At 64.8% G+C, this 56652-nt stretch carries 52 protein-coding genes (2 of these 52 only partly in view); 28 read left to right on the top strand and 24 right to left on the bottom strand.

Going from position 1 to position 56652, the window contains the following annotated elements; genetic code table 11:
- Both J7E83_RS15850 and J7E83_RS15845 read left to right on the top strand, forming a co-directional pair.
- Positions 1–303, top strand: partial view of a response regulator gene (locus J7E83_RS15850; protein ID WP_311379733.1) — the 3' portion only. 66 nt of this gene lie to the left of the window's left edge; only the last 303 of its 369 coding nucleotides appear in the window; its start codon lies off the left edge, out of view; its stop codon occupies positions 301–303.
- 226 nt (positions 304–529) lie between these two features.
- Positions 530–1816 (top strand): glycosyl hydrolase, encoded by a 1287-nt coding sequence (locus tag J7E83_RS15845; RefSeq protein ID WP_251043930.1) that lies wholly within the window; start codon positions 530–532, stop codon positions 1814–1816.
- Between the two features lie 56 nt (positions 1817–1872).
- Here J7E83_RS15845 and J7E83_RS15840 read toward each other — a convergent pair whose 3' ends face one another.
- Positions 1873–2133 carry a hypothetical protein gene (locus J7E83_RS15840; protein WP_214964052.1) on the bottom strand — a complete coding sequence of 87 codons (261 nt, stop codon included), beginning with the start codon at positions 2131–2133 and terminating at the stop codon, positions 1873–1875.
- A 314-nt stretch (positions 2134–2447) separates the two neighbouring features.
- On the opposite strand from J7E83_RS15840, the gene J7E83_RS15835 reads away from it, so the two are divergent.
- A complete protein-coding gene (locus tag J7E83_RS15835; protein ID WP_214964050.1) occupies positions 2448–2756 on the top strand; it encodes a hypothetical protein in 309 nt (102 codons plus the stop codon).
- Positions 2757–2761: 5 nt separating this feature from the next.
- Here the strand turns inward: J7E83_RS15835 and J7E83_RS15830 are convergent, their stop codons facing one another.
- A complete protein-coding gene (locus J7E83_RS15830) occupies positions 2762–3421 on the bottom strand; it encodes a TetR/AcrR family transcriptional regulator (protein WP_214964047.1) in 660 nt (219 codons plus the stop codon).
- Between the two features lie 79 nt (positions 3422–3500).
- On the opposite strand from J7E83_RS15830, the gene J7E83_RS15825 reads away from it, so the two are divergent.
- The 3 genes from J7E83_RS15825 (at position 3501) to J7E83_RS15815 (ending at position 5384) form a co-directional block, all read left to right on the top strand.
- Positions 3501–4013, top strand: coding sequence for a cupin domain-containing protein (locus J7E83_RS15825; RefSeq protein WP_214964045.1), 513 nt, complete (start codon positions 3501–3503; stop codon positions 4011–4013).
- Positions 4014–4025: 12 nt separating this feature from the next.
- Positions 4026–5132, top strand: coding sequence for a HoxN/HupN/NixA family nickel/cobalt transporter (locus J7E83_RS15820; RefSeq protein WP_251043929.1), 1107 nt, complete (start codon positions 4026–4028; stop codon positions 5130–5132).
- 75 nt (positions 5133–5207) lie between these two features.
- A complete protein-coding gene (locus J7E83_RS15815) occupies positions 5208–5384 on the top strand; it encodes a CsbD family protein (protein WP_214964043.1) in 177 nt (58 codons plus the stop codon).
- A gap of 153 nt (positions 5385–5537) precedes the next feature.
- Here the strand turns inward: J7E83_RS15815 and J7E83_RS15810 are convergent, their stop codons facing one another.
- From J7E83_RS15810 to J7E83_RS15785, 6 genes are all read right to left on the bottom strand, one after another.
- On the bottom strand, positions 5538–7289 hold the full coding sequence (locus J7E83_RS15810) for a beta-galactosidase family protein (RefSeq protein ID WP_214964041.1): 1752 nt from the start codon (positions 7287–7289) through the stop codon (positions 5538–5540).
- 89 nt (positions 7290–7378) lie between these two features.
- The gene (locus J7E83_RS15805; RefSeq protein ID WP_214964039.1) at positions 7379–8653 is read right to left on the bottom strand and encodes an ROK family protein; all 1275 of its coding nucleotides are present in this window, start codon (positions 8651–8653) and stop codon (positions 7379–7381) included.
- 25 nt (positions 8654–8678) lie between these two features.
- On the bottom strand, positions 8679–11378 hold the full coding sequence (locus tag J7E83_RS15800; protein WP_214964038.1) for a beta-galactosidase: 2700 nt from the start codon (positions 11376–11378) through the stop codon (positions 8679–8681).
- A gap of 2 nt (positions 11379–11380) precedes the next feature.
- The gene (locus J7E83_RS15795) at positions 11381–12235 is read right to left on the bottom strand and encodes a carbohydrate ABC transporter permease (protein WP_214964036.1); all 855 of its coding nucleotides are present in this window, start codon (positions 12233–12235) and stop codon (positions 11381–11383) included.
- On the bottom strand, positions 12235–13209 hold the full coding sequence (locus tag J7E83_RS15790) for a carbohydrate ABC transporter permease (RefSeq protein WP_214964033.1): 975 nt from the start codon (positions 13207–13209) through the stop codon (positions 12235–12237). The genes J7E83_RS15795 and J7E83_RS15790 overlap by 1 nt, the downstream gene beginning before the upstream one ends.
- Positions 13210–13226: 17 nt before the next feature.
- The gene (locus tag J7E83_RS15785) at positions 13227–14525 is read right to left on the bottom strand and encodes a sugar ABC transporter substrate-binding protein (protein WP_214964031.1); all 1299 of its coding nucleotides are present in this window, start codon (positions 14523–14525) and stop codon (positions 13227–13229) included.
- A 305-nt stretch (positions 14526–14830) separates the two neighbouring features.
- Between J7E83_RS15785 and J7E83_RS15780 the strand changes: the two genes are divergently transcribed.
- Together J7E83_RS15780 and J7E83_RS15775 are read left to right on the top strand one after the other, a co-directional pair.
- On the top strand, positions 14831–15898 hold the full coding sequence (locus J7E83_RS15780) for a LacI family DNA-binding transcriptional regulator (RefSeq protein WP_214964028.1): 1068 nt from the start codon (positions 14831–14833) through the stop codon (positions 15896–15898).
- A 25-nt stretch (positions 15899–15923) separates the two neighbouring features.
- Complete coding sequence (locus tag J7E83_RS15775) at positions 15924–17495, top strand: ricin-type beta-trefoil lectin domain protein (protein ID WP_214964024.1); 1572 nt, start codon at positions 15924–15926, stop codon at positions 17493–17495.
- Positions 17496–17556: 61 nt separating this feature from the next.
- Here J7E83_RS15775 and J7E83_RS15770 read toward each other — a convergent pair whose 3' ends face one another.
- Genes J7E83_RS15770 through J7E83_RS15760 form a run of 3 tightly spaced genes read right to left on the bottom strand, consistent with a single transcriptional unit; the run spans position 17557 to position 22732 of the window.
- Complete coding sequence (locus J7E83_RS15770; protein WP_214964020.1) at positions 17557–19485, bottom strand: DUF2264 domain-containing protein; 1929 nt, start codon at positions 19483–19485, stop codon at positions 17557–17559.
- Between the two features lie 27 nt (positions 19486–19512).
- On the bottom strand, positions 19513–20664 hold the full coding sequence (locus J7E83_RS15765; RefSeq protein WP_214964017.1) for a substrate-binding domain-containing protein: 1152 nt from the start codon (positions 20662–20664) through the stop codon (positions 19513–19515).
- On the bottom strand, positions 20654–22732 hold the full coding sequence (locus J7E83_RS15760) for a heparinase II/III family protein (RefSeq protein ID WP_251043928.1): 2079 nt from the start codon (positions 22730–22732) through the stop codon (positions 20654–20656). Before J7E83_RS15760 ends, J7E83_RS15765 begins: the two co-directional genes overlap by 11 nt.
- A 177-nt stretch (positions 22733–22909) precedes the next feature.
- Here J7E83_RS15760 and J7E83_RS15755 point away from each other — a divergent pair, with 177 nt between their 5' ends.
- From J7E83_RS15755 to J7E83_RS15725, 7 genes are all read left to right on the top strand, one after another.
- The gene (locus J7E83_RS15755; RefSeq protein WP_214964006.1) at positions 22910–23923 is read left to right on the top strand and encodes a hydroxyacid dehydrogenase; all 1014 of its coding nucleotides are present in this window, start codon (positions 22910–22912) and stop codon (positions 23921–23923) included.
- A 72-nt stretch (positions 23924–23995) separates the two neighbouring features.
- Positions 23996–25276, top strand: coding sequence for a sugar ABC transporter substrate-binding protein (locus J7E83_RS15750; RefSeq protein ID WP_214964003.1), 1281 nt, complete (start codon positions 23996–23998; stop codon positions 25274–25276).
- The gene (locus J7E83_RS15745; protein WP_214964000.1) at positions 25276–26217 is read left to right on the top strand and encodes a carbohydrate ABC transporter permease; all 942 of its coding nucleotides are present in this window, start codon (positions 25276–25278) and stop codon (positions 26215–26217) included. Before J7E83_RS15750 ends, J7E83_RS15745 begins: the two co-directional genes overlap by 1 nt.
- Complete coding sequence (locus J7E83_RS15740; protein ID WP_214963997.1) at positions 26217–27146, top strand: carbohydrate ABC transporter permease; 930 nt, start codon at positions 26217–26219, stop codon at positions 27144–27146. The genes J7E83_RS15745 and J7E83_RS15740 overlap by 1 nt, the downstream gene beginning before the upstream one ends.
- The gene (locus tag J7E83_RS15735) at positions 27143–27898 is read left to right on the top strand and encodes a DUF624 domain-containing protein (protein ID WP_214963994.1); all 756 of its coding nucleotides are present in this window, start codon (positions 27143–27145) and stop codon (positions 27896–27898) included. Before J7E83_RS15740 ends, J7E83_RS15735 begins: the two co-directional genes overlap by 4 nt.
- Before the next feature lie 83 nt (positions 27899–27981).
- Positions 27982–29673 carry an acyltransferase gene (locus tag J7E83_RS15730; RefSeq protein WP_214963990.1) on the top strand — a complete coding sequence of 564 codons (1692 nt, stop codon included), beginning with the start codon at positions 27982–27984 and terminating at the stop codon, positions 29671–29673.
- A 56-nt stretch (positions 29674–29729) separates the two neighbouring features.
- Positions 29730–30953: a pyridoxal phosphate-dependent aminotransferase gene (locus tag J7E83_RS15725; protein WP_214963988.1), complete on the top strand. Its 1224-nt coding sequence runs from the start codon at positions 29730–29732 to the stop codon at positions 30951–30953.
- 107 nt (positions 30954–31060) lie between these two features.
- Here J7E83_RS15725 and J7E83_RS15720 read toward each other — a convergent pair whose 3' ends face one another.
- On the bottom strand, positions 31061–34645 hold the full coding sequence (locus J7E83_RS15720) for a discoidin domain-containing protein (RefSeq protein ID WP_214963985.1): 3585 nt from the start codon (positions 34643–34645) through the stop codon (positions 31061–31063).
- A gap of 299 nt (positions 34646–34944) precedes the next feature.
- Here J7E83_RS15720 and J7E83_RS15715 point away from each other — a divergent pair, with 299 nt between their 5' ends.
- On the top strand, positions 34945–35181 hold the full coding sequence (locus tag J7E83_RS15715; protein ID WP_214963983.1) for a hypothetical protein: 237 nt from the start codon (positions 34945–34947) through the stop codon (positions 35179–35181).
- 95 nt (positions 35182–35276) lie between these two features.
- Here the strand turns inward: J7E83_RS15715 and J7E83_RS15710 are convergent, their stop codons facing one another.
- From J7E83_RS15710 to arsB, 6 genes are all read right to left on the bottom strand, one after another.
- On the bottom strand, positions 35277–35564 hold the full coding sequence (locus tag J7E83_RS15710) for a MoaD/ThiS family protein (RefSeq protein ID WP_214963981.1): 288 nt from the start codon (positions 35562–35564) through the stop codon (positions 35277–35279).
- Positions 35557–36720, bottom strand: coding sequence for an exo-alpha-sialidase (locus tag J7E83_RS15705; protein WP_214963979.1), 1164 nt, complete (start codon positions 36718–36720; stop codon positions 35557–35559). Before J7E83_RS15705 ends, J7E83_RS15710 begins: the two co-directional genes overlap by 8 nt.
- 67 nt (positions 36721–36787) lie before the next feature.
- A complete protein-coding gene (locus J7E83_RS15700; protein WP_214963977.1) occupies positions 36788–36988 on the bottom strand; it encodes a hypothetical protein in 201 nt (66 codons plus the stop codon).
- Between the two features lie 140 nt (positions 36989–37128).
- Positions 37129–38421 (bottom strand): FAD-dependent oxidoreductase, encoded by a 1293-nt coding sequence (locus J7E83_RS15695; RefSeq protein ID WP_214963975.1) that lies wholly within the window; start codon positions 38419–38421, stop codon positions 37129–37131.
- Positions 38422–38533: 112 nt separating this feature from the next.
- Positions 38534–38986: an arsenate reductase ArsC gene (locus J7E83_RS15690; RefSeq protein WP_214963974.1), complete on the bottom strand. Its 453-nt coding sequence runs from the start codon at positions 38984–38986 to the stop codon at positions 38534–38536.
- A 27-nt stretch (positions 38987–39013) separates the two neighbouring features.
- Positions 39014–40111, bottom strand: coding sequence for an ACR3 family arsenite efflux transporter (gene arsB / locus J7E83_RS15685; protein ID WP_311379726.1), 1098 nt, complete (start codon positions 40109–40111; stop codon positions 39014–39016).
- Positions 40112–40177: 66 nt separating this feature from the next.
- Here arsB and J7E83_RS15680 point away from each other — a divergent pair, with 66 nt between their 5' ends.
- From J7E83_RS15680 to J7E83_RS15645, 8 genes are all read left to right on the top strand, one after another.
- Positions 40178–40558 (top strand): metalloregulator ArsR/SmtB family transcription factor, encoded by a 381-nt coding sequence (locus J7E83_RS15680; protein WP_214963971.1) that lies wholly within the window; start codon positions 40178–40180, stop codon positions 40556–40558.
- On the top strand, positions 40555–41076 hold the full coding sequence (locus J7E83_RS15675) for a GNAT family N-acetyltransferase (RefSeq protein WP_396020562.1): 522 nt from the start codon (positions 40555–40557) through the stop codon (positions 41074–41076). Before J7E83_RS15680 ends, J7E83_RS15675 begins: the two co-directional genes overlap by 4 nt.
- A 282-nt stretch (positions 41077–41358) precedes the next feature.
- Positions 41359–42099: a hypothetical protein gene (locus J7E83_RS15670; RefSeq protein WP_251043927.1), complete on the top strand. Its 741-nt coding sequence runs from the start codon at positions 41359–41361 to the stop codon at positions 42097–42099.
- A gap of 121 nt (positions 42100–42220) precedes the next feature.
- Entirely contained in the window at positions 42221–42979 is a 759-nt protein-coding gene (locus J7E83_RS15665) for a class F sortase (RefSeq protein WP_214963952.1), read from the top strand.
- Positions 42980–43033: 54 nt separating this feature from the next.
- Positions 43034–43552: a universal stress protein gene (locus J7E83_RS15660; protein WP_214963949.1), complete on the top strand. Its 519-nt coding sequence runs from the start codon at positions 43034–43036 to the stop codon at positions 43550–43552.
- Between the two features lie 284 nt (positions 43553–43836).
- Positions 43837–44184 (top strand): metal-sensitive transcriptional regulator, encoded by a 348-nt coding sequence (locus J7E83_RS15655; RefSeq protein ID WP_214963946.1) that lies wholly within the window; start codon positions 43837–43839, stop codon positions 44182–44184.
- 64 nt (positions 44185–44248) lie between these two features.
- Positions 44249–44479: a heavy-metal-associated domain-containing protein gene (locus J7E83_RS15650; RefSeq protein ID WP_214963943.1), complete on the top strand. Its 231-nt coding sequence runs from the start codon at positions 44249–44251 to the stop codon at positions 44477–44479.
- A gap of 28 nt (positions 44480–44507) precedes the next feature.
- Positions 44508–46892 (top strand): cation-translocating P-type ATPase, encoded by a 2385-nt coding sequence (locus J7E83_RS15645; RefSeq protein WP_214963941.1) that lies wholly within the window; start codon positions 44508–44510, stop codon positions 46890–46892.
- Between the two features lies 1 nt (position 46893).
- On the opposite strand, the gene J7E83_RS15640 is transcribed toward J7E83_RS15645, so the two are convergent.
- On the bottom strand, positions 46894–47166 hold the full coding sequence (locus J7E83_RS15640) for a DUF2277 domain-containing protein (protein WP_214963939.1): 273 nt from the start codon (positions 47164–47166) through the stop codon (positions 46894–46896).
- Between the two features lie 210 nt (positions 47167–47376).
- Here J7E83_RS15640 and J7E83_RS15635 point away from each other — a divergent pair, with 210 nt between their 5' ends.
- A complete protein-coding gene (locus J7E83_RS15635; protein ID WP_214963937.1) occupies positions 47377–47640 on the top strand; it encodes a hypothetical protein in 264 nt (87 codons plus the stop codon).
- Between the two features lie 61 nt (positions 47641–47701).
- Here J7E83_RS15635 and J7E83_RS15630 read toward each other — a convergent pair whose 3' ends face one another.
- Complete coding sequence (locus J7E83_RS15630) at positions 47702–48727, bottom strand: DMT family transporter (RefSeq protein WP_214963934.1); 1026 nt, start codon at positions 48725–48727, stop codon at positions 47702–47704.
- Positions 48728–48798: 71 nt separating this feature from the next.
- Here J7E83_RS15630 and J7E83_RS15625 point away from each other — a divergent pair, with 71 nt between their 5' ends.
- The gene (locus tag J7E83_RS15625; RefSeq protein WP_214963932.1) at positions 48799–49344 is read left to right on the top strand and encodes a CGNR zinc finger domain-containing protein; all 546 of its coding nucleotides are present in this window, start codon (positions 48799–48801) and stop codon (positions 49342–49344) included.
- 121 nt (positions 49345–49465) lie between these two features.
- On the opposite strand, the gene J7E83_RS15620 is transcribed toward J7E83_RS15625, so the two are convergent.
- From J7E83_RS15620 to J7E83_RS15610, 3 genes are all read right to left on the bottom strand, one after another.
- A complete protein-coding gene (locus tag J7E83_RS15620; RefSeq protein WP_214963929.1) occupies positions 49466–49843 on the bottom strand; it encodes a hypothetical protein in 378 nt (125 codons plus the stop codon).
- 118 nt (positions 49844–49961) lie between these two features.
- On the bottom strand, positions 49962–50552 hold the full coding sequence (locus J7E83_RS15615; protein ID WP_214963927.1) for a hypothetical protein: 591 nt from the start codon (positions 50550–50552) through the stop codon (positions 49962–49964).
- Positions 50553–50577: 25 nt separating this feature from the next.
- Positions 50578–51930, bottom strand: coding sequence for an MATE family efflux transporter (locus tag J7E83_RS15610; RefSeq protein WP_311379720.1), 1353 nt, complete (start codon positions 51928–51930; stop codon positions 50578–50580).
- 187 nt (positions 51931–52117) lie between these two features.
- Here J7E83_RS15610 and J7E83_RS15605 point away from each other — a divergent pair, with 187 nt between their 5' ends.
- Complete coding sequence (locus J7E83_RS15605) at positions 52118–52552, top strand: DoxX family protein (RefSeq protein ID WP_214963924.1); 435 nt, start codon at positions 52118–52120, stop codon at positions 52550–52552.
- A gap of 91 nt (positions 52553–52643) precedes the next feature.
- Here J7E83_RS15605 and aztD read toward each other — a convergent pair whose 3' ends face one another.
- Positions 52644–53984, bottom strand: coding sequence for a zinc metallochaperone AztD (gene aztD / locus J7E83_RS15600; RefSeq protein ID WP_251043926.1), 1341 nt, complete (start codon positions 53982–53984; stop codon positions 52644–52646).
- Between the two features lie 330 nt (positions 53985–54314).
- Here aztD and J7E83_RS21540 point away from each other — a divergent pair, with 330 nt between their 5' ends.
- Positions 54315–56652, top strand: partial view of a GDSL-type esterase/lipase family protein gene (locus tag J7E83_RS21540; RefSeq protein WP_311379719.1) — the 5' portion only. 2063 nt of this gene lie beyond the right edge of the window; 2338 of the gene's 4401 nt are visible here — the first part of the coding sequence; the start codon lies at positions 54315–54317; its stop codon lies beyond the right edge, outside the window.

The following is a 56652-nucleotide window of genomic DNA, read 5'->3' as shown; positions in this document are numbered from 1 at the left end:
CTGTCCAAGGGCGGTTTCGAAGTGCACGTGGCCGGGACCGGGGCGGAGGGCCTCGAAGCGGCCGCCGTGCTGAATCCGGCCCTGATCACCCTGGACCTGGGACTTCCCGACATCGATGGCCTCGACGTCGCGCACGGGCTCCGGCAAATGACTGTCGCGCCGATCCTCATGCTGACTGCCCGTGCCCGGCTCAGCGACGAAATGGACGGGCTGTCCGCAGGCGCGTCCGCCTATCTGGTCAAGCCGTTCCGCCCCAGCGAATTGACGATCCTCGCCGACCGGCTCTGCCCCGCCCGGCTATAGCCGCCCGCTCAGCCCCGCACCTGCCCAACCTCAAGAATTCCTTTGGTTTGCCGCAGTACCTGCGCAGGCTTGGGCACTATGGGTCAAAGACCCTATTTGTTACGCGTTGGCCTCTGGTACTCATTGTCTGGGGAGTATTTTCTGCCCACCCTGCGGACCGGCTGAACCCTGGAGCAGGGCGGCCATTTCACGATGCTGGGGAGTTTTTGTGGGTAAGAATCGTAGTTTGCAGTTTGCCGTGGCAGGTCTTGTCCTGTCACTGGCCGTGTTGTTCGGCATCGCCGTTCCCGCAGAGGCAGCCAGCCACCCCGGGATCACGTTGAGTGCTTCAGCGGGTCCGGCCGGTTCGTCCGTCACCGTGAACGGCACGGGCTTCGCCCGCAAGGTCTCCGGGACGCTGGCGGCCGGATCGTCCAGCGTTCCGTTCTCCGCCAAAGCCAATGGATCCTTCACCGCCGCAGTGACGATCCCCCTCACCGCTGAGGCGACGGTTATCGTTACGGCCGAAGGAGGACCGGACTCGGCGTCCGCGCCCTACACCGTCACTTACAGCCCCGCCTCGATCAGCACCGGTCCAGGGGTCGCTACCGCCCCGATCATGATGGCGGCCCGGGCAAAGCCGGCACCGGTAACGGCCACCCCGCCGGTCAGCTCCGCCCGGCTGCGCTTCGGTGTTTCGACGCCGGGCGGCCCGCTGGCCGCCAGCGAACTGGACGCCGTATCCACACTCGTCAACGAGAGCCCGTCCGTCGTGATGTGGTACTCCGACTTCGCCCAGCCGGCCCCCATCACTGAGCTGAACGCTGTCAACGCACGCGGCGCCACGAGCCTGGTCACCTGGGAGCCGTGGCTCTGGACCGGGAACGGTGCCGACCAGCCGGCCTACGCCCTGGACCGCATCACCGCCGGAGACTTCGATACGTACATCAAGCAGTGGGGCACCGCCCTGGCCTCCTGGGGCAAGCCCGTCATGCTCAGGTTCGGCCACGAAATGAACGGCAACTGGTACCCCTGGGCCGAGTCCGCCAACGGCAACCAGGCCGGGGACTACGCCGCCGCGTGGCGGCACGTGCACGACGTCGTGGCCGCCACCGGGGCTACCAACGTGCAGTGGGTCTGGAGCCCCAATGTTCCCTACTGGGGTTCAACACCCCTCGCCGGCCTTTACCCCGGAGCCGGCTATGTCGACGTCGTTGCCCTGGACGGCTACAACTGGGGAACCGCCGCATCATGGAGCTCCTGGACATCGCCGTCGGCCCTGCTCGATGAAGGCCTGACAGCGCTTCGCAGCCTGGCACCCGGCAAGCCGATCATCATCGCCGAGACCGCCTCAGCAGAAGCCGGGGGCTCCAAGGCGAACTGGAACACCGCCCTCGTGTCCTATCTTGCCGCGCAGACAGACATCACGGCGTTCGTCTGGTTCAACCACAACAAGGAAGTCGACTGGCGGATCAACAGCTCCACCACCTCAACAAGCGCCCTCACCGCTGCACTGGCCGCCAGACGGTCATAACCCGGGCCGGGAGTGGAGGGCTGTGTTCGGCACCGCCCTGGTGGCCGTGGAGAGGCCTACTTCGCACGCCGCCGGAGCGCCTGCTGCTGCAGATGGTCCAGCCGACCGCGAAGTTGATCGCCGAAAATTTCCCGCAAGATGACCCGGTTTTCGACCGTTGTCGCCCGGACGGTCACGCACCCGGCGTCACCTGACTGGGTCGCAGCGACCCGGGCAAGGTTCCATGCTGTCTGCACCAGCTGGGGGTCCTGCCGGAATTTACTTGGCACCGTGAAGTCATCGAACACATCGGCAACGTCGACGACATTCGGGTTCATGGCTACTCCTGGGACTAGTGCTAAACCGGACAATCCGATCGTCTCCATCCCAGTAGGGGACCATCAGTCACACCAGATTACGATGCCCCACATTCCACAATCTACTGATCCGGGCATATTCGAGTAGTCCCTGTGGCTTAGGTATCGGGCCTGCTCAAACCACGTACCGACTACTCGTGTCCGACCCGCGGAGCCTTTTCCTTATGGCTTCACCTACCCAGTTGACATCAGGGACCCCGGATCTTTCCTGGCAATGACTTCGCTGGAGGCATTCCGGACGCGGCGCCAAAAGAGTAAAGTGATCGGCACCCCTCGTGTCCCAGGACACTTGGGACCGGACCGGCATCAAGCGAATGCGTGAACCCGTGATTACAGTCCCGCGAAGACATGCGCACGACCTCTGGCAATCAGCCCCGGCGCCGCCGCCGTCAGTGCCTGGCTGCCGTCAATGCGGCACTGATGCCTACCTGGAAATCACGGGTTATGTGCCTGCCTCCTATGCCCTGGACAGGGAAAGCCTGCTGCCACCCGTGGTCAGCTATACCTGCGGGCACTGCGGCAATCACTACGCCCACAGGGCCCCGGAGGACTGGGCGCCTCCAGGCTGGCAGTGGTACGCCTGAAGTCGTCACCGGGTACGGATGCCCGCCTTTTCCGCGCCGGTGGGCACGGGCGCCAGCGGGGTGCCGGCCATCGATGTGATCAGGGCAGACATGGCTTCGACGGCGTCATTATTGGGGAGCCCGTTGTCGTGGCAAAGCGACCGCCACGTCCAGAAGGAAACAGCATGGCCGACGACGGCGTGCAGTCTGTCGGTCCTGGCCGGCTCGGGGAACGGTTCGACCAGAACGCTGCGGAAATAAGTGTCGCGGGCTTCGAGGTTCTTGCGGTGTTCTGCCGGCAACACGTCCCAGTCCCCATAGATCCGTGTCAGCATGGCCTCCCCCTCGCGGTAGAAACGATAAAGGTCAGATAATCCGGCGTTCAGGCGTTCCAAGGCATCTGAATGCCGCGCCCACGCGGCAGGGTCCGGCAGCTGCTGCTGGGAGAGCCAGTGCGAGGAGCAGGCGGAGAACAGTGCTGCGTCGTCGGGAAAGTGCCGGTAGACCGTCAAACGGGTGACACCCGCCTGCTCGGCGACGCCGGCTATTGTCGTGCGGGCCGGGCCAACGGAACCGTGCAGAGCCACAGCTGCATTCACGATGCGCTGCCGAGTGCTGTTCATCTGCTCGCCGCGTTTGCCCATCTCGTAGCGGCGGCTATTGGATGAGCGGCTGTGTTCACTCAAAGTATTGACACCGGTCCTTCGCGGTTGGACAATTTCGATATACACCAGTGTATATCGAAATTGGGAAGGATGGCGTCTCATGGACAGTGAAGAGGCCCCGCGGCTGACAGTCGTGCCACCGGGGCAGGGGAGGGAAGGCCGCCTGGGAAGTATCGGGGTTGTCTTCAAACTCTTCGGCGAGCACACCAACGAACAGATCTCGATTGTGGAGCACCCGTTCCCCGTCGGGGCCCTGGTTCCCCCGCACACGCATACCCGCGAGGACGAGTACTCGATCGTCATTGAAGGCGAGATCGGATTCAGGTCCGGCGAACGCGAGGCGGTGCTCGGCGCCGGCGGCTACATCACGAAACCGCGGGGGGAACTGCACACGATGTGGAACGCCGGGAAAGTCCCCGCGCGGATGATTGAAGTGATCAGCCCTGCCGGGTTTGAGCATTTCTTCTGGGGATTGGCTGACCACTTTGAAGCGGGACCGCCCGATCCTGAGGTCATCGGCAGACTGGCCGCCGAATACGGGCTTCAGTTCGGCGAGCCGCCCTGGCTGCCGGACCTCATCGCCCGGTACGGCCTGACACCTCCGAGGGGCTGACAGGACAGGGTCATGGGCATCGCGACTTCCTTCGAGCGGCCGAGGTCCCGTCACGGGGACGCAGCTCGGAATCCGGTGACTCCAGTAGCGGGCATGGTCGGCTCCATCCTCGTGCTGCACCTAGTCGGTTGGGGCGTTCTGGCGTTCAGCGTTGTTCCCCAGAACCTGCACATCAGCTCAACACAGGTCTTCGGCATGGGGATTGGGGCGGGTGCGTACCTGCTGGGTGTGAGGCACGCGTTCGACGTCGACCACATTGCCGCCATTGACTGCACCACCCGTAAGCTCATCGGCGAAGGTCTCAGGCCGCTATCGGTCGGCTTCTGGTTCTCGCTCGGCCACTCCAGCGTCGTCTTCGGACTGTGCGCGCTGCTGGCGGCCGGAGCACACTACCTGGGAAGCATGGTCGGTGAGAACGCCTCGCCGTTGCGGGAAGCCCTGGGATTAGCAGGCACCGCCATCTCAGGAGTATTCCTCTGCATCCTGGCCGTCCTTAATGTGGCCCTCCTGGTCCGCGCCGCGAAAGAATTCCGGAGGATCCGGGATAGCCAACAGACGGACCCCACGGGCGGACCCGCGACCGGCATGATGGCCCGCATCCTGCAGCCTGTGATGCGGAGCATTACGCGGCCCTGGCAGATGTATCTGGTCGGGCTGCTTTTCGGTCTCGGGTTCGATACCGCCACGGAAGTCACTCTGCTGGTCGTTGCCGGAAGCGCGGCAGCAATTGCGCTTCCCTGGTACGCGGTCCTCATCCTGCCCATCCTCTTCGCTGCCGGGATGAGCCTGCCCGACACCTTAGACGGGTGGATCATGAATGTCGCATACGGCCGGACGTTCTCACGACCGGACCGAAGGCTGCGGTACAACATCGCGCTCACGGGCTTCTCTGCAGCCGTCGCCCTGGGCATCGGGACAGCCGAACTGACGTCCTTGATCAATGCGTACGCCGGCACCGACGGGCGTGGGGCCACGATCGGGAGCATTGGCCCGACCGGACTGGGCTACGCACTGGTTGGCCTGTTCGTACTAGCCTGGCTTATGGCCGTCTGCACCGGTACCGACGAACTCGAAGCACACACTGAACAGGCGCTCTCCCTCCCAAAGAACCACCGGTAGCATTATTTTGCTAAGTATGCTTATGATTGTTTCGACGGGCCGGATCGAACGGCCGCCAACCAGAGGAGGAACACCATGGGACTCGGCGACAAAATCGAAAACGCTGCAGAAAAGGCCGGCGGTAAGGGCAAGGAAGCCACCGGAGAGGCCACGGGCGATGACCGCCTGAAGGCGGAAGGCCAGGCCGATCAGACCAAGGGCGACCTGAAGCAGGCCGGCGAGAAGGTCAAGGACGCTTTCAAGAAGGACTGACCTGATCACCAACAGAGGGTGCATCTCCACGGAGGTGCACCCTCTCTGTTGTGCCGGGCCTGTTGTGCCGGGCATGTTGTGCCGGGCCTGCTCCAACTACCCGGACCACGCCCGTGGAGCAACATTGCGGGGAGCAGGCCCCGTCAATACCGGCTATTTTTCGTCCGGACCCAGATCCGGCGCCGGCACGAAGTGAACAGCTCGCGTGGTGCTGCCGTGCAGCTCCAGGATGGCCAACTCATTGGTTCCCGGCCTCAGCAGCGGGCCCGGAACATAAAGGGTCCTCTGCGGACCCCGGCTCCAGTACCTGCCAAGGTTGAAGCCGTTAACGAATGCATTGCCCTTGGTCCAGCCGTCCAGCCGGAGGTAGCGGTCCCCCGGGCCCTCGGCCTCAAAGTCGGCGAAAGAAACAGAAGGACCGGCCACGCCGCCCTCGCCGTGAATCGGACTGCTCGCCGTCCGCAGCGCGCCCAGGTCGCCGAAATCCAAAGGACGGATATCCCACTGAAGGATTTCCGCGCCATTGAGCTTTACCGGGGCCATCAGGCCCTTAAACTCGCCGATCCGCTTGCCGTAGTTGACCCGCCCTTGGTCTTCGACCAGGACCTCGAGGCGACCAGCGGAAGGCACGGCAATGGCCCGCTCCCCCAGCTCCCGGCTGAGCACGCCCACCGGACGGCCGTCCAGGAAGAACTGTGCGCGGTCACGCACCTCACCCACAGTCAGGACGCCACGCTCTGACAATTCGGTCGAGTAGAGGGTGAAGCCGCGGTAGTGCCCCGCGTCTTCGGTGGTGGGAGCAGATCCCTCCACCCGGCTAGCCTCGCCCAGCAGGAAGAGCGAATCCAGCAGGGGTGTCGCGCTGGTTACCGTCACGGTTGCCGCTGGTGCCTCCTGGCGCCTGGCGGGCGTTTCCGCTGGCACTTCGAAGTACTTGGCGATCACATCCCGAAAGGCAAAGTATTTGTCCGTGGGGAACCCGTCCTCCGTCAGCGGTGCGTCGTAGTCGTAGGAGGTGATGGTGGGTTCGTAGATGCCTTTATCATTGGCGCCGTTGGTGAATCCGAAGTTTGTGCCGCCATGGAACATGTAGACGTTCACCGACGCCCCGGCCGCCAGCAGTGCGTCAAGTTCAGCGGCGGACGCTGCGGCATCGGTGGTGTGGTGGTGTGTCCCCCAGTTGTCGAACCAGCCGTTCCAGAACTCCGCACACATCAGTGGACCGGTGGGCTGGTGCTCGCGCAGGAACGCCAGCCGCTCCGTAGCCCGTGAACCGAATGTTCCTGTCTTGTGAAGCTCCGGAAGCGAGCCGTCCTCGATCATGGTGCCGAACGGCTGGTCACACGAGAAGAGCGGAACCTCAACCCCTGCCCGCTTCACAAGGTCCACGAGATGCTGCAGGTACGCCTTGTCCTTGCCGTAGGCGCCGTACTCGTTCTCGATCTGCAGCATGATGACGGGTCCGCCGCGGGTGACCTGCCGCTCCGCGACGCTGGGCAGCACCGCTTGGAAGAAGCTGTCGACGGCGGCAAGGTAGCCAGGCTCGCTGCTCCGGATTCCCACACTGGGATCGCTGAAGAGCCACGCAGGCAATCCCCCGTTGTCCCACTCCGCGCAGATGAAGGGGCCCGGCCGCACGATGGCCTTCATGCCTTCAGCCGCAACGAGGTCCAGGAACCGGCCCAGGTCCAGCTGGCCGTCACCGATATACGTGCCCGGGCTCGGGCAGTGTTCGTTCCAGGGGACGTACGTCTCGATGGTGTTCAGGCCCATCAGCCGGGCTTTGTGGATCCGGTCTTCCCACAGGTCGGGGTGGACCCGGAAATAGTGGATGGCACCGGACAGTATCCGGAACGGTTCACCGTCCAGCAGGAAGTCTTGCTGGCCGATCTCAAAAGATTTCACTGTGGTTTTCTCCCCCGCATAATTCACTACTTATTTCAACCATTAGAATAACTGTCTGGAAACGGGAACGGAAGAGGGCATTGCAGGATCTATTCCGCGCCGGCCGTCTGGTTTGCCGGAAGGCCGGCACGCTTTCTGGCTGCGATGCGTGCACCCGGACCCCGGCTTGGAACCCCCACCTGTTCCAGGAATCCCTCCAGCGCGAGGGTGGCCATGCCCAGCGTCACCGCATTTCCGACGACGGCAGACAGTCCCACCCGGACGGCTTCGCCCGCGCTGGGCAGCACTTCCTGGGGCAGGTACTTTTGGGCTACCTGAAGCAGCTCCGGACCGATACTCGCGGCCGTCCAGCCGAGGACGCTCACGTGGTCCGGGTTGATGAAGTTGATCAGGTTTCCGAGCGCCGCCGCGAAGTAGCGTCCGGTGACTTCGAGTAGCTCCACACAGTCCGGGTCGCCGTCGGCCAATCCCTTGGCCACATCTGAAACAAACTCACGCTGCCGGTCACTGGTGAGGAGATCGTGGCCGGCGTTGACCTCGGCCATGGTCTGCTGCAGCCCTGGCACCCCGAGGTAGGCCTCCACGCAGCCGTGGCGGCCGCAGCGGCACAGGCGGCCGCCGAAAACAAGAGTGGTATGGCCCCATTCACCGGCGGTGTTGCTGGCGCCGCGGACCAGCTCCCCGTCGATGGCCAGGCCCGCGCCCACACCCGTGCCAAGGTTGACCGTGGCCACGTTGTTCACGAGCCGGCCCGCCCCGAACCAGAGTTCGGAGATGGCGATGGCGCGCAGCGGGTTGTCCACGTCCACCGGGAGGCCGATCGCGTCGGACAGGAGCGCCTGGATATGCACTTCGTGCCAGTCCCAGTTGGGGGCGAAGACCGAGACTCCCCGCTGCGGGTCAACCTGCCCGGGAAGGCTGACGCCGGCGCGGAGGAGCCTTTCGCGGGAGATGCCGGCCGCAGCGACAGCTTCGTCGAGAACGCCGGCAACCCTGCGGACCAGGGCAGCGGGCTCGTTTTCTTCAATGGCCAGTCCGCTTTCGGCCTTGCCGATCACCCCGAGTGACAGGTCATAGATGTCGACGTGGATGTAGGTTTCCGCGATGTCGACGCCAACCAGTGCCCCGCGTTCCGGTGAGATCTTCAGACGGGTCACCGGCCGCCCTCCGCCGGAATCTTCCCGGCCGGCTTCCACCAGCACCCCCACCTCGATCAGTTCCCCCACGATGTTGGAAATGGTGGCGAAGCTCAGGCCGGTAGTGGCGGCCAGCTCCTGGCGGGTAGCCGTACGGAGCGAATAGAGCCCGCGGAGCAGGGCGAAGCGGCTTTCGTTGCGGATGTCCTTGGACGTTCTCTTCGGCATGGTCTGCTTCTACGTTCCGTCAGTGTCAGCTGTGCGCAGGTTCGCACAGCAGGGTTTCTAGCCTGCCCGCCGTCATCCCGCGGTTTTCCAGCAACAGCGTGAGCCTGGCCTGCGATTTCATCATAGGCGCGGGGAGCCAGATCACACCCGGGTTACCGCCGCTCATCGACGGATTCGCGGCATCATCGTCGCGGCCGGGCATCAGGCGGCCCAACCTGGTTCCGTCCAGCCAGGCGCTGATGGTCAGGCCCGGGCCGGAGGCCCTGAGAAAGTAGCCGCGGCCGTTCTCAAGCTCCGCCAGATCCGGGATGAGCCAGTATGCCTCCCCTGCGGGGATTTCCAGGGGAACCCGGACTGGCCCTTCCGCAGGACGTGCTGCAGTTGCAGCAGCCCTGGAGAGCGCATCGAGCTCCTCCTGGGGCAAGGCCTGGACGGCCCAGTCCCGAAGCGGAACGCCGGAGAGGAGCGTGACGGCGCCAGGCCCGTTGGACGGATCGTGCGGAAAGGTCACATCAATGTCCCAGCCTTCAGCCTCACGCGGCAGCCGCAGGTATGGGTTCTCGGGGGCAACCACGGCCGGGGCTAGATTCCCGACACACACCGAAATGGGCGACGTCAGGCCGGCAAAATGCAGATAGCTGTCCTCCTCCGGAGAAGGTGCCGAAAGAGTCTTCCGGTACCCGATGCCCACCCCGAGCCGCGAGCTGCTCCAGCCGCCGAACCCGCGGAGGGCCCTGCCGGGCTCCGCCCATTGGCCGCCGCCGTGGACATGCCAGAGACTGGAGACATCAGCAGAGCCGGTCACCGCCATGACCGCTCCCGTGCCGCGGAGGGCGCCAAGGGAAAGGGCTGGGAGCCGGGTGTCGTCGAAGTTGGAGTGGCCCCAGATCTCGACGTCGGCTGTGAGGTCACCACCGTCCCCTGCCGGGAGTCCGACGACGGCGGCCGCACCGAACGGTGTCAGGGTGTCGAGGGGGACCGGTTCCCCAGCTGCGGTCCGGAACGACAGCGACAGGATGTCCGCGGCTCCATCGACCAGGAGCTGCGTGCAACCGGCTGGCACAGCGGCCCGGTATCTGCCCCGGCCGGCGTACACGCCGAGCGCTTCCAGGGGCGGCGCTTCCGGGTGCTGGGTTGCCGGAATGCCCGCGAAGAGTCCGGCGGGTTCCGCAGAGAAACGGGAAAGCACGACGGCGGCGGCATCGGTTCCGCCTCGACGCTCCTGGTGCTCTTTCTCCGCTGCAAGGCCATTCGACTGCATCGACCACGCAAGCCGGACGCCGTCGTCGAACACGACCTCACCGGGACCTGACTGCAGCTCGGCGACCAGCAGGTTATCGCGGAAGTCCGCCTGCCCGGACCGGATGGCCAGCATCTTGTCGGAGGCAACCATCAGCACAGCGCCGGGGGTGTCGGCGAATTTCAGCTCGAGCCCGGATGGAGTACGCGTGACCGCGACCAGTTCCGCCGTCGCAAGTTCCAAAACTGCGGGCACCCCCCACTCCTCCAGCGGCAGGCCCGCCAACAACAGCGGGCACTTGCCCGGCGGCACCGTGACAGCAGCGAAGGCCCCGCCGTCGGTCTTGAGCTGAAGGATCCCGGCCTGTCCGCTGAGGTTCGGCAGACCGGCGAGGTAGCCGCCACCGGACAGGGCAAGCACGGGGCGTACCGTGGAGGTGGCGAAATCGGGCACCTGCTCCAGCGGCGCGTCCAGGTCCGGAAGGGCCGATGCCAGCCGGGCCCCCAGGGCATCGATAACCCCGGCGAGCCGGCGGCCCTCGAAGTACTCTGGGCGCCTGGCTCCGTCCGGGGACACATAGCCGCCGAAGTCGTAGCTGTGGGTCATGAAGTTTCCGGGGTCGCCCCAGTTGCCGATGGAGGGATTCAGCCAGAAGTTCCAGCCGGAACTTTGCAGGTAAGGGGCGATGAGCCGGGCGCCCGCGAGCAGCTCGCGCCGGAGCGTGAGGTGCAGCCGGTTGGTCTCGGTCACCAGCAAGGGGAGGCCACGGGCGGCCAGTTCGCGCTGGTACGCAAGTACCTCTGCCTCGATGTCCGGTGACGAATCATCCGGATAGAAATTGGCCGCGGGAACCACGCCCGGCACTCCGCCGGTTGCCCCGGACAGATCCCCTTGGCCTGCGCAGGCAATAACCGGCACGCTGATGCCGGCCCTGGAAACGGCATCAGACAGAGCCTGCATATAACCGGGCCGGTCCAGGCAATCAAAGAAGTCGAGTTCATTCTCGATCTGCAGCAGGATAATGCTGCCGCCCCCGCCGTGCTGGCGCTCCGCGAGGATCGGCAGCACCGTCCGGTACCACGCTGTTGCCTGCTCAAGGAACCGCGGTTCGTTCTGCCGGACCCTAAGCTCCGGGTCCAGTCCCAGCCAGGCCGGCAGCCCGCCGCCGTCCACCTCTGAACAGATGTACGGCCCTGGACGGGCCATGACGTGCAACCCTTCGGCGGCCGCGAGGTCCAGGAACAGCGCCACGTCACGGGGGCCTGAAAAATCATAGACTCCGGGCCGCGTTTCGTGGAAATTCCAGGGAATGTAGACATCCACGGCATGGTAGCCAGAGTCGCGGACCTGCTTCAGGCGGTCCTGCCATTGCTCCGGGGGGAGGCGGAAGTAGAACAGCGAGGAGCACAGCAGGAGCCGGGCTTCGCCGTCGATGACCAGCCTGCCGGCGTCGAGCGAAACAGAACCGCCTGAAGGGAATGCCATGGCTACTTAACACCCGCGCTTCCGGTGGAGAGGTTCATTTCGTACATGTACTTTTGGCCGAAGTAGTAAATGATGATCATCGGCAGCGAGAGGAATACGGTGCCCACCATCACCAGGTTCCACGGCGGCGTCTGCAGCTCCTGGCTGGTGCTGGTCAGCAGCTGCACGCCTAGCGCAAGGGGCATTTTGGTGTCCTCGTTGAGGTAGATCAGGGGGCCCATGAAGTCGCCCCAGGTCCAGGTGAGGGTGAAGATGGCAATGGCGATCAGCACCGGCGTCATCATGGGCAGGACGATCCTCCGGAAGATCCCGAAGTAGCCCAGCCCGTCAACCATCGCGGCCTCGTCCATTTCGAGCGGCAGCCGTGTCACGAACTGCCGGATCAGGAAGATGTTGTACGCGTTGCCGAAGAAGTTGGGGATGATCAGCGGCAGGAACGTGTTGATCCAGCCGAGCTCCTTGAACAGGATGAACTGCGGAATCATGGTGATCTGAGCGGGGATCATCATGGTGGCCAGCACGATCATGAAGGTGATGTTCTTGCCCCTGGCCCGCAGCCGGGCGAAGGCGTAGCCCACGAGGGCCGAGGAGAACACTTGCCCCACGGCCGAGAGCACCGAAATGATGACGGAGTTCAGGACGAAGTTGCCCACGGGCTGCTGCGTCTGGAAGATCCGGACGAAATTGTCCCAGCGGAATTCCGTAGGAATCAGGGAAAAGCTTCCCGTGCTGACTGTCTGGTCGCTGCTGAGCGCGATGGAGACCACAAAGACCAGGGGCGCGAAGAAAATGGAGGATGCGATCAGCAGGCCCGCATAGGTGAAGGCGGTGCTCTTGTAGACCTTGAGTTCGGCCATCAGTTCTTGACCTCAGTTTCGTAGAAGACCCATTTGCGTGACGTGACGAAGGCGACGACGGTCAGCGCCATGACGATGAGGAACAGGAGCCAGGAGATCGCCGAGGCATAGCCCATGTGGTAGTTCCTGAACGCCTCGCTGAAGAGCAGTGGAACCACCATCTGGCTGGCATTATCCGGACCGCCCTGGGTGAGGATGTACACCTGGGCAAAGACCTGGAAGGCCCCGATGATGCCCATGATGAGGTTGAAGAAAATGATAGGCGTCAGCTGCGGGAACGTGATGCTCCAGAACTGCCGAACCGACGATGCGCCGTCGATCTCGGCGGCCTCATAGAACTCCTGCGGGATGCCTTTCATGCCCGCCAGGAGCAGGACCGTGGCCCCGCCGGCCTGCCACAGCGAGAGCAGGATGATGGCGGGCTTCACCCATTCCGAGTCGAAGAGCCACGCCGGACCGTCGATTCCAAACACCGCCAGGACCCGGTTGAGGGGGCCTGCATCCGGGGCCAGGATCATCTGGAAGATCAGGGCTACGGCGACGATAGGTACCAGGTGCGGCAGGTAGACGAGGGTGCGGAAGATTTTACGTGCCCGCATCTTCTTGTTCAGCAGCGCCGCGAGCCAGAGCGCGATCGCCATGCCTAGCGGGACTGAGAAGAAGGCGAAATAGAACGTGTTCCACAGCGACTTATGGAACACTTCATCCTCAGTGAGCAGCCGGACGTAGTTGGCGACGCCCACCCAGTTGGGATCCGTGAAGGAATCCCAGTCCGTGAACGAGAGGTAAACGGAGGCAAGCATGGGCCCGAGGAGGAAGACCACAAACCCGATGATCCACGGGGAGATAAAGAGCCAGAAGAACCTGGCCTCCTTGCGCCGCATGGAGCTGGGCCTTGCCTTGAGTTTGGGCGGGATCGCCCCCTGTTTCGGCTCTGCAGCCGGAACAGGGGTTTTCTGCTGAAGGGTTGTCATGACAGGTCCCGGGCGTCCTAGGCCTTGACGATGGAGTCGAGGCGCTTCTGGAGGTCATCGGTGGTGGTCTTCGCGTCGGACTTGCCGAGCCAGAAGTCGGCCATGGCGTCCGTGATGGCCTTCTGCATTTCATTCCACTCAGGAATGAACGGCGGCTTGAAGATCGACGGCGTCGAATCCGGGAACACCTGCATGTTCACGTCACCCTTGAGCCAGGACGGCTTAAGGAAGTCCTGGCTTTTCTGCAGGTCCTGGCGTGCGGGCACATCCTGGCCCAGCTGGAGGATGGGCTGCTGGCCCTCGGCCGAGGTCATGAACTGGATGATCTTGAAGGCATCAGCCGGGTTCTTGCTGCTGCGGGATACGGCGAGGCCGGAACCGAAGGCCGAAATTGCCTTTTCCTTGCCGCGCCAGACGGGGGCGACGTCCCAGGTGATCTTGTCCTGCTTGGCCAGGCTTCCGATGTTCCAGAAACCCGTGCTGTTCATCATGACCTTGCCGGACGCAAAGGCAGCGTCGCCGCCCACGCCCGCTCCCATGTTGGCGTAGTCAACCTTGGACGGCACCACCTTGTGCTTGAAGATCAGGTCCTGGCAGAACTGCAGGGCCTCGACGACCTCGGGGGTGTTCACCGAGGGCTTGCCGCTGGAGGCATCAATGACCTGGCCGCCGTTCTGGTACGCGAAGGACATCCAGATGGGCCACCATTCTGTGCCGCCAAAGCCGAAGACGCCGTCGCCGGTCAGTTCCTTGGCAGTGGACAGAAGATCGTCCCACGTCCAATCCGCGGTGGGGGCCTTGAGGCCCTTCTTCTCGAACTCGCCTTTGTTGTAGTAGAGGATCATGGCGCCCGCGCGGTCCGGCACAGCGTACGTCTTGTCCTTGTACTTCCAGTTTTCGGCGACGGGCCCGAAGGTGGCGGACAGATCCAGCGAGGCCTTGGAGATGTAGTCGTCCAGCGGCAGGAGCTGGTTCTTGGAGCTGTACGCGTTGGCGTCTTCGGCGACCTGCATGATGTCCGGTCCCGTGCCGCCGGAGATCATGGTCTGGACCTTCTGCGCGTAATCCTTGTTGGGAATGATCTGCAGGGTGATGTTGTAGTCCGGGTACTTTGCCTTAGCAAGGTCCAGCCGTGCCTGATAGGCAGCTTTGTCGGGGTCGCCGCCCCACACGGTCATCACAAAGTCCTTGGCACCTGAGGAGGATGAGGCGCTGTTCGAACCGCCGCAGGCGGTCAGGGTAATGATGCCGACGGCGGTGGCGCCGAGTCCTGCCAGGACGTTACGGCGGGAGACGTTGGTTTCCAGAAGCTTCATTGCATTCCCTTCAAATGGCCGGCAGTCATTGCCGACGACGATTTTCACCGAAGCTGGATGCTGGACCACGGAGTTCGAACGGCCCGGCTCGCGCTTACGCTATTGCTTATTCTAAGCCTTGTCAATAGTGGCGTGTGATTCGCAGCACACCGCCAAACGAGTGAAATTTCAATCCCATAACAGCGAAATACCCGGCGTGTCGTGGCCAGCATTGGAAGGGATCACCCCGCGACAAAACGGGGTTAGAGCCTCCCGGGGACGCCAGAAGCCCCTCTCCCCGGCCGTTGGGAGTGTATGTTCCTCATATGTCTGAATCGATCGCCAACCCGGCGCCGGCGCAGCAGGCCGGCCGAAGACGCGGCCCGTCGCTTGGCGATGTCGCCCGTCATGCCGGCGTCTCCACGCAGACGGTCTCGCGGGTGGCGAACGGCCTCACGAACGTCGAGGTGACCACGCGCGATCGGGTCCTCGCATCCATGCAGGCACTCGGCTACCGGCCCAACCGCGCCGCCCGGGCCCTGCGCTCGGGCACCTTCCGCAATCTCGGCGTCGTGATGTTCACGCTCTCTTCATACGGCAACATGCGCACTCTGGACGCGATCGCCGTCTCAGCCGCGGCCGCCGGCTACTCGATCACTCTCGTTCCGGTGGAACATCCCACGCAGCAGGATGTCAGCATCGCCTTCTCGCGCCTCCTGGAGCAGGCCGTCGACGGCATCATCATCGTCATCGAGGCGCACATCGTCGACCGATCGGATGTGGAACTGCCGCCGGGGGTGTCGGTGGTCGTGATTGACTCCACCGAACGCTCAGACTACCCACAGGTCGACACCGACCAGGCCGAGGGCGCCCGGCAGGCGACAGAGCACCTGCTGGCGCTCGGCCACCGGACCGTGTGGCACATCTCCGGGCCCGCTGAGTCGTACTCCGCCGGGCGCCGCGAACAAGCATGGCGGCGGACTCTCGAAGAGGCAGGCGCAGCGGTTCCAGAGGTCCTCCACGGGGACTGGTCGACCGCCGCGGGATTCGCGCACGGCCGCGACATTGCGACCCGCCCCGAGATCACAGCGGTGTTCGCCGCCAACGATCAGATGGCTCTCGGCGTGTTGCGCGCGCTGCACGAGGCCGGCCGTCGAGTACCCGAGGATGTGAGTGTGGTCGGCTTCGACGACATGGCCGAATCGGACTCGTTCTGGCCGCCGCTCACCACTATCCACCAGGAATTCGAAGCCATCGGGCGCCGCGCGGTCGCCCTGCTGATTGCCGAGATCGAGGGCCGCCCGGAGCCGGTCCGGTCCTCCCTGATGCCCACCCGGCTGGTGGTCCGCGCCAGCAGCGCGGCGCCTCCAGCGGCGGCCGCGAACATCCTGTGACTGAGCCCGCCCCAGGCTGGGTCTCTTGACACGGCCCGCGGTGGATGGAAACATCGCTGCCACGGCTCGGGCGGCCTGCCGCGACCGCCGTGCATCCCCCAACACGATCGACGAGGATCACATGTCAGGAAAAATGTTCACGTCAACATGGCCCGCGAAGCATCGCAACCGAGTGCTCGCCGCGGCCCTGACGGCCGCCTTCGCGCTGATCGGAATCGGCGCAGGCGCATCAGCCCTCGCCGACCCGGGCGGCGGCCTGCACGGGCCCGCGACCTCTGAGTTCAAGGGTGTGAACTGGGCGGATCCACGCGACAACTACGCGAGCGACGCGGTGGTCCCCAGCGGGCTGCAGGCTACGGACAGCTACCAGCAGGTCTACGCGTTCGCCCGCCAGACGCTTAGTGGCTTCAGCCACAACCTCGGAGCGAACACCGTGCGGCTCCCGATCAATCCGGCGAGTGTCGGAACGCCGTGGTGGAATTCGTACCGCGGGGCGATAGACGCCGCTACCGACTCCGGTTTCAAGGTCATCCTCAGCTATTGGGAGGCGGACACGAGCAAGGACGGACTCGTCGACGACGTTCCGGCCTGGAACACGATGTGGAACACCGTCGTCGCCGACTATCAGCACACCCCGAACGTGTACTTCGAGCCGATGAACGAACCGCACGGCTACACCCTCGACCAGTGGGTGGGCGTCACCTCGCAGTGGATCGCCGACCACCAGCAGCTTCCGCGCAACAGGATCGTGATCAGCGGAACCGGGTACAACGACAACGTCGTCGGCGTCGGAGACGCCCCGCAGCTGAAGGGCACGCTCCTCTCCCTGCACTTCTACGGATTCTGGGGGTCCGCCACCACCGAGGCCGACTGGACCCAAAACCTCGCCGCCCGCATCGGCACATATACGAACCGCACGATCATCGACGAAGCGGGCTCCCCGATGACCATCGGGCTCAACTACGGTGCCCACAACGGCAACGTCTACACCTCGTACTTCGCCGCGGTGACGAACTTCGCTCGCCAGCACGACATGGGCATCGTTTACTGGCCGGGGCTCCGGTCAGGCGACTCGTACTCCATCGAGTCACTCCAGCCCGACGGCACCCTCACCGATAACAGCGAGTCCGGTGTCGCGCAGCTGAAGTGGGGCTACGGGTACGGCGATGTGGAGCCGGTTAACAGCCTCCCCGCTGCCCCGCCCGGGCAGAGCATCGTAGGGCTCGCTTCAGGACGCTGCGTCGACGTTCCCGGTTTCAGCACCACGCCCGGAACGGCACTCGACCTATGGGACTGCAACGGTGGAGGCAACCAGTCCTGGAACCCCAATGCCAAGGGTGAGCTAACGATCTACGGCGACCTGTGCATGCAGGCCGGGACCGACGGCGCCACGGTGTCCGCGGGTCAGCGCGTCATCATCGCCGACTGCACGGGTGCATCCGTGCAGCACTGGACCGTCAACTCCGGCGGGAGCATCACCCCTGCGGCCGCTCCCGGGCTGTGCCTGGACGCATCCGGAGCCGGAACAGGCAACGGTACGGCAGTGGACCTCTGGTACTGCAACGGAGCACCGAACCAGAGCTGGTCGCTGAAGTAGCACGGGGCTGCGATCTGTCATCGGTGCGGGCAGCGTGGTCACCCGCGCTGTCCGCACCATCTCAGATGAAGACCTGACCACGCGCGCGGCCACGAGCGTCTAGGTCGTGGCTGAAGTTGGGGTCCAGCTCCACAGCGAGCCTCCCTTCTGCATCTGTGAACAGCCGCACGCGCTCCACATCGGCCCGCACTCCTTGGCCGCCAAATCCGACCACGGCCGCATAGAGGCCATCCGTCGCCGGGCCTGACGTCCCCACCCATGGGACAACCAGCCCCCTCCCCATGGGCTGCCGCTCCTCACGCACAAGGCTCCCCGCGTCGTCGAGCGCTTCCCCCACACCCGCCAGCGGCACCACCACGCTGGTCAGGTCCGACGCCGGATCCAGCGGCCAGCCGCCGATCCTCAGGCGGGCTGGCGGGCATCCGGCCGTGCCGCGGAGCCGAACCAGGCGGATCTCCACCCCGCCTTGCGTGAATGACGTGACAGTCACATCCGGCCCCGGCGTCACGGCTCCGGGCACTCCGCTTCCGTGGTCCGGTCCCGTCGTTTCGGGGGCATCGATCCAGTTCATCGGGCCGCCCGAGGATCCCTTCAGCCCATCTCCGGACGCCGTGAGGCCATGCGTCTCAAAGCCCGTCCGGTGGGTGAGGCGGCCGGCGCTGTCCACCAGTACGACGGCGTTATCCACAGACTCGGAGGCGAGGTCGGGGAAGCTATGGGTGGAGTATCCCAGCCGCGCATAAAGCGCCGCGTCCGCAAGCCGGTCCCCCGGGCGGGCATGGTCGGTGCCGTGGTTGGTGATCCGCACGATGCCGTCCGCCTGCGTGCCGTTGACCTGCCAGCCCGGCGCCACAATAAGCCTGCGCGTATCACCGAGCTCCACCGGCAACGGCTCCTCCACCGCCGTCCACACCCGATGGCCGGCAGGCAAGGCCAACCCAAGCATTCCCTTGGCCGCCCAGTAGGGCGAGCCAGCCCCGGAGTAGGACTGCTTCATCCCACTGAATTCCCTGTGCCAGCCGATCGAAAGCAGTCCGTCCCCGTCGATGGCCCCGTTGCGGGCGAAGTAATCCAGCATCCCGGACGCGGCCCGCCGGCTGGTCCCTGGCGAGAGCCGGGTATGCCCGGAGAGCTCCCCCACCCAGAACGGCGCGGCGGCGGCGAAACGGTAGATCAGGCTGCGTCCCTGGATGAGAGGCGAGCCGTTCGCACCTACCAGGTGCACGGCGTCGTCGAGGTAGTCGGCCAGCCGGTCACCGTCCAGCGTGCCGCGGGCCAGTACACGGGGATCGCCGGGCGCCATCATCGCCCACAGCTGCGGGTACACGTGGAAGGCCCAGCCCACGTAATGGTCGTACGCGCGTTCGGGACCGTCAGCGAACCAGCCATGGCCCCGGTACAGGGAATCATGGACTGCGAGCCCGGCCTCAATGTCCTCAGCAGAAGACCTGCCGCCCACACTGGCGAGGAAGGTCTCCACCACAATCTGGAACCACACCCAGTTGATGGGCGGGTAGTCTTCCCCGATCACGGTCTCGAACCAGGCGATGAGCTGGCCCTGCACCCGTTCCGGCAGCTTGTCCCACAGCTGGTCCCGCGTGAGCGCCAGGCCCACGGCCAGTGACGCCGCTTCCACTTTGGCCTGCCCCAGTTCCCCAGGGGTGGGCCAGCGCTCCGGCGAGCGCGGGTCCGTCCCGGCATCCAGGCCCTTCGCGTACCAGTCTGCGAGCCAGCCGGTGCCGGCCGGGTCGCCCGCCATCCGGAAGGAGGCCATGAGGAAGGTGCGCGCGAAGGCTTCCAGGGAATCGCTGCGGGGGCCATAGGCGCTGTTGGCTCCGGGCAGGTGGATGTTGGCGTGGTCCGCCGTGGCGTATCGGTGGGCGGAACGCAGCAGGTAGTCGGCGTAGCCGCACCAGTGTTCCCGGGTGAGGCCGGTGTGGGGCGAAAGCTCCCGGTTTTCGGCAGGCAGGTCCAGTGGTGGAACAGTCATCAACGTGGGTCCTCTACGGTTTCGGTATCAGGTGGTGGAGGCCAGGCCGGCGTCGGCCGCGGCCCTCGGGCTGCCCAGGGAGGATTCGCGGACAATGAGGTCCGGATTCAGCTGGATCCTGTGCACCGGGCGCTTCCGGCCCTCCGCGAGCCGGGCGGTCACCAGTTGCACGGCAACCCGCCCCACGTATTGTTTGGGCGGCCGGACCGCTGAGATGGCGGGCTCGGCAAGGTAAGCCACTTCGTCGTCGTACCCCACCACGGCCATGCTGCCGGGCACGTCCACGCCGCGGTCCACGCAGTGCTGGACAAAGGCCACGGCCTGGGTATCTGAATGCACCAGCATGGCACTAGTCCCGGTGTCCCGGCACATTTCCAGGACGCGGTCAAAGTGCGCGGTTCGCTCACCGGCCGGAACCCTGGCCGAATCTTCGCTGACGGACTCTTCCTCCGGGATCCGCAGGGCTGCGATGGCCTGGCGCCAGCCGCGGACCACGTGCGAGCTGGTGGGGCTGGACGAATCGGTCAGGCAGCCGATCTTGCGGTGCCCTTCCTGCCACAAATGGCGGATGGCCATACCGGCTCCGAAGGCATGGTCCGTGGCCACCCACTCCAGCCGGTGGGCCGGGATGTCAGCAGGCGACCGCCGCTCTGCCAGGATCACCGGGATGGGCAGGGCGTTGAGCCAGCGCAGCAGTTCATGACCGGCCTCCCCCCTCATGTCCGGGGCCACGATCAGGCCGTCGATGTTCTGGGTATCGAGCAGCGCCTGGACCTGGCGCCGGTTGTCCGCAGCATCGTAGCTGGAGCCGCGGACCACGATCCGGGCCTGCTGGTCCTCCGCCTCCGCCCGGGCACCGCTGATCACCTGGGGCCAGTAGTAATCCAGAGACGGGACCACCATCCCGATCGCGTACCGGTTCGCCTGGTGCCGGGACAAGGACGCCGAGCGGTCCAGTGGGCTGGGCAGGGTGGCGCCTCCGTGCACCCGGGACACCAGGCCCGCGTCTGCCAGGATGTTGACGTCCCGGCGGATGGTCAGCTCACTGACGCCAAGCTCTGCCGCCAGGCCGCGGACGGTTACCGAACCATGAGCGCGCAGTTGTTCCATCAGCCGCTCGCGTCGTTGCAACGAAAAGAGGGATCTCGCAGCCGGTTCCGGGGACTTTTCAGGACTCATCGGTTGCCTCCACTGTCAGGGTAAACGCGCCGGCGGAGCGCATGGTCTGCGGCATCCGGAACCGGAGCCGGGTCAGTTTGCGGCCCCAGACCTCGCTGAGGAGGGGATCGTCCAGGAGCCATTCGTCCACGTGGACGACGGCGGCAGCCGGGTCCCAGCCCAGTAGGGCTCCTCGGCCGCCGGCGGCGTCGGGGATGCCCTCCGGACGGACGGTGGCCGTCCCTTCCTCGCTTAGGTCCACGGTGCCGGAAAGCACGTAGTGGATGTCGACGTCGGGCGTCCTGCCTTCCACCTCAGCAGTTCCGGCCTCGGCTCCTGGGGACGGAAGGTTCCAGCGGTCCTCGATCAGCACCCGTGACGTTCCCGGGGCGACCCCGGCCGCCGGGACGGCAGCTTTTTCCAGCGAGGCGGACCGGGTCCAGCTCGCGGCCGAGCCGAGGCCGTAGGCGCCGCCCAGCGCAAGGACCAGCCGCGGGTCCTCAGAAGTCGGAACGTGCTGCACGGCCGCAGCGAACTCCGGCCCGGTGCCCTGTTCCAGTCCGAACGGGGCGGGAACGCTGTGCCACGAGCTCTGCATAGCCCTGATTCCGTACCTGCCCGGGCCGAACGTCTGCGCAGTGTATGTGGGCTGGCCAGCGTCGGCGAGGAGCGGGACACCGTCCACGGCCACTACCACCGAACCGACGTCGCGGTGGTTGTGGTGTTCGCCGTTATGCCCGCCCTTGGCGGCCAGGACCAGGCCGACAGTACTGCCGGGGTTTTCGCGGGCCAGCATGATCTGCACGGATTCCAGGTAGCTGAAGCCTGCCAGCGGCGGCGTAACCTGCACTTCGTTGTGCGGGTCCTGAGATGGAGGTCTGTCCAGAAGCGCATGCAGGGTCCGGCCCAGCCCGCTTTCGACTGTGGGTTCAGCTGACTGGAAGGCGGTTGCGTGCCGTACGGCGTCCCGGTCCCCCAGGCGTTCGCCCCACCGCCGGACCAGGTCCCAGGGCAGACCTGTCCAGGCCAGGGCCGGACCATCTGCGACATTCAGGTACCACCGGTGGCCCAGGTGCATGCGGTGCGGGAAGGCCACGAGTTCGCGGACCACGGGGATGTCGCCGTCGAGCGTTCCCGCAGTAGCCTCCTCCAGCAGGGCGAACGCCTCGAGGGCCCGTCCGGCACCGTTCCACCAGTATGCAAAGCCCTCGTCGATTGCGCCGTCTGCCGGAAGTGAGGCAAAGAAGCGGTCCAGCCCTTCAATGGCCAGGGCCACCGTCTCTGCCTGGAGTTCGGGATCATCCACCAGGACCACGGCAGCGGCAATGACGTTCGAGTGGATCCAGGGATTCCAGTTGTGGACGTCGCCGTCCAGGCCCAGCCAGTGCCAGTCATCTCGTTCAAGGAACGGGCGGACCACACGCTCCAGGACCTCGTCCCGGATGCGGCGGCGCAAACCCGGTGCCCGCCGGTCCAGCTGCCGGCCGAGGACAAGGTCCAGCCACGCCAACTGCGCCGCCACCTCGCCGGCTCCAAGATCCAGGTACGGCGCTGACCGATCCGGGACCACATCTCCCCTGCGCGCGAAGGTGTCCTCATGGGCGGCCCAGCACCACGAGCTCTGCTCGCACAACAGGTAGGCGCCGTCAATGACCTCGTCCAGCCATTCCTCCCGGAGCTCGCTGACGCCAGGATTACGTCTCCGGGACAGGCAGGCCATGACCACGGCCCGGGTCAGCCGCTGCTGGCGGGAGGCCACCAGTCCTTCATAGGCAGTGCGGTTCCCGTCACGGAAGTACCGGGCGTAGTGCGAAACCAGCGGCTGCGGCCAGGGAGTGCCGCGTTCGGCTTCAGCCCCGCGCTCCAAGGAAGCGAGCGTGGCAGCGCCGGCCGCGGGCCAACCGCCCTGGGCTGCCGCCAGGTGGACCTTGAGGCGCTCCCGGCTCCCCTTCAGGGTCAGGAGCAGCGCGCCCTTCCCGGTTCCGCCCCGCCAAGCCGCCGCAAGGGGGCCCCGGAAGGCGCCGCGGGGTGAGCGGATGCTTTCCCGCGATGCCAGGTTCACTTGGGCCGCGCTCATCTGGGCCGGCATCTGCTCCACCTTTTCTCTTCCTCAACCATTGTTCGAGTTTGAACGTTTCAGATCGAGTCCGTTTGACCTGATTGATTTCTTGTGAGTATGAGTATGTACTCTTTCCCAGACGTGACGCAAGACATGGAACGGCCGGGCATTCCGGCCGGACGATACTGGAAAAGGACGGGCCCGGGTATGCCGAGCAACCCAAAAGCGCTCCTGCTGATGAACCGCTCCACCTTGACGGACCAGTTCGATGCCGCCCGGATGGAACGGCTCGCTGGCCTCGTGGAACTCGGAGAACCAGCCTGGACCGATTCCCTGACTGACCCTGGGGTGGCCGTGCTGCTGCCGGACGTGGAAGTCCTATTGACCAGCTGGGGTGTGCCACTGCTGGACCAGGATGCGTTGGACCGGATGCCCCACCTCCGCGCGGTGTTCCACTGCGCCGGCACCGTGCGCTCCTTCGTGACGGATGAGCTGTGGCAGCGCGGGATCCAGGTGACCACCGGGGCGGAAGCGAATGCCATTCCGGTGGCCGAATTCACGTTCGCTTCCATCATCCTCGCCGGCAAGAAGGCGCAGGTCCTGGCCAACGCTTCCCGGATTTCCCGTGAGGACTGGTCGTATTCAACTGCCCACGGCGAGCTCGGCAACGTCGGCCGGACCATCGGCGTCGTCGGTTTCTCCCGGATCGGCAGGCGGGTAGTCCACCTCGTCCAGCAACTGCAGGACGTCACGTGCCTGGTTGCGGACCCATATGCGGATCCCGCCGCAGTGGCAGCCGCCGGAGCGCGCCTGGTGACGCTCGAGGAACTGATCCGGGCTTCCGACGTCGTGACCGTCCACGCCCCCGCCCTGCCAGAAACCCGGAACATGATCGGCGCTGTTGAGCTCGCCGCCATGAAGGAACACGCCACCCTCATCAACACGGCACGCGGATCGCTGGTGGATACGCAGGCCCTGGAGTCCGCCTGCGCCACGGGCCGCATCCACGCGATCCTCGATGTCACCGAACCGGAACCGCTGCCGGCTGGCTCCGTGCTCTATGACCTGCCCAACGTGGTGATCACTCCCCACATTGCCGGCTCCCTGGGAACAGAAACCCGCCGCATGTCAGACGTGGCCATCAGCGAGCTCGAACGGTACTTGGCAGGCAAGCGACTCACCGCCGAAGTCCTTCCAGAACACCTGGACCTCATCGCTTAACCACCGCCTCGTCAAACAAGACCCTCCGCAGCAGCGGCGGATCCGAAACCCCTCTATATAAGGAGAACCGCAATGAAGCGCACCACTCTCGCGGCGATTGCCCTCGCCGCAACAGTCAGCCTCGGCCTGACCGCCTGTGCGGGCGCGGCCGGTCCGGCGGAAACAGCCGACGCCGGAGGCAAGACCACACTCAGCGTTTCGGTTTGGAACTACGAAGGTACCCCGGAGTTCAAGGCCCTTTTCGACGGCTACGAAGCGGCGCACCCTGACGTCAACATCGAACCGGTGGATATCCTCGCCGATGACTATCCGCAGAAGGTGACCACCATGCTGGCCGGTGGCGACACTACAGATGTGCTCACCATGAAGAACGTCATCGACTATTCCCGCTACGCCAACAACGGCCAGCTGCAGGAGATCAACGGCGTGGTGGACTCGCTGGACAAGGGCAACCTCGCGGGCCTGGATGCCTTCAACCTCGATGGAAAGTACTTCGCCGCCCCGTACCGGCAGGACTTCTGGCTGCTCTACTACAACAAGGACCTCTTCAAGGCCGCCGGGCTGGAAGAACCCAAGAACATCACCTGGGACCAATACGCCGAGCTCGCCAAGAAACTCGCGGGCACGTCCGCCGACGGCAAGAAGGTTTACGGCACGTACCAGCACTACTGGCGCTCAACAGTGCAGGCCATCGCCGCCGCCCAGAACAACGGCGACCTGATCGGCGGGGACTACACCTTCGCCAGGGACCAGTACAACATGACCCTTGACCTGCAGAAGAGCGGGGCCATGATGGACTTCGGCACCGCCATGAGCCAGAAGACCAGTTACCGGACCATGTTCGAGACCGCGCAGACCGCCATGATGCCCATGGGCTCCTGGTACATCTCCGGGATCGTGGCGGCCAAACAGGCCGGCAAGTCCAACGTGAACTGGGGGCTTGCCCAGTTGCCGCAGAAGTCCGCCGGCGGGAACACCACCACATTCGGCTCCCCCACGGCCTTTGCGGTCAACAAGAATGCCAAGCACTCGGATGAAGCCAAGAAGTTTATTGAATGGGCAGCCGGTGCAGAGGGCGCCAAGGCCATCGCCAAGATCGGCGTTGTCCCGGCCCTGCAGACGGAGGACGTGACCGCTGAATACTTCAAGCTGCCCGGCCTGCCCACCGACGAGCTCTCCAAGGCCGCGTTCTCCCCTGACAAGACCGTCCTGGAGATGCCGGTCAGCGACAAGTCGGCAGCCACGGACAAGATCCTCACCCAGGAACACGAGCTGATTATGGTGGGCGAGCGCTCCGTCGGCGACGGCATCGCCGAGATGGGCAAGCGCGTCAAGGATGAAGTACTCAAGTAATGACTACAGACACCATCCAGGCGGCTCCCCCGAGGAACCGTGTGCAGGGAAACCGCAAGCAGGGCAACCGCAAGCAGGCGCGGCGGAACACGCTGATCGGCTGGACTTTCATCCTGCCCAACTTCCTGGGCTTCCTGGCCTTCACGCTCATCCCCGTGCTGGCAGCCTTTGCGCTGGCCTTCATGGAGTGGACCTCATTCAGCGCACCCAAATGGGTTGGCCTGGCCAACTTCGAGCGGATGCTGGGCAGCGACTCCTTCTGGGTGGCGCTGCGCAACACCCTTCTCTACGCCCTCGGCCACGTGCCACTGACCCTGGCTCTGGCCCTCATCCTGGCCATGCTCTTGAACCGCAAGCTCAAGGGCATCGGATACTTCCGGGTGGCCATCTTCTTCCCCTACATCACCTCCCTGGTGGCTGTGGCCGTCGTCTGGAACATGCTGTTCAGCCCGGACAGCGGCCCCATCAATCAGTTCCTACAGTTCGTCGGAGTTGCCAACCCTCCGGGCTGGACCTCCAGCTCGGACTGGGCCATGCCGGCCGTGATCCTCACGAGTGTGTGGCGGGACATGGGCTACTACATGATCCTCTACCTGGCCGGTCTGCAGGCCATCCCCACCGAGCTGTATGAGGCCGCCGAAGTAGATGGTGCCAGTGCCTGGCAGCGCTTCTGGAACGTCACACTGCCTTCGCTGCGGCCCACCACGTTCTTTGTGGTGGTGATGCTGACGGTCTCCAGTTTCAAGGTCTTCGACCTCATTGTGGTCATGACCAACGGCGGGCCCGGCCGTTCCACCACAGTGCTTTCACAGCTGATCTACCAAGAGGGCATCGGCGAAGGTAAGTTCGGTTACTCCTCGGCCATCTCGCTGGTCCTGTTCCTGATCGTCCTCACCGTGACAGTCCTGCAATTCAAACTCCAGCAGCGGAGGGAACGCTGATGACCAACCTGACTGAAGACCTCAGGGCCGAGGTGGCCCTTGGCGGAACTCCTGGCGGCACGGCAGGCCATGAACGTGGCCTGGCCGAACGCCGCAGCCCTCGGGCGCGGAAGGAGCGCACCGTCAACGTAGTCATCTACGCCGTGCTGGTAGTGCTGGTGGCCGCACTCCTGGTGCCGTTCCTCTGGATGCTGTCCTCCTCGCTGAAGGAGAACAACCAGGTGTTCACCGTGCCCATCCAGTGGATTCCGGAGGAATTCCTCTGGAGCAACTATTCGGACATCTGGACCCGCATCCCCATGATGGGGTACCTCCAGAACTCGCTGTACCTCTCCGTGATCATCACGTTCCTGCAGGTCCTTACGGGCTCACTGGCCGCCTATGGCTTCTCCAAGATCCGCTTCCCTGGCCGGGACGTGCTATTCCTGGGTTACATCGCCACCATCGCCGTTCCGTGGCAGGCGTACATGGTGCCGCAGTACATCATGATGCAGCAGCTGGGGCTGACCAACAGCTTCAACGCCCTGATCCTGCTGCAGGCATTCGGCGCCTTCGGGGTCTTCCTGATGCGGCAGTACTACATGACCATCCCGGATGAGCTCTGTGAAGCCGCGCGTATCGACGGCCTCAGCGAGTACGGCATCTGGGCACGGGTCATCCTGCCGCTGTCCAAGCCGGCGCTGGCCAGCCTTGGGCTGCTGACCTTCGTGAACACCTGGAATGATTACATGGGGCCGTTCATCTACCTCACGAGCAACAGGCTGTGGACGGTGCAGCTGGGGCTGCGGTCCTTTGTGGGCCAGTTCGACGCCGAGTTCGCCATGATCATGACCGGCTCCGTCATCTCCGTGGTGCCCATCCTGATCATCTTTTTGATCGGCCAACGGTACTTCATCCAGGGCATTGCAACGAGCGGAATGAAGGGATGAGCACCGTGCGCCAGCACACAATGCAGCCGCTGCGACGCACATGGCAGGGCCCGGGTTTTGAGACGTTCGGGAGCATTTTCGGCTTCGTTTATGCGTTTCTCGCCGTCAACTTCCTGCTCGCCGCGGCAAACGCACCCCTGCTGCTCGGCCTGGCCCTGGTGGCGGACCCGGTGACGGCCTGGCCGTTCTTCCTGCTCCTGTCCGTGACGGTGGCCCCTTCATTGGCTGCGGCGTTCGCCGCGTTCCAATCTCTCAAGGAGGCGGAGGGACCGGCCGTCAGGCCGGTTGCAGCTTTCCTGCTCGGCTACCGGCGTTCCTTCCGTCGGGCCGCGCCGACAGGGCTGGCAGCCGTCGCAGCAGTCGGCTTCCTCGGCGTGGACCTAGTCATTGTTCAGGTGATGCCGGCAGCCGCCGTCCTGGTGCCGCTGATCGCGTTGGCCCTCACCGCCGTCGTCTGCGTTGCAGTGACTGTTCTCGCGGGAATGGTCCTGCTGCCGCGAGCCCGCACCCGGGCCATCCTGAAAGCCTCGCTGTACCTCTCAGTCCAGCGCTGGTACCTGAGCCTGGCGGCCCTGGTGCTGCTGGGAATCGTCGTGGCGGCGGTGCTGGTCCAGCCGGTTATCGGTGTGGCGCTGGCACCGGCGCCCCTGCTGTTCGTCGTGTGGAGCAATGCTGCCTACACCTTCCAGGCCGCGCTGCGGACAGTCGGCCCTCCTGATCGCCTAGTCTGGGAAATGCGGGGACGTCCGTGACGGGGCTCCAGGATGCGACCCTAACGCCGCCGGTCCCGGACGCAGTACCAAGACCCGAACCAACGCCCTCTCGCGGAGAAACAATGGATACCCAGCCTGACCTTAATTTTGACTATTCACCGTGGACGTTCTGGCCTAATGCCTCACAGGCCCAGCGTGACGCACAGTTTGAGCGCCAGCGGCTGCTGACTGAGCGGGACGGCATCATCATTGGAGACAAGGCATACGTTTCTGCGCTGGCCATGGTGGATACCGAGACGCTGGTGCTGGGAGACGAATCCTCGGTCGCCGCGCATGCCTACCTCACTGGAACGCTCTCACTAGGCGCCAACTGCACGGTCAACGCCTTCACGGTAGTGCGCGGCAACGTCACTATGGGCGACGGCGTCCGCATCGGAGCCCACACCTCCATCCTTGGGTTCAACCACTCCATGGATCCCTCCCAACCGGTATTCAGGCAACCAGTGACCAGCAAGGGCATTGACTTGGGAGACGATGTCTGGATCGGCTCGAACGTTGTGCTGCTCGACGGCGTCACTGTGGGCTCTCATGCGGTCATTGCCGCCGGCGCCGTGGTGACAAAAGACGTTCCAGAATGGGCGGTGGTCGGCGGCAATCCCGCCAAGGTCATCCGCGACAGGCGGACTCCTCGATATGGCACGCAGCAGCAGGGCGGCGACATCCGGGAAAGACTGGCCAATTTCGCCCAAGTAGCGAGAACAGAGGCGCCGGCGATCATCTCACGGTCCTGGGAACAGGATGCCTCAAGAGCAGACGGTTTTGCCGAGGGCAGGTATGTGGACCGCCCGGGCGCCCCGGCGACTGTCCGCGCCCATTGCGACGCGATCGAACTTGCAGACCTCCTGCTCGGCACCACGCCTGCGCAACTGGAAAGGGGCCGTCACATTGACCGGCTCCAATCACTCCAGGACCCCCGCACAGGGCTGGTCCCCGAGTACGGCCCAGACGGACTCCCGCATCCCGCCGACCTACACTTCGGACACGGTCCGGCGACCTACCACGTGCTCTCGGTGGGATACGCACTCGACCTGCTCAAAAGCCGCTTCACGTATCCCATCAATGCCGTAGCCGGCACCGGCCCAACGGAACTGCTTGCCCAGCTCGAGGAGCTTCCCTGGCGGAAGGAAGCCTGGGAATCCGGCGCCTGGGTGGACGCTTGGGGAACAGCCGAATACTGGAATCTTGGTCAAAAAACCACCCCAGCCTTCGGTTCCCTGGAAGCCCTCTTCGGCTGGCTCCTGACCCGGGTCAACAGCGCTGCCGGAACCTGGGGAACACCCCGTGACGACACCCGACTCAAGGTAGTCAACGGACACTACCGGCTCACCCGCGGAACGTTCGCCCAGTTCGGCTTGCCCATCCCGCATCCGGAAAGGCTTATCGATACTGTTCTGGAACACGGCAGCGATGGCCGCTACTTCTCAAGAGGCAAACAAAACGCCTGCAACGTGCTCGATGTCGCCCACCCGCTGTGGGTGGCTCGGAAGCAGACGGCACACCGCGAACAGGAAGTGAAAGAATGGTCCGCCACACAACTGGACCACGCCCTCACCCAATGGCGCCCCGGGGAGGGCATGGCCTTCAGCGTCGCCCCTGAAAGCGGTCAGCAAAGCCTCCCTGGTTTGCAGGGAACAGAAATGTGGCTCAGCATCATTTGGTATCTCGCAGACCTTCTGGGGCACTCCGAGGCCCTCGGCTACCGGCCACGCGGTGTCCACCGGCCTGAGCCTGCCGCACTGCTCCCTGCCCTGTAACTGCCAGCGGGCGGTCAACCGTCGAAAACCGGCGCAACGCTGTGAAAAGATCAACCATGCGCCCGATGCAGCACTCCAGCAAACTCCAGAATGTCCGGTACGAACTCCGTGGGCCCATCCTCCGGGCCGCCAAGAACATGGAGGCCGAAGGACACCGCATCCTCAAGATGAACCTGGGGGACACGGCACCGTTCGGCCTGGAAACACCCGAATCCGTCGTCGTGGACATGATCCACCACCTGCGGGGAGCCCAGGGGTACAGCGATTCCAAGGGCATCTTCTCGGCGCGGACTGCCATTTCGCAGTACTACCAGACCCGCGGCCTCATGCAGATCGGCGTCGAGGACATCTTCATCGGCAACGGCGTGAGCGAGCTCATTTCCATGTGCCTTCAGGCGTTCATGGAAAATGGCGACGAAATCCTCGTACCCGCACCGGACTATCCCCTGTGGACTGCAGCGGTGACGCTGACCGGCGGCCAGCCGGTGCACTATCTCTGCGATGAAGACGAGAACTGGTGGCCGGACATGGCCGACGTCGAGGCAAAGATCACCGGCCGTACCAAGGGGATTGTGATCATCAATCCAAACAACCCCACGGGAGCCGTGTATCCGCGACACATATTGGAGCAGTTCGCGGCCCTTGCCCGGAAGCACAACCTCGTCCTGTTCTCTGATGAGATCTACGAGAAAGTGCTCTACGAGGACGCCGAGCATATCCATACGGCCTCGGTGGCGGATGACATCTGCTGCCTGACGTTCAGCGGCCTCTCCAAGGCCTACCGCATGCCCGGGTACCGCGCCGGTTGGGTGGCCGTGACCGGTCCGCTCTCGGCGACTTTGGACTACCGCGAAGGACTGGAGCTACTCGCGTCGCTGCGCCTTTGTCCCAATGTCCCCGCCCAGCACGCCATCCAGACCTGTCTGGGTGGCTACCAAAGCATCGATGCGCTGGTCAGGCCGGGCGGCAGGCTCCGCGATCAGCGAGACCTTGCTTTCAAGCTACTCACGGCAATCCCGGGTGTCACCTGTGTTCCTGCGGCGGGGGCGATGTACCTTTTTCCGCGCCTTGATCCGGAGCTCTATCCGATCCGCAGCGACGAGCAGTTCGTCCTGGACTTACTGCAGGACCAGAAGATCCTGGTCTCCCACGGTTCGGCATTCAACTGGCCCAGGCCAGACCACTTCCGCTTCGTTATCCTCCCGTCGGTGCTGGACATCGAGGAAGCCGTGCGCCGGATCTCAACCTTCCTGGCGGCGTACCGCAGCAGGGCGGACTAACCCCTCATTTGCGGCCGTCGGTGCTGGTACGCGGAGCCATGCCGAACATGGCCAGCGGTTCAACCGCTGGCCATGTTCGCACGGCAGCCCGGATACGGGCCACTACCTTAGGCGGTACCGCCTCTCTCGAAGTGGCTTACACACTCCCCCTGGTTCCGGAAGACCGGAAGGGTGCTCGTGGTCCAGCCGCGGTCCTTGCACGCGTCCTTCGATGACAGGACGACGTGGAAATCGAAATCCACCCGGTACACCTTGACGGTTCCGTCAGGGGCAGTCACCGTCACAACGGCCGACGGCGACTCGGGCGTCGCCTGCTGGATGGTCACCTTCGCCGCGGTATCCAGCGGGCTCGCTGCCACCAGAGGGAAGGGATCCCGGGTGGTGCGAAGCCGGTAGTCGACCGTTCCCGTGCTGAATTCGGGAACGTCTTCCTGGTTGACCAGGAGCCGGCCCAGGCCTGCAACGCCGGACTCTGCCAGCCGCGACCCGGAGATGGCCACATCGGCGACCTTGGTGTAGGAACCCGTGGTGACCAGGGCAATGCGGATCCCACGGGTGCTGACGGGATCAAACGAAACCGTCCGCGCCGCCGTCGTACTTAACCCGGTGACCGTGCCAGCGGTGGTGTCCTTCCATGCTCCACTGGCGTCCTGGTACTGCACGGTGAAGCTTTGGGCGGCCCGCTCGGCGAGCACCACCGTGACTGAATCCACCCGGTAGTCCCGGCTGAAGGCGTAGGTCAGGCTGTCGCCTGCCCGGCCGCTGCTTACCCAGTTGGACCAGCGCGTGGCGGCGTTGCCGTCGCACGTGTTGGCGGGGGCGTAGCCGCCCTCAGTGAAGCTGGCAGTGACCACTGCCGAGGAGTCGTCCCGGCAGATGTTGCTGATGGCCGTCCGGCCCACCACAATGACGGTCAGGACCGCCGGAAGCGGATTCTGGCCAGCAACAACCGGGGTGGCCGTGCCGGCCACGGTGGCTGTGCCGGCCGCCTGCAGTGCGCCTGCGCTCAGGGTGCTCCAGTCCCACGTGACGGGCAGGGCGTTCCGGGCCGGGCCGGTGCCGATCTGTCCCGGGACGGTGCCAGGAGCCGCGGCCTGCAACTCGGCGGCGGACGCCCCCATGCCTACTGTCACCGATACCGGATCCGTCGCCACATAGTCGCCCACCGTGACCACCAGCTGCGCGTCATCAAACGAACGTCCATAAAGGTCCACGCCCGAGCCGCGGAGGGTGACGGTTCCGGCCTTACTCCAGACCGCCGGATCCACCTCCTCCCATAGGACGGCCACCGGGCGGCCGGGCCCCTTGGCGTACAGCGGCGCGACCATTGCCGGCAGCGACGGCGCGACGCCGGTGGGCGTGCTGAGCTCCGTCCGCTGGACACCCAGCAACACCAGGTCCTTGAGGTCCTGGAAGGCCCACGCCTGGTGGGCGCTGCCGCGGGCGGTGCCGGTGGTGCCGGCCGACGAGGCCAGTCCCACGGCAGAGCCGGCACCGGTCTTGCCGCCGGCCGGTTGCAGGGCAATGGCCGCTGCGGCGTTCACGAGGGACCACTGGTTGCCGTTCTCGGTGGTGACAATCCACTGCGCCGAGGGCTGGCGCCTGGCTTCCTCGAGCCCCATGGGAGACAGGGAGGCCGCGCCGGCCTGGCTGCCGTTGAGCACGCCGCCGTCGCCTGTCAGCACCGAGCCGTCGGCGTTGGTTACCACCCAGCGGCGGTCGTGTGAGTATTCATCACCGGCTTCAGCCTCAATACTGACGGCGTGGAACGTCCAGGTCTGCGCGGCCGTGGCTGCAGCGGTTCCGGCAGAGTCCTGGATGGTCACGGCGGAACCCGGCTGGCCTGTGAGGACCTTGGCGCTGGCTTCGCCGGTGAGGTGGTAGCTGTGGCCGTCCTCCACCGGTGCGGCGTCATTGGCCACGCCGCTGACCCCGTCCACCAGGAACGTCACCACGGATGCCGCCGGGATGGTCAGCGTTGCCGTCTTGGCTGCACGGTCCACAGCAACGGGAGTGCCCTTCACGAGGGCATTGCGTTCGATGTCCTCCAGTGGCGACTTGGTGGTGACCACGGGTGTGACCGTTGCGCCTTCGGCGATGGTGGCGAACTTGGCCAGGTTTATGGTCACGGTTTCGGCGGCCGCGGTGTCATTGAAATGCACCAGGGTGGCGCCTTTGCCGTCCGCCCGGAGGGCGCTGGCCGTCTTGGCGTTGTCGTTCTGGACGAGGAAGTCGCCGGGGCGGATGTAGTGCGTGAAGTTGCGGGTGGTGTTGTACTTCTGGTTGGTCAGCACCTTGCACTTTGCATCCTCGGCGGATTCGCCGTCATTGAGCCGGCGGTTGGAGAACCCTTCCCTGCCCGCATAGTTGCAGTCGAAGTCGACATAGATGGAGCCCCAGCCGCCGTTGCCCTTTTCCTGTTTGTAGGTGTCCTCCACAGGCTGCCAGAATACCCAGCCGCCAGGTTCCAGTTCGCGGAGATCGTCCACCATGCGGCCGGCGATGCCCAGACCGTTGTTGATGTTGGAGCGGTCCCATGCACCGGTGGTATCGCCGAGGGCCGGGTTTCCTGCCCACGAGCCGCCCACCTCGCTCATCCACAGAGGCTTCTGCTCGGCCTTGGCGAGGTCACGCACGCGGCGACGGTCCCCGGTGCCGTATGTGTGGACGTTCAGCTGCCCTACCGAGTCCTTGGCTTCGCGGCTGTAGCCGTTCCAGTTGGTCATGAACTTGCCCGGATCTGTCTCGTCCATGGCAGAGATGACCGCTCCGGTGGTGGTCTCCGGTTTGGCCAGCTCCGCCGCCAGGTACTTGGTGACGCGGTCCTGGGCCGCCGGGTAGATCAGGGCGCCTTCCTGCTTCTGCGTGAAGGAGGTGGGCGGTTTCCCGGTGGCACTGTCGATGGCGGTTCCCCAGTACCCGGAGTTGGGTTCATTGAAGGGGTCGATGGTGTCCACTTTGATGCCGGAGCCCTTTTCCAGGAGCTCGACGGCGTTGGCCATGTAGGCGGCGAACTTCTGTTCCGCCTGGGGCAGCAGGTTCTCGCCCTTGCTGGAGTTGACCTGCCCGGAGACGTAGCCGCTCTTGGTCATGAACCACGGCGGGGAGTTGCTGAAGGCCTCCCAGTGCGTGATCTGTTGGTCCGCGGCCAGCCGATCCACCCACCACCGCTGGGTCCTGTCGGCGTCAGGGTTGTAGGAGGACGGATCGTCGGGGTTCCATTGGTTCAGGAAGGCCAGCTTGTTCGCCTGCCCGGGATCCACCGAGCCGTCCGCGTTGTACAGCCGGGACTGGACTGCTCCTGCGGACGGATCCGTCACGGGATTCCACCAGCCCTGGACGGCGCTGCCGTCGTTGAGGTAGCTGGCGACGTCGGACGCGTTGCCGCCGCCCACGTTGTAGCGGGCCATGTTCAGGTTCAGCCCGTCCTCGCCGAAAACCTTCTGGTACAGCTGTTCGCGGATTTCCTCGGGGTAGCCGCCGGTGGCGTTGGCGAACCAGACGAGACTGGTTCCCCACCCGTCGAACGCCTTCCCCTTGCTGGCGGGGTTGGGTGTGATGGTGACACCTGCGCCGGAAGACTCCACCGCGTTTGCGGTGAGTCCTGGTGCCAGTGCCAACCCCGCGGCGGCCGTTGCTGCCACGGACACCATGGCAGCGCACCGCCTGAGATTGCCCTTAAATAGCGCCATTGCTGAACCCTTCGTCGTCGAATGAGTGATGCGAAGGCGCCGGAGGCCGCACTACCGTAGCGGCAGTGCCACCCAGGGCGCTCCCTGCCGACGCTATTCGACGTCTACGGACGTCACAAGAGAATCAACCATAGGCGCACAGAAACGATCATGAACGGTCATTGGCTGGATCCGAAACAGGACCGGCTTGGAGAACTAACCCACCCCTAACCGTCAGGAAACGAATGCGCAACATTGCCCGGCCACACTGGAAGTGCCGGCAAGAGCAGGCACCAGCTCCAGCTCAGGAGGCCCAACCCATGTTGAAGGAAGCCAAAGCCCATGTAACACGAGTCCGCGCCCTGGATCAGCTTCACCGCGGCGATGAAATCGAAGCCCGCCTGTCCGTGGGTCCCAGCTACGACGACGTGGTCATCCGCCGCGGCAGCGTCCAGGAGACAGCACCCGGCATCGGCGTCATCTGGATCGTGGATCGCCACACCGGCCTGCGCAAAGCGATCAATACCGACGAATGCAGCGTCTGGCGGGTGGCCTGATCCCATCCGCAGCATCGGAACCTTCGCCACTGGGACGGCGGGCGCAGTCAGTAAGGACTGCCCGCCGCCCGGTGGACCGTCAGTTGCGGCCCCTCCTAGCCGCCGGCCACTGACTGGATGACCAGCACTTCCTGCCCGGCCGCCACCTCGGTTTCCAACCCGCGGAGCCGGCGCACCTCGTCACCGTTCACGTAGACATTCACGTAGCGGCGCAGCGCTCCGGTCTCGTCGCGCAGCCGCCTTGCCAGCACAGGGTATTCCCCGGTCACCGAGTCCAGCAGGCTTCCCACGGTGACAGGCCCGTCGGCGTCGGAAATCAGCACTGAGTGCCCGCCGGCCAGAGGCTGCAGGACGCTGGGGAGCACTACCCTGATGTCAGGCACCCTGGGCGGCCGCTTCTGGAACCGCTGCCTCTGCAGACGTCCCGTTTAGTCCTGCCCCGGCGATGACGGCTGAGCGGACGCACAGGACATCGGGCAGATGGGACGCCACCTCGGCGAAGGTCTCCCCTTCGTCTGCACTTGCAAACACCGTGCCGCCGCGGGTGCCGAAGTAAACCCCTGCCGGTTCGGCGGAATCCACCGCCGCGGCATCGCGGAGCACGCTGTTGTACTCGTGCTCGGGCAGACCCGAATCCAGCCTCTTCCAGGTGGCCCCGGCGTCGTCGGTGCGGTGTACCGCGAGCTTTCCGTCCGGCGGGATCCGCTCGCCGTCGGCCTTCAAAGGGACAACCCACGCCGTTCCTTCACGCCTCGGATGCGTCAGCATCACAAAGCCGAAATCGGCCGGCAGGCCTTCCGCGATGGACTCCCAGTTCTCGCCGTTGTCATCCGTGCGGTAGACACCGTGGTGGTTCTGCGCGTAGAGGCGCCCATCGACGGCGGCGTCCGCCGCAATCTTGTGAACGCACTGGCCGAACTCCGGGTTTGGATCGGGCATAAAGTAGGCGGAAATCCCCTTGTTCCTCGCCTCCCAGGACGTCCCGCCGTCGAGCGAGCGGTAGACCCCGCCGGTGCTCATGGCAACGTGGACGTTGTCCCCCGCCGGGTTCACCACGATCGAGTGGGCCGCGGCACCGCCGTACCCGGCACCCCAGTCACTCCGGTGGGGATGGTCCCACAGGCCGCGGTTCAGTTCGAAGTGTTCGCCGCCGTCGGTGGATTTCCAGACGGAGATGGGCTCGGCGCCCGCCCACACCACGCCGGGCCGCGACTCTGCGTCCGGGTAGATCTGCCAGATGCGCTCCACAGCGGCGCCGGCGTCCTCGGGAAACGCAATGGCCCCCTGCTCCGGCTCGGTCCACGTGGCGCCAAGGTCATCCGAGTGGGCCACGGTGGGACCCCAATGCTCGGACCTCACGCCCACCATGATCCTTGTCCTGCCGGCCCGCGTATCGATTCCGATGCTGGGGATCTCGCTCATCAGGAAATGAGGACCGGAAAAGGACCACTGCCGCCTGTCCTGGCTGGTAGCCAGCCACAGCCCTTTCTTGGTCCCGATCGCTAAAACAAAACTCTCTGCGGTTGTCATGCCCCCCATGCAACCACTCGGGCCTGAAGGCCGCAACGCTTTTCAGGCCGTGAAGGCAGACTTCTTCCCCGGTATTTCAGTCCACAAATTCGGACTGGGTCTCAATGAAATCCCAGTCGGCTTCCGTGAGGACGGTGACCGGTGTGTCCGGATGGGGTCCGCCCGCCTCAGCTATGCCCTGGACTACTGCCAGCGGCAGCTCCTCTGCGCGCAGGTTTTCACGCAGCCATTCCTTGGTTTCAAGATCCAGATCGAGCCACCACATGAAGATTTCCATGCCTTCACGCACCTTTCGTATGTCTCAACGTTAGGCGTGGGGTTGGCCACGTTCAAGGGCGCCCGACGGCGGCGTCCGGGGCCCTGAGCTGGACCGGCCACGGTGTCCGCTGGCCGTCCGGCGGAGCAGCAGCCATCCTCTCAGGCGGTTGCCGTGGCCGCGGCGGGAACGTCGCAGCTGATTCCGGCGCCGGCGGCGCATACTCCTGTCTCGGGAAGTTCGAGCTGGACGGAGTCGGCGGCTTCGTGGTCGCCGGCGAGGGCTGCGACCACGGAGCGGACCTGTTCGTAGCCGGTGGCAAGCAGGAAGGTTGGTGCCCGGCCGTAGGACTTCATACCCACAATGTAGAAGCCCTGGTCCGGGTGGGCCAGGAGCTTGGCACCGTGCGGCGGGACGGTGCCGCAGGAGTGGAATTCGGGGTCGATCAGCGGTCCGAGTCCTCGGGGAGCTTCGACTGCGGGGTCCAGTTCGAGACGGAGTTCACGCAGGATGCCCAGGTCAGGACGGAAGCCGGTGCAGGGCACGACGACGTCGACGTCCAAAATCCGTCCGTCAACGGCTTCGACACTCACGTGGGAGTCAAGGGATTTCATCGAGCCGATGCCGAACCCGGTAAGCAGTTCGATGGTTCCGCTCTCGACGAGGCGCCGGAGCCGGCTGCCGAGCTGGCCGCGGGCCGGCAGGCCATCGGCGTCGCCGCCGCCATAGACCTTCTCGGCGGAGGCACCGCGGACTGCCCACAGGATCCTGGTGTCCGGTTCTGCCCTGGCGAGGTCGGCGAGGCTGATGAGCGTGTTGGCCGCCGAGTGCCCGGCGCCGATGACCAGGACGCGGCGGCCTGCGAACGAGGCGCGGTCCCTACCGGTGACGTCCGGCAGTGGGGAGGAGATCCGCTCCGCTGCGGCGTCTTCACCGATTGCGGGCAGGCCGGAAGTGCCGAGCGGGTTACGGCTGGACCAGGTGCCGGAGGCGTCGATGACGGCTGCCACCACGTGGTCGCGGGTTTCTCCGTCCTCGTGTTCAACGCGGACAATGAACGGCGTCGCCTCGCGATGGCTGGTGTGGGTCTTGTCCATGCCGGCGCGGGTCACTGAGATGACCCTGGCGCCGGTCTGCAGCCGGGAGCCGATGGCCGGCAGCTCGGCCAGCGGCGCCAGGTAGCCGTCGATCATGTCCCCGCCGTAGGGCAGGGCCGCGGGCCGGGGCGTCTCCCAGCCCGCGCTTTCGAGCAGGCGGACGGCGGCGGCGTCGATGTTGAATCGCCAGGGTGAGAAGAGGCGGATATGGCGCCATTGCTCCATGGCGGCTCCTGCGGAAGGACCGGCCTCGAAGATTAGCGGCTCGAGCCCGCGTTCGAGGAGGTGCGCCGCGGCGGCCAGTCCCACCGGGCCGGCACCGATGACGCCAATGGGAAGGTCCTTCGCTGGATCCATGGTTGTCCTCTGTTCCATCTGTACGTGCTCGGTTTGGTCAGGAGTGCGCTAGTCAGCAGCAGTCCTGATCCTCGTCGCAGCAACCCGAGTCACCGCAGCAATTTGTCCTCATTCAGCCCACCCCCTCCCCTGTTCTGGTTTCTGACTTGGTGGCGGGCGTGAGGGACACAATGAGGCCCTCGATACGCGCCTTGATCTCGTCGCGGATGGGGCGGACTGAATCCACCCCCTTGCCGGCCGGATCCTCCAGGACCCAGTCCTCGTACCGCTTACCCGGGAAGTACGGGCATTCATCGCCGCACCCCATGGTGATCACCACATCGGACTCTTTGACCGCTTCAGTGGTGAGGACCTTGGGGATCTCCGAGGACATATCGATGTCCACCTCGGCCATCGCTTCGACGGCGGACGGGTTGATCTTGTCCGCGGGCTGGGAACCGGCGGAGCGGACCTCGATTGCGCCCTTGGAGAGCGTAGTGAGGAAGGCGGCAGCCATCTGCGAGCGGCCGGCATTGTGGACGCAGACGAAAAGGACGGAGGGCTTCTTGGCGGTTTCGGTGGTCATGGTGTTCTCCAGGGAATGTAGCGGTGGCTAGAGGGATGCAGGCGTAGTGGCAAAGTATCGCTTTCGCGTCCACAACGCCGCATAGACAAGAGCCACCAGGGCCGGGACTTCAATTAACGGTCCGACGGCGCCGGCCAGTGCCTGCCCGGAGGAGACGCCGAAGGTTCCGATGGCCACCGCGATGGCGAGCTCGAAGTTGTTGCCCGCGGCGGTGAAGGCCAGCGTGGTGGTCTTGGCATAGCCCAGGTCCAGCCACCTGCCGATCAGCATGCCCGCGCCGAAGACGACCACAAAGTAGACGAGCAGCGGCAGGGCGATCCGGGCGACGTCCAGCGGGTTTGCGGTGATGGTGTCGCCCTGCAGGGCGAAAAGCAGGGTGATGGTGAAGAGCAGGCCGTAGAGCGCCCAGGGCCCCAACCTCGGCAGGAACTTGTTCTCGTACCAGTCCCGGCCCTTGGCTTTCTCACCAACGCTCCGGGTAAGGAATCCGGCGAGCAGCGGGATGCCGAGGAACACCAGGACGGAGCCGGTGATGGCCCAGAAGGAGAAGTCCGCGCTGGTAGTGGGCAAGCCGAGCATGGAGGGCAGCAGTTGGAGGTAGAACCAGCCCAGGGCACCGAACGCGATCACCTGGAAAACAGAGTTGATGGCCACCAGTACCGCTGCCGCTTCGCTGTCACCGCACGCGAGGTCATTCCAGATCATCACCATGGCGATGCAGCGGGCCAGTCCGACGATGATGAGCCCGGTGCGGTATTCGGGAAGGTCGGGGATGAAGATCCAGGCGAGGGCGAACATGAATGCCGGGGCCAGCAGCCAGTTCAGCACCAGGGACGTGATCATCAGTTTCCGGTCACGGACCACACGGTGCGCCTCGTCGTAGCGTACCTTCGCCAGGACGGGGTACATCATCACCAGCAGGCCGACGGCGATCGGCAGCGAAACCTCGCCGACCTTCACCGCGTCCAGAGCGGTGTTCAGGCCTGGGACGAAGCTGCCGAGCAGCAGTCCCAGGGCCATGGCGGCGACGATCCATACCGGAAGGAAGCGATCCAGGATGGAAAGTTTGCCGACAACGGCGGCCCCTTCGATAACGGCGGCGGACGGATCGGTCTGGATGCTCACGAGACTCCTGGGCGGTTACTACTAGATTGACGACTGTCGATATAAGAAGTATCTCCACCTATATCGATGGATGTCAATCTACTGCATAATGGATACGTGACTGCCACCGTTGCCGTTGAAGCAAATGAAACAGATGCCTGTTGCATCCCGTCCGTCGTGCCTGCACTGAGCGCGGAAGAGGCCCAGGGGAAGGCCCAGGCGTTCAAGGCACTCGCGGACCCGAACCGCCTCCGGCTGCTGTCCATCGTCAAGGCCTCGGAGTCGGGCGAGTCCTGCGTCTGTGACCTGACCGAACCATTGGACCTGGGCCAGCCCACCGTGTCCCACCACCTCAGGATTTTGGTGGATGCGGGGCTGCTTAACCGTGAAAAGCGCGGCACGTGGGCCTACTACTCGCTGGTGCCCGGCGCGCTCGACGAAGTAGCCGGCCTCCTGGCATCGCTGTGACAGGTGATACAGCGCGAGTCTCCGTGCGGCCGATGAGCGAATCCGACTGGCCCGCTGTTCAGCGGATTTTTGCCGAAGGCATCGCGACGGGAGACGCCACATTCGAGTCGGAAGCCCCTGACTGGGCACGGTTCGACAGCACACGCCTGCAGGGGCACCGGCTGGTGGCAGAGATGCCATCAGGGGAAGTGGTGGGCTGGGCAGCCGTCTCGGCGGTGTCCGGACGGCCAGTCTACGCGGGCGTAGTTGAGCACTCCGTTTACGTCGCTGCCGCCGCCCGTGGCAGGGGGGCTGGGAAAGTCCTTCTCAATGCCTTGTCGCAGTCAACGGAAAGGGACGGGATCTGGACCATTCAGTCCAACGTCTTCCCGGAAAATCAGGCGAGCCTGAACCTCCACCTCGGCCAGGGCTTCACGGTCGTGGGACGACGGGTGAAGATCGCCCGGATGACGCATGGACCCTCCGCCGGTCAATGGCGGGACACGTTGCTGATAGAACGCCGCTCCCACCTCATCTGAGCCAGCCCTGGCGGCATGAGGCTACGTCCGTGGTCGCTGGAGATTCATGGCCGCCTGGATCCGCGGCGGCTTCCCTAGGTACTGTGCAATTGTTTCCGCGTAGAAGCAGGTAATGTCGCAGGTCAGCGCGTGCAAAAGTCGAGTACCGGCTACTCGCGACTGTCTCCACCCCCAGCCCTAGCCTGAAATCACAAGCAAGCTGGCCGTGCTGCTGGGGCACCGTGAGTCACTGATACTCCCTCCTCAGCATGGTCCGTTTCAAACAGACTGGGGAGAAAAATCATGAAACGAGCTATCGCAACATTGGGGGTGGTGGGTCTGGGGCTGATCACCCTGACTGCACCAGCCATGGCCGCTCCGAACCAGGTCATCGTCTGCCACGACGGCTCAGCATCGGGAACAAGCTGGGAGGCGCTCGGATTCAACGTGAATGGCCTGAATGGCCACGACAGGCACCCGACCGACATTATCCCGCCGAACTCGTCCATTCCAGGCGGTCTGAACTGGACGAACGCAGGGAAGATCATCTACATCGACGAATGCCATGCCGCGTTGCCGCCGGGCGAGACCCCGCCGGTCTACCCGCCCGTCGTCGTCGTCCCGCCCGTCGTCGTCCCGCCGGTGGTCGTCCCGCCGGTCGTGGTTGACCCGCCCGTCGTCGTCCCACCCGTCGTCGTGGACCCACCCGTCGTCGTGGACCCACCCGTCGTCGTCGTCCCGCCGGTCGTCGTGGTTGACCAGCCGGCCGCAGTCCCTCCGGCAGCCGTGGTTCCGTCAGTCCCTGTGGTGGTCCCTCCGGCTGTGGTTGCACCTGCCGCACAGACTCCGGTTCCACAAGCAGCCGCAGTACAGGTGCCAGTAGCAGCTGCGCCCGTCAGCCAGGGCACCAACCAGGGCTTCAACGCCCAGACTGCGGTCGGCGGGAACGCCGGCAGCGATGCGTCAAGCTTGCTGGGCGGCATCGGCGCCCTGATGGCAGCAGGCCTTGCAGTAGCAGCGCGGCGCCGGTTCCGCACGGAATAGCCGGGGGGCGGCTGAGGCCGGCCTAACCCGGGCCGGCTAGCTGGCATCCAAATACGGAGGGCGTCCCGCCTGGCGGGGCGCCCTCCCTGCAACCATCTACATCCAGTCCACGAGGAGAATCATGCCAAAGCACCGGGTCTCCGCCACGAAACGTCGGCGGGGCTGGAACCGCGGAGATCTGGCCATCCTGCTGTGCGGGGTTCTGGGATTCTTTTCACTCGCCTTCGGCACACCGCTCCTCCAGCATGGGGAAGCCGCCGCACCTGGCGGCTCCATCCACTCCGCTGGGCCGACGTCGTATGTCGAGTGGCCGCTCTCTGACGGCGCAACCACACGCACGGGTTCCCTCGGCCCGGCTGCGCCTGTTTCGACAGACCCGCCCGCGACGCCAGCATCAGTGTCCGCTGCACAGCCGGCCCCGGCCGGTCCCCTGCTTCCGGCCGCGTCTGCACCCCAGCACATCCAGTACGCCGCCGCGGCGATCGACACCGCTATCCATCCCCTTGAACCGGACAACTCAGCGGTCGCCAGCCAGACCATCGTGCCGCCCACCACCATGGACGGATACTGGCTGACACCGTTCGGCACGCCGGGAAATGGCTCGAACAACACGACGTACATCATCGGCCACAGCTGGGAAGGCCAGGATGCTCCGTTCAACCACCTCAGTTCGGCTGCCTCGGTGGGCGACGAATTCAACGTCATCACCGCGAACGGCACCATCCGCTACCGAGTGGACAGCGTGACCACTTACCTTAAATCCACACTCAAGGACAGCCCCATCTGGGACATGGTGCCCAACCGCGTCGTTCTCATCAGCTGCTATACCGAGGACCCCTGGGGCAAGAACGTCGTAGTGTCCGCGTCGCCCGCCACCTAGAGACCCCACCGCGAAACTGCTGTTCAACCCTGCTGCCGGGGCAGAGAATGAGCTATGACTCATGAGCGGTTCAGTGGCCCTCCCCCTCTCCTTGTCGGGATCATGCCCAAGCAGCATCCCGAGGTCCTCCACACGGCATTTACCTTGGCCGCCAAGCTCTCCGCGCCTTTGGTGTGCGCCTATGTGGATGAGGCCAGCTATTTGGTGGAATGGGATCCCGCCCGATCGGCGCACCGGCTGTCCCTGCACCCGGACAAGGACGACGACGACATCCGCGCTGTCAGCACGGATCTCAAGGCGGTGATCGAAGCGGCCATGAAAGATGCCTCCGCTGGCGGTGCGCCGGTGGACTGGACCTTGCGCACTTTGGCGGGGGATCCTGCCCGCGCCCTCGCCAGGCTGGCCGCAGAAAGCAACGCACCCATGATCATCGTGGGGACGTCGGAGCGGGGTGTGGCACATAGGATCTCGGAAGCCCTCAACGGTTCCGTAGGGACGTGGCTCAGCCATCACCAGAGCCGCCCCGTACTGGTAGTTCCCTTCCGGATGGGGGCGCACCAAGGAAAATTGTGAGCGCTAAAGGCGTTTGACGAGGGCGGAAATAGTAAAGCGAAAGTAGTTATTCCAGGTGGTGGCGGAAGGCCCGGAGGCCACGTAAGCTGGTTCAAGCAGGCCGGATCAACCGCAAGGGCGGTCCGGAATCTGCCCAAAGACTGCTCCGGAGTGCGTATCCCCCAATAACGCACTCCGGAGCTTTTTTAATGCCTGGAACCGAACTGCCAACACGGCCGGGCTCTCACTGCATACCCCCAGGGGGTACTTGCGCTGATACCCCACTGGGGTATATGTTTGGGTCCATGACAGCACCGGAAGAAACCACCGAGGCACCCCTCCGCGTTGATCCGCCGCAGAATCACGGCTACACGGCCAACAAGGACGCATACCTGCGCCGGCTCAAACGGATCGAAGGCCAGGTACGCGGCATCGCCCGGATGGTGGATGAGGACAAATACTGCATCGACATCCTCACCCAGGTCTCCGCCGTCACCAAGGCCCTGCACGCAGTCAGCCTCGGGCTGGTCGAAGAGCACATCGGTCATTGCGTGGTGGGCGCGGCCTCCGAGCCGGACCCGGATCTGCGTGCGGAAGCAATCGACGTCAAAGTCAAAGAAGCAGCCGACGCCATCGGCCGCCTGCTCCGCTAAGACCACACCAACACAAAACACCAACCGCCGGCCCACGTGCCGGCAGGGCATAAAGGAGCAAGCCATGAGCACTACCTCCACCACCGTCAGCGTTTCGGGCATGACCTGCGGCCATTGCGTCTCGTCGGTAAGCGAGGAGCTTGAGTCCCTCGCCGGAGTCGAAACGGTCGACGTCGACCTCAACGCCGGGGGCATCTCCACCGTCACGATCACCTCAAGCCAGGAACTGTCGCCTTCCGAGATCGGTGAAGCCGTGGCCGAGGCCGGCTACCTGGTTGTTGCCAACGAAGCCTGACCAAGCCGCGAGATTCCGAGGACCGACAATGAGCAACGAGCATCTCCTGCACCAGACCGGAAGCCGGGTGGTTGAACTCGATATCGAGGGCATGACCTGCGCCTCCTGCGTGAACCGGGTGGAGAAGAAGCTCGGCAAACTCGACGGCGTGGTGGCCTCGGTCAATCTCCCCCTGGAGTCCGCGCATGTGACCGTCCCGGCAGGGATCACCGACCAGCAGCTCGTGGACACCGTGAACGCCACCGGCTACAAAGCCAGGCTGCGCAGGCTGCCAGTCCCTTCCGAAATATCAGCGGACCACGGGCACGGGACCCATCAGGACCACCTGCAGCTTGGAGGCACAGCATCGCAACTGAAGCCTCGCCTGATCGTGGCTGCCATCCTGACTGCTGCCGTATTCCTGATCTCGATGGTGCCCGCCTTCCAGTTCCCGCACTGGGGCTGGGTGGCAGGGGCGTTGGCGCTGCCCGTGGTCAGCTGGGCGGCCTGGCCGTTCCACCGCGCCGCAGCCGTCAATGCCCGCCACCTTGCGTCCACCATGGACACCCTGGTGTCCATCGGCGTGTTGGCCGCCTTCCTGTTCTCCGCGGCCCAGCTCGTGCTGGATCCCCGGATGACCGAACACCCTGCCATGGACGGCATGGAATCGGGCGGCCTGTATTTCGAGGTGGCCGCAGTAGTCACCACTTTCCTGCTCCTGGGCCGCTTCCTGGAAGCCAATGCCAAGCAAAAAGCCGGCGATGCGCTCAAGGCATTGCTGAACCTCGGGGCCAAGGACGCCACCATCCTCCACAACGGCGTCGAACATAAGGTTCCGGCCGGGCAGCTCCGGGTGGGCGACGTCATCGTGGTCCGTCCCGGGGAGAAGATTGCCACCGACGGCGTCGTCGTCGAGGGCAACTCCGCCGTCGATGCCTCCCTGGTCACCGGCGAGTCCGTTCCTGTAGAGGTTGGGCCGGACAGCATGGTCACCGGCGCCACTATCAACACCTCCGGCCGCCTGTTGGTCCGCGCCAGCAGGGTGGGCTCCGAAACCACCCTGGCCCAAATGGCCCGCCTGGTCTCGCAGGCGCAGACCGGCAAAGCCCCCATCGCCCGCCTCGCCGACCGCATCAGCGCGGTTTTTGTCCCGGTGGTACTGGTCATCGCCGTCCTCACGTTCGCTGTGTGGCTCCTCGTCGCGGGCCCGGTGGTCAGCGAAGTCGAGTTGCGCGCGGCGTTCACGGCCGCTGTCACCGTCCTGGTCATTGCCTGCCCCTGTGCGCTGGGGCTGGCCACCCCCGTGGGCCTGCTGACCGGAACCGGCCGCGGCGCCCAGCTGGGCATCCTGATCAAGGGACCCCAGGTCCTGGAAGACACCCGGATCGTGGACACCATCCTGCTGGACAAGACGGGGACCGTGACCACCGGAAAGCTTGCCGTGGAGAACACCCATGCGTTTGACGGCTTCGACACAACCGAGATCCTGCGGCTCGCCGGTGCGGTCGAGGCGGCATCCGAGCACCCCATTGCACGGGCCATCGCCGCCGCGGCCCTGGCAGGAGACACGAGGGTAACGCATTCAGCCGAGTCAGTGCATGCAGGGCATCCATCGTCGGTTGAGTCAGCATCCTCGCTGCCTTCGCACCAAAGTCAGGACGACGACGGCGGCCGCCTTCCCGGCGTCGAACACTTCCGTTCAGCTCCCGGCGGCGGAGTCGCCGGAACGGTGCAGGGCCAGGTTGTCGTGGCCGGCCGTAGCGGCTGGCTGGAAGAAAAGGGCATCCGGATCTCCCCGGAGCAGTGCGGGGTCCTCGCCGCCGCGGAAGCGGCAGGCGCCACGGCGATCTGGGTTGCGGTGGGCAGCACGGCTGCCGGCATCATTACACTCCGGGACACCATCAAGCCCGGGTCTGCTGCCGCCGTTTCGCGGCTTAAGGCGCTGGGACTCCGGCCCATCCTGCTGACCGGGGACAATGCCGCCGTAGCGGTGCAGGTAGCCTCCTCAGTCGGCATTTCCCCGGGCGACGTCTACGCGGGTGTCCTCCCGGCCGGCAAGGTTGAGGCCGTCCGAAAGCTTCAGGCAGATGGGGCCATCGTCGCAATGGCCGGCGACGGAGTGAATGACGCCGCTGCCCTGGCGCAGGCGGACCTGGGCATTGCGATGGGCTCGGGCACCGATGTCGCCATCGAGGCGGCAGACCTTACGGTGATGGGCAATGATTTGGGCCAGGTTGCCCAGGCCATCGAACTGTCGCGTAGAACGCTCGCCACCATTAAGACCAACCTGTTCTGGGCCTTTTTCTACAACGCGGTGGGCATTCCCGTGGCAGCGTTGGGGCTCCTGAACCCCATGGTTGCCGGAGCCGCTATGGCGGCAAGCTCGGTCCTGGTCGTGGCGAACTCACTGCGGTTGCGCAGCTTCGGCAAGTAGGTCATGCAGCGCCGAAGCGAACGGCGGCGCGGGCCTTTGCCTTGGCAGCCTCTTCCTCCCTGTCCTTGGCCGGAGTGTGGCTGACCAGCGAATCCAGGAGGTGCTGGGTGATGTGGGCGATCTCATGCACTGCTTGCTCGAAGGCTTCCTCGTTGGCCTTGGATGGCTTGGTGCTGCCGCTGATCTTGCGCACGTACTGCAGTGCCGCGGCATGCACTTCGTCCGAAGTGGCGTGCGGCTCGTAGTTGTGGAGGGTTCGAATATTCCGGCACATATAGTCATGCTAGGCTCTGGAACGCCTTGGATCGACCCCCTGCCTGGACTGAACCGGGACCATGCCCATGGAGAGTGCAGCATGGGCAGTGGTGCCCATCGACAGTGTTTTGGGGCCGGGATAGGTTTTAGGCAATGGATCTTCCGGATGAGCCGGGGGCCGCTGGGGATGCCGATCTGGATCGGATCCAAGAAATGAAGGAGAAATCTGATGGCTATTTGGGGCGCGGATGTAGCTCAGCTTAAGAACCTGGGCAGCAAACTTCAGGCGGGTTCGTCTGAAATCGAGAACCAGAAATCAATGCTCACCAAGGCGCTGGACAGCACCCAGTGGATGGGCCCCGATGCGGAGAAGTTCCGCAGCGAATGGTCAGGCCAGCACGTGGCTTCGCTGACCAAGGTCGCCCAGGCCCTGCAGGAAGCCGGCCAGAAGGCCACCAAGAACGCCGACGAGCAGGACCACGCTTCGCGCTAGCCGCCGCGCGTTACCTGTTAGCACCCTTGAGGGCCCGGACACTGTCCGGGCCCTCAAGCGGTTACTGGCGGAGCCGGCGTTCTGCGCCGAGCGGAGTGGTCGCTGCTGAAATGGTCCCGGCAGTTCTTGCAGGAGCACGCAGCTCATCCAGCCGGACCAGGATGACGCCGGCCACGATGAGCACTCCGCCCAAAAGCTGGATGGCCCCGGGAAGCTCCCCCAGGAGCAGCCATGCCCAGATCACGGCGAACAGCACCTCGGTGAGCGAGACGAAGGACGCCACTTTCGATCCAAGTGCCCGGGCTGCCATGATGCCGGATACGTAGGCCATGACCGTTGCCAGGACCACGAGTCCGCCCAGCGCCACCCACCACGGCGTGACCCAGGGTCCAAGCTTGGTGTCTGCGGTGCTGAAGGCCATGGGCAGCAGACCCGAGGCGGCAGCCAGCCACATCACGGCCGCGCCCACCATCAGCCCGCCGGAGGCAAGGACGATGGGCGGCAAAGAGTCGTTCTGTCTGGCGGTAATGAAGAAATATATGGCTAGGCAGACCGCAGCAGCCATTCCCCACAGCACCCCGATGACATCGATCTTCACGGTTCCAGTGAGGTCCAGCACCAGGAGCAGTCCGGCGAGGGATAGCAGGGTTCCGCCGAACGTCAACGCCCGTGGCCGACTGCGGCTGGCTGCCCAGAGCCACAGCACAATAATTACCGGGGCCAGGTACTCGAGGAGAAGTGCAACCCCAACGGATAGTCGTGCCACGGCATTGAAGTAAAAGAGTTGGCACGCCGCCACGCCAATCAGGCCAAACAGCACAATAGTGATCCAGTTGGCCCAGAGCTGGTGCCAGCGGCCGCGCAGGGCGGGAACTGCCGGAACGGCAAGAATCAGGGCGGCGCCGGTGAGGCGGGCCGTCACCGCCGCTCCGGGAGACCAGCCAGCTTCCAGCAGCGCCTTGGCGAAGGAGCCGGACGTGCCAAAGACAGCGGAGGAAAACAGCGCGATCCACAGGCCCGAGGCCAGGAACCCACGCCGCTTCAGGGAAGGCTGGCGGGTCTCGGCGGGATGGTTGGCGGCAGGCACCGTTGCCTCCTGTCAGGAGTAAAGTGGGGTAATGCTCATGACACTACGCCCACCCTTTGTAAGGAGTCAAGATGCTCTTTGCCCCTGACACCGACGTGGCGCTGCGGACCGTCGTTAATCTGATCAATACGGCAGCGAACGGGCGGGAGAACCTGGCTACGGTCGCTGACTTGGACCGGTTTCTCCAGGCGGAAGGATTCAGCGGGTCGCGCACGCGCGACAAGGCCGAACTGGCCAGCATCCATCAGCTCCGGGCGCGGCTGGCATGGCTCTGGACTGCGGACGAGGACACCGCGGTGGAAACCGTGAACCGACTGCTGCGTGAGGCCAACGCCCTTCCCCAGCTCATGAAACACGATCAGTGGGACTGGCACCTGCACGCCACCACCAGGGAAGCGCCGCTGGCAGACAGAATGAGCACCGAGGCTGCCATGGCCCTCGTGGACGTGATCCGAAGCAAGGAGATGGACCGCATGCTGGTGTGCGAGGCGGACGACTGCGACGCAGTCGTGCTGGACCTCAGCAGGAACCGCTCGAAACGCTATTGCGATACCGGCAACTGCGCCAACCGTATGCACGTCGCTGCCTACCGCGCCCGCCAGGCTTCAGCCGGCTAGGCGTCGGCGGGCTGGGCCTCGGCCGGCTAGGCGTCGGCGGGCTGGGCGTCGGCGGGCTGGGCGTCGGCGGGCTGGGCGTCGGCGCGTCGGGCGCGGGCGGGGCTGGCGCGGGCGGAGCTGGTCAGGAGTTGCTGGAGTCCCGGCCGGCGGAGCCGGGATCATCGGAATCAGGCGAGCCTCCGGGCTGTGCCGGGCCGTGCCCGCCAAATCCATGCGACGGCTTCCTTGCCGAACTGAGGTTGACGCCGGATCCCTTGCCGAGGTGCTCGGCGTTGTCCTTGTAGCTCATGGAGAGCATGGCGGCGACGACCAGCGTGACAATGAAGGCAATTCCGGCGCCGGTGAAGGCGAGGTCGAACCGCGGGGCGCGCGAGCTGCCCCCGGAAGCAAAGATCAGGACAGCGAAGAAAGCGAGGACGGCCCAGAACGCGGAGAACATCAGCGGCCCCTTCACCGAGGTCCGCAGCCTACGCGGTTTTCCTGGTTGCTGGTCTGCCAAGGTGGTTCCTCTCCTGCAGGCGGGCGCGGCGGCCTGCCTGGTTCGAATGGTGCGGGTGGGTCGTGCGCGCCTGGTGCACGGCCAACTTCTACGTCGAGTAGAACCGTGCTTTCCTAGTTTACGGCTTCACAGCCGCCGCCCGGGCATCGTGCCGCAGCGTCAGTCCTGAGAGCACCCACAGGACGCCGGAAATGATGGCGCCCCCGCCCGCCACACCCAAGAGAGCATGCGCGCCCAGGCTGATGAAAAAAGGCAGGGCAGCAGCAGTGCCGACGCCGATGATCCCGGAAGCCAGCCAGTCCCGGGCCAATACATGCTGGCCGCGGTACCGGATGCCGCAATACAGTTCCACGGCGCCTGCCAGGCCCAACCCAAAAGCTGCGATCACTCCAAAGAGAAGGTCTCCGTGGAGCAGGACCAGCGCCACGCCGCTACCGGTCAGCGCCGAGCCGGCAGCGGAAAACACCCTGCCCGGCATCGCGTCATTGCGGTAACCCGCTTTCGTGATGCTCCAGATCAGCAACGGACCGGTGGCCAGCAGGTACGTGCCACCGGACCAGCCCATGACAGCCACTGACGGGGAAGCCCAGAAGACGGTCAGCGCGCCAAACAGCAGTGCGACCAGGGCCCGGAGCAGTACCGGCTTCCATAGGTCAGTTTGGGGGGCGGCACCTGGGGCAGTTCCTGCTGGCGTCAACGGTTGGGTCACCGGTCCAGTTTAGTGGGCGCCGGTGCTAAGGCGAACCGAGCACCATCCAGCGGTCGGACCTGGCCCGGATGCCGAGGGTCAGGGCGCGGGCGGCCATATAGCCCACCGCAAACGCCACCCAAAGCCAGGTCAGCCCGGCGGCCCCGGAGATGCCGGAGCCTCCGACGGCCAGGAGCATCGGTACGTAGACGGCAAGATTCACCACTCCGGCCAGCGCCAGATATCTGGCATCACCTGCCCCGATCAGGACCCCATCGAGCACAAAAACATAGCCGGCGACCGGCTGGCCGGCCGCGAGTACCCATAAGGCGGATACGAGGACGGAATGCACGCCCGGGTCGGAAGTGAACAATGCCCCCGCCCATGGTGCAACCGTGGCCAGCAGCAGGCCCGTGATTACCCCGAAGCCCAAGCCCCAGCGGGTCATGGTCCGGGTCAGCAGGCGCGCACCGACGGGGTTGGACGCACCAAGTTCCTTACCGATCAGGGCCTGCGCGGCGATTGCGAGCGCGTCGAGGGCAAAGGCAAGGAAGGAAAAGATGGTCATTGCCAATTGGTGTGCCGCGAGGTTGACGGCACCCTGGGCTGTGACGACCAGGACGGTGGCCAGGATGGCGATCCGGAGGCTGAGTGTGCGCAGCATCAGCCATGATCCGATACGGGTCATGGCGCGGATGCCGTGCCAGTCCGGCAGGAGGCTGACTCCGCTCCGGGCCGCATTCCGCTGCACCATCACCAGATAAACGGCAGCCATGGCCCATTGGGCGATGCTGGTGCCCACCGCAGAGCCAGTCACGGACCAGCCCAGCCCATAAACGAGCCACAGGTTGAGCACGATGTTCAGGCCAAAGCCGGCAGTGGCAACCACCAGCGGCGTTCGCGTGTCCTGAAGGCCCCGGAGCACCCCTGTTCCGGCGAAAATGACCAGCATGGCCACGAGTCCCGGCATAGACCACCGGAGGTAGTCAACGGCAAAGGTCCGCACTTCCCCGTGAGCCCCCATCAGGCCTACTAACGGCTCAGCGGCCACAAAACCTGCTGCGGCAAGGACAAATCCGAGCATCAGCGCCAGCCAGACGCCGTCGCGCCCGGCTGCCAGCGCCTTGGCGAGTTGGCCGTCGCCGATAGCCCGCGCCACGGCCGGTGTGGTGGAGTAGGCAAGGAAGACCATCAGTCCAACGGCGGTATGAAGCACGGCCGAGGCGAGTCCGACGCCTGCCAGTTGGGCGACGCCCAGATGGCCCACGATGGCGGAATCTGCCAGCAGGAACAGCGGTTCGGCGATCAGCGCACCGAGGGCCGGAATGGCGAGCCGAAGTATCTCCCGGGCGTGGCCGGGTGGCGCTTGCGCGGCAGCAGGGGCGGATCGATCAGGCACGGTGCCAGCCTATCGGGGCGCCGCGGACCTGAACTCCGCCCGTCCATGAGAAAGGACACATTCGGCCGCAATTGGTTGACCATTCAACCATGAGTCGGGAAGACTCGATACCTCAAGCTTCAACGCTGCGATCCGGCCCGCTTGTATCCAGACAGCCCCGACCGACATTCGAAACGGTGAAACTCCCATGAACCAGTCCTCCCTTACCACCTCCGCCATTACCATCCTGCGCGTCATTCTCGGCTTCCTCTTTGCTGCCCACGGCTGGCAGAAGTTCAGCGAATTCACTATCGCCGGCACACAGGCCTCATTCGCCAAGATGGGCGTGCCCGCCGCCGAAGTGACCGCCCCCGCAGTCGCCAGCCTTGAGCTGGCCGGCGGAATAGCCCTCATCCTGGGTATCCTGACCCGCGTGGTTGCAGCACTTCTTGCCTTGGACATGCTCGGCGCACTGTTCCTTGTGCATGCCCAGGCTGGCGTCTTCGCCGCCACCGGCGGCTTTGAACTCGTGCTGCTCCTGGCCGCGGCGGCCCTGGCCCTGGCCCTCACCGGTGCGGGTCGCATTTCGGTGGACCGGGCCCTCTTCGGCCGCAAGAACTCGAGGCTGGCAGGCCTCGCCTGAGCACGGCGTTCGGAAGTAGACCTCGACGGCGGGTGGGCACGCGGGTGCCCATCCGCCGTCGGCATTCCGGTCTCTGCAGGCTCCCCGATCGTCAGCCTGTGACGCCGGTCAGTTCATTGGGGACATGGTCCAGGCCAGCGCTCTTGATGACCCTGCCGGACTTCAGGTCCACGGCATGGATCGTGGAAGTTGCCGGCTCGGTGACGTAGGCCGTTGAGCCCTGGACAAATAGTGTGGGGCGGGGATCCTGCCACACTTCCGGCTCTTCCCAGGCGGGCACTACAGGGATGGAACCCGCGACGGCTCCTGTGAGCGGGTCAATGACGTGAAGCGATCCGTCCGTGCCCAAGACCAGGGCCTCCCCTGCCGGCCCCCGCCCCAGGGAACGGAAGGAGTAGCTCGTACCGAGGTCAACAAGCTGCAACTGCCCCGTGTCGGTGTTGACCAGGGAAATCCGGGTTGGCCGCTCAAGCGTGGCATCCTTATCCACCTTGTAGTCACCCAGGATGACAGGGGACGCGGGGCTTCCCGCCTGGTTGCCCATCCGGCCGTAGGGGTCAGGGCTGGAAACCTTGGCGATGGCTCCCTCCTTGTAGATCAGCATGCCGTCCTCGCAGCCGACCACTACGGTGTCGTGCCCGGCAACGGCCTCTCCGTGCACGCCGGGGCAGTCCTCATTGCGCAGGATCTCCGTGCGGGCCGGCGCCTGCGGACCGACACTTTCCGCTGCCCTCCCGCTGCCAGGGGTGTCCAAAAGCGCCAGGCCGTTCCGGTGGTCCTCGTTTCCCAGCGTGACCAGGAGCCGGCCATCCTCCAACTCCACGGCCACGCCATGGTGCGCCTCGGGCGTCGTGTAGGTAGTGGTCGGCGGGAGGCCCGTCTTGAGCGCCTCCGTCAGCTCTGACGGATCGAAACTTTCCACCTTTCCGGAGCCGTCGCTAAAGAGTACGGTCCTGCCTGCATGACGGACCACATGCCCTGACTTGTCCGCGCTGAAGGCCTTGTCGGTGAGCTCGGGTGTGGCCGTGTAGGAGTGGCCGTGGTCGCCGTGCTCCTCCGTCCATGCGCCCGTGTCGAAGACGCGGAACGAGTCGCCTGTGGACACCAGGACATGGCGCCCGTCACCCGCCGGGCTCAATCGATTAAAGCCGTCGAGGCCTGCCTCCCCCACGGGCTTCAGGGTCTTGGCATCGAGGACCGTAATCCCTTCATCATGAGTCAGGACAAGCCGGGGAGTGGGTGCCGACGCCTCCTTTGGTGCACCTCCTTTAGTGGTGGCACCTTGGTTGGCTGGGTCATCGGCGGTTTCCTGGGCGGAAGGTTGGGACCCTGCACAGGCGGCGAGCAGAAGAGCGGAAGCCGCAAGGACTGCGGGCACTCCGAAGGCACGGGGAGCGGATCTGGGGGAAAGGTGGGAAGAGGTTCTCATCATTTCGTTAATGCTAGTGATTCTCATTAATAGATCAAACTCAGCACCTCGCGCCAGCGGGGACCCGGCTGGCTGTGAGGAAAGGCAACCAAGGCGCACACTCCACACCAAGAACTCCCAGAAAACGATCAGAAATGCTTGACCACTGAAACGTTCCACTGATAGACATGTCAGCAACAGCACTGGGGCCCTGTACAAATCTCCCTCTTGCCTCGACCGGCTCGCAGGCACATCGAAGAAATACGGGTTGCCCCGGTTTGTTTCTCATTGAAACGATACAAATCTGACGCAGTGGTCAGATCCACGTTCCGCCGCTCATCGAAGGAGATGTTCGTGAACCATCCCCCGCAAGCCCGCCAACCTCAAGACGGTACACAAGGACCCCCGCGCGGCAGCCGCCGACTTTCCACCACGACCAAAGCCCTGACGGCCGCCGTCGCCTCGGCCGCGATCGCCTTCACCGGCCTGCCCTCCGTCCAGGCAGACACCTCCCTCCCTGCCGTCGGCAGCGGATTCCATTTCGACTTCGGACCCGGCAGCACTGCAGACGGCTACACCCGCGTAGACGCCAGCACGGCTTATTCCGCAGCCGCTGGGTTCGGTTTCACGGACACCGCCGTCACATCCGGAGCGGACCGCGGCACTGGCGATGCCCTTCGCTCAGACTTTGTGCGGGCGCAGGGCACCAGCTTCCTGGTTGACCTGCCCAATGGCGACTACACGGTCAAGCTCATCGCAGGCGATGCTTCCGATGCCACGAACATCGCCATCACGGCGGAAAAGATGGCGAAAGTCCAGCTCACTGACCGGCCCGCGGGCCAATACCTGGAAATGGAGTTCCCGATCAGCCTCGTGGACGGCCAGCTCAACCTGGATTTCACTGGCACCGCCGCCAAGATCAATTCCCTGGTGATCGCAGCCCGCGCACCGCGCACCGCTACCACTGATCCCGGCGTCTACCTCGCCGGGGATTCTACGGTCCAGACCTATGACGCCGCCTTCGAACCGCAGGCCGGCTGGGGCCAGATGATGGACCGCTACTTCGATGACAAAGTGGCTGTCTACAACCATGCCATTGGAGGCCGCAGCTCCAAGAACTTCATCAGCCAGGGCCGCCTCGACGAAATCCTCCGCGTGATCAACCCCGGCGACTACCTCATGGTCCAGTTTGGCCATAACGACGCGACCATCGGCGTAGACGACCGCTACGCGTCGCCGGCCGACTACAAGGAATACCTCCGGACCTACGTCAGCGGTGCACGCCAGCGCGGTGCCATGCCCATCCTGGTCACACCTGTGGGACGCCGGGACTTCGATCCGGCCACCGGGGCATTCCGGGTGAGCTTCCCTGAATATGTGGACAAAATGAAGGAGCTCGCCGCCGAGGAGGAAGTGGCCCTGGTGGACCTGTCTGCCCTGAGCCAAGCCTACTACGATGCCATCGGTCCGGAGGAGACGAAATCCGTTTTCCTGCATGTCGACGCCGGCATTTACCCCGGTCGACCCAACGGCACCGTTGACGATACCCACTTCCAGGAATACGGCGCGATCCAGATCGCACGGCTGCTCGCCGGAGGGGTGAAGCAGCTCAGCCTGCCGCTTGCCTCGCGAGTCCTGGACGTGGCACCGCCGTCGGCTGTCCCGGCCAAACCGCAGGGCCTCGTCGCAGGCAGTGTCTCCAACGCCGGCGCGCTGCTCAAGTGGCAGCCTTCGGAGGGCGCTGACATCTACAAGGTCTACCGCAAACTGGCAACCGAAGCTGATGACGCCTATAAACTCGCCACGACGTCCACCCTACCGAGCACCAACCTGAACGGACTGGCCGAAGGCACCGCCTACAACGTCCGGGTAGCGGCGATGAACGGCAAGGGACTGTCCGAGTTCAGTGACGCGCTGGCCTTGACAACCAAGAAGGCCAAGTACAAGTTCGACTTTGGCCCCGCTGGGGCACCGCTGGAGCCCGGCTACACCGAGGTCAACCGCACGATGGCCTACACTCCTGAACGTGGCTTCGGCTTCGCGGACACCTCGGGCCTGTCCGACCGGGACCGGGGCACCGCCACCACCAACCTGCTCCGCGACTTTATCCTCAGCGGCTCCAGCTTCGAATTCAGGCTGGACGTACCCAATGGAACGTACGCGCTGAAGACCCACCACAGTGACTGGATCGGCTCCACCCGGACCGACATTTCAGTGGAAGAAAAGAGCTTCGGAACCGTCACCTCCGGCCGCGCTTCCTCCGCGACCAAGGTCATCAACCAGGTCCTGGTCAGCGATGGCCAGTTGAATCTCGGGATCAGCGGAAGCGGCCAGCGCCTGAACGGGCTGGAAGTCACGCCGCTGCTGGTCGGTCCGACCGACCTGCGTGCCACGAACGTGGACGCTGCAGCCGCACCGCCGTCGGTCTCCCTTACCTGGGACGCCGTTCCGGACGCCGCCAGCTACAAGGTTTTCCGTCAGGCTTCATATGACTCCTCCCCTCAACTGCTGGCCGACAATGTCATGGGAACGGACTTTACGGACACCAGTGCCTTTGCCGGCCTGCCGTATAAGTACTTCGTAACGGCTCTGGACAACACGGGCCTGGAGTCCGTCGCCTCCAACACAGTGGACGTGGCCCTCGTGGATCCAAACACGCCCGTACCGGCGGCCACCAACAAACTGGATATCA

Source organism: Arthrobacter sp. ISL-48 (assembly GCF_018613805.1).
GTDB lineage: Bacteria > Actinomycetota > Actinomycetes > Actinomycetales > Micrococcaceae > Arthrobacter.
The sequence above is the reverse complement of the archived record's forward strand: the minus strand, read 5'-3'. Positions and strand labels throughout refer to the sequence as shown.

Excerpts from the sequence above, each read along its gene's own strand:
- J7E83_RS15840 (WP_214964052.1), bottom strand. The coding sequence starts at position 2,133 with ATGAACCCGAATGTCGTCGACGTTGCCGATGTGTTCGATGACTTCACG.
- J7E83_RS15825 (WP_214964045.1), top strand. The coding sequence starts at position 3,501 with ATGGACAGTGAAGAGGCCCCGCGGCTGACAGTCGTGCCACCGGGGCAG.
- J7E83_RS15820 (WP_251043929.1), top strand. The coding sequence starts at position 4,026 with ATGGGCATCGCGACTTCCTTCGAGCGGCCGAGGTCCCGTCACGGGGAC.
- J7E83_RS15815 (WP_214964043.1), top strand. The coding sequence starts at position 5,208 with ATGGGACTCGGCGACAAAATCGAAAACGCTGCAGAAAAGGCCGGCGGT.
- J7E83_RS15805 (WP_214964039.1), bottom strand. The coding sequence starts at position 8,653 with ATGCCGAAGAGAACGTCCAAGGACATCCGCAACGAAAGCCGCTTCGCC.
- J7E83_RS15800 (WP_214964038.1), bottom strand. The coding sequence starts at position 11,378 with ATGGCATTCCCTTCAGGCGGTTCTGTTTCGCTCGACGCCGGCAGGCTG.
- J7E83_RS15795 (WP_214964036.1), bottom strand. The coding sequence starts at position 12,235 with ATGGCCGAACTCAAGGTCTACAAGAGCACCGCCTTCACCTATGCGGGC.
- J7E83_RS15790 (WP_214964033.1), bottom strand. The coding sequence starts at position 13,209 with ATGACAACCCTTCAGCAGAAAACCCCTGTTCCGGCTGCAGAGCCGAAA.
- J7E83_RS15785 (WP_214964031.1), bottom strand. The coding sequence starts at position 14,525 with ATGAAGCTTCTGGAAACCAACGTCTCCCGCCGTAACGTCCTGGCAGGA.
- J7E83_RS15780 (WP_214964028.1), top strand. The coding sequence starts at position 14,831 with ATGTCTGAATCGATCGCCAACCCGGCGCCGGCGCAGCAGGCCGGCCGA.
- J7E83_RS15770 (WP_214964020.1), bottom strand. The coding sequence starts at position 19,485 with ATGACTGTTCCACCACTGGACCTGCCTGCCGAAAACCGGGAGCTTTCG.
- J7E83_RS15765 (WP_214964017.1), bottom strand. The coding sequence starts at position 20,664 with ATGAGTCCTGAAAAGTCCCCGGAACCGGCTGCGAGATCCCTCTTTTCG.
- J7E83_RS15760 (WP_251043928.1), bottom strand. The coding sequence starts at position 22,732 with ATGCCGGCCCAGATGAGCGCGGCCCAAGTGAACCTGGCATCGCGGGAA.
- J7E83_RS15755 (WP_214964006.1), top strand. The coding sequence starts at position 22,910 with ATGCCGAGCAACCCAAAAGCGCTCCTGCTGATGAACCGCTCCACCTTG.
- J7E83_RS15750 (WP_214964003.1), top strand. The coding sequence starts at position 23,996 with ATGAAGCGCACCACTCTCGCGGCGATTGCCCTCGCCGCAACAGTCAGC.
- J7E83_RS15745 (WP_214964000.1), top strand. The coding sequence starts at position 25,276 with ATGACTACAGACACCATCCAGGCGGCTCCCCCGAGGAACCGTGTGCAG.
- J7E83_RS15740 (WP_214963997.1), top strand. The coding sequence starts at position 26,217 with ATGACCAACCTGACTGAAGACCTCAGGGCCGAGGTGGCCCTTGGCGGA.
- J7E83_RS15735 (WP_214963994.1), top strand. The coding sequence starts at position 27,143 with ATGAGCACCGTGCGCCAGCACACAATGCAGCCGCTGCGACGCACATGG.
- J7E83_RS15730 (WP_214963990.1), top strand. The coding sequence starts at position 27,982 with ATGGATACCCAGCCTGACCTTAATTTTGACTATTCACCGTGGACGTTC.
- J7E83_RS15725 (WP_214963988.1), top strand. The coding sequence starts at position 29,730 with ATGCGCCCGATGCAGCACTCCAGCAAACTCCAGAATGTCCGGTACGAA.
- J7E83_RS15720 (WP_214963985.1), bottom strand. The coding sequence starts at position 34,645 with ATGGCGCTATTTAAGGGCAATCTCAGGCGGTGCGCTGCCATGGTGTCC.
- J7E83_RS15715 (WP_214963983.1), top strand. The coding sequence starts at position 34,945 with ATGTTGAAGGAAGCCAAAGCCCATGTAACACGAGTCCGCGCCCTGGAT.
- J7E83_RS15705 (WP_214963979.1), bottom strand. The coding sequence starts at position 36,720 with ATGGGGGGCATGACAACCGCAGAGAGTTTTGTTTTAGCGATCGGGACC.
- J7E83_RS15700 (WP_214963977.1), bottom strand. The coding sequence starts at position 36,988 with ATGGAAATCTTCATGTGGTGGCTCGATCTGGATCTTGAAACCAAGGAA.
- J7E83_RS15695 (WP_214963975.1), bottom strand. The coding sequence starts at position 38,421 with ATGGATCCAGCGAAGGACCTTCCCATTGGCGTCATCGGTGCCGGCCCG.
- J7E83_RS15690 (WP_214963974.1), bottom strand. The coding sequence starts at position 38,986 with ATGACCACCGAAACCGCCAAGAAGCCCTCCGTCCTTTTCGTCTGCGTC.
- J7E83_RS15680 (WP_214963971.1), top strand. The coding sequence starts at position 40,178 with ATGGATGTCAATCTACTGCATAATGGATACGTGACTGCCACCGTTGCC.
- J7E83_RS15670 (WP_251043927.1), top strand. The coding sequence starts at position 41,359 with ATGAAACGAGCTATCGCAACATTGGGGGTGGTGGGTCTGGGGCTGATC.
- J7E83_RS15665 (WP_214963952.1), top strand. The coding sequence starts at position 42,221 with ATGCCAAAGCACCGGGTCTCCGCCACGAAACGTCGGCGGGGCTGGAAC.
- J7E83_RS15660 (WP_214963949.1), top strand. The coding sequence starts at position 43,034 with ATGACTCATGAGCGGTTCAGTGGCCCTCCCCCTCTCCTTGTCGGGATC.
- J7E83_RS15655 (WP_214963946.1), top strand. The coding sequence starts at position 43,837 with ATGACAGCACCGGAAGAAACCACCGAGGCACCCCTCCGCGTTGATCCG.
- J7E83_RS15650 (WP_214963943.1), top strand. The coding sequence starts at position 44,249 with ATGAGCACTACCTCCACCACCGTCAGCGTTTCGGGCATGACCTGCGGC.
- J7E83_RS15645 (WP_214963941.1), top strand. The coding sequence starts at position 44,508 with ATGAGCAACGAGCATCTCCTGCACCAGACCGGAAGCCGGGTGGTTGAA.
- J7E83_RS15640 (WP_214963939.1), bottom strand. The coding sequence starts at position 47,166 with ATGTGCCGGAATATTCGAACCCTCCACAACTACGAGCCGCACGCCACT.
- J7E83_RS15635 (WP_214963937.1), top strand. The coding sequence starts at position 47,377 with ATGGCTATTTGGGGCGCGGATGTAGCTCAGCTTAAGAACCTGGGCAGC.
- J7E83_RS15625 (WP_214963932.1), top strand. The coding sequence starts at position 48,799 with ATGCTCTTTGCCCCTGACACCGACGTGGCGCTGCGGACCGTCGTTAAT.
- J7E83_RS15605 (WP_214963924.1), top strand. The coding sequence starts at position 52,118 with ATGAACCAGTCCTCCCTTACCACCTCCGCCATTACCATCCTGCGCGTC.
- aztD (WP_251043926.1), bottom strand. The coding sequence starts at position 53,984 with ATGATGAGAACCTCTTCCCACCTTTCCCCCAGATCCGCTCCCCGTGCC.